The organism is Aquimarina sp. MMG015, assembly GCF_018100855.1.
Taxonomy (GTDB): Bacteria; Bacteroidota; Bacteroidia; order Flavobacteriales; family Flavobacteriaceae; genus Aquimarina; species Aquimarina latercula.
The window spans coordinates 115,343-173,013 of the sequence record NZ_JAGJEB010000005.1; the positions used below are offsets into that span (position 1 = coordinate 115,343).

At 32.2% G+C, this 57,671-nt stretch carries 57 protein-coding genes (2 of these 57 running past the window's edge); 26 read left to right on the forward strand and 31 right to left on the reverse strand.

The features are described from left to right. The 4 genes from J8L88_RS10935 to J8L88_RS10950 all read left to right on the forward strand — a co-directional run. On the forward strand, positions 1–835 hold the 3' portion of the coding sequence (locus tag J8L88_RS10935) for a pyruvate dehydrogenase complex dihydrolipoamide acetyltransferase (RefSeq protein WP_027392659.1). It extends 770 nt beyond the left edge of the window; only the last 835 of its 1,605 coding nucleotides appear in the window; the start codon falls outside the window, past its left edge; it ends in the stop codon at positions 833–835. Between the two features lie 71 nt (positions 836–906). Continuing rightward, positions 907–1,494 (forward strand): NUDIX domain-containing protein, encoded by a 588-nt coding sequence (locus J8L88_RS10940; protein ID WP_118387285.1) that lies wholly within the window; start codon positions 907–909, stop codon positions 1,492–1,494. Between the two features lie 73 nt (positions 1,495–1,567). Next, the gene (locus J8L88_RS10945; RefSeq protein ID WP_027392657.1) at positions 1,568–2,512 is read left to right on the forward strand and encodes a M20/M25/M40 family metallo-hydrolase; all 945 of its coding nucleotides are present in this window, start codon (positions 1,568–1,570) and stop codon (positions 2,510–2,512) included. Between the two features lie 54 nt (positions 2,513–2,566). Continuing rightward, the gene (locus J8L88_RS10950) at positions 2,567–3,247 is read left to right on the forward strand and encodes an SDR family oxidoreductase (protein ID WP_108802888.1); all 681 of its coding nucleotides are present in this window, start codon (positions 2,567–2,569) and stop codon (positions 3,245–3,247) included. Between the two features lie 11 nt (positions 3,248–3,258). On the opposite strand, the gene J8L88_RS10955 is transcribed toward J8L88_RS10950, so the two are convergent. The 3 genes from J8L88_RS10955 to J8L88_RS10965 all read right to left on the reverse strand — a co-directional run bounded on the left by J8L88_RS10955 (position 3,259) and on the right by J8L88_RS10965 (position 5,096). Then, the gene (locus J8L88_RS10955) at positions 3,259–3,648 is read right to left on the reverse strand and encodes a hypothetical protein (RefSeq protein ID WP_211060757.1); all 390 of its coding nucleotides are present in this window, start codon (positions 3,646–3,648) and stop codon (positions 3,259–3,261) included. A gap of 198 nt (positions 3,649–3,846) precedes the next feature. After that, a complete protein-coding gene (locus J8L88_RS10960; RefSeq protein WP_108802890.1) occupies positions 3,847–4,314 on the reverse strand; it encodes a hypothetical protein in 468 nt (155 codons plus the stop codon). Next, positions 4,311–5,096: a hypothetical protein gene (locus tag J8L88_RS10965; protein ID WP_211060758.1), complete on the reverse strand. Its 786-nt coding sequence runs from the start codon at positions 5,094–5,096 to the stop codon at positions 4,311–4,313. Before J8L88_RS10965 ends, J8L88_RS10960 begins: the two co-directional genes overlap by 4 nt. Before the next feature lie 254 nt (positions 5,097–5,350). On the opposite strand from J8L88_RS10965, the gene J8L88_RS10970 reads away from it, so the two are divergent. The 5 genes from J8L88_RS10970 to J8L88_RS10990 all read left to right on the forward strand — a co-directional run bounded on the left by J8L88_RS10970 (position 5,351) and on the right by J8L88_RS10990 (position 11,280). Further along, positions 5,351–6,211 carry a DUF4349 domain-containing protein gene (locus tag J8L88_RS10970; RefSeq protein ID WP_211060759.1) on the forward strand — a complete coding sequence of 287 codons (861 nt, stop codon included), beginning with the start codon at positions 5,351–5,353 and terminating at the stop codon, positions 6,209–6,211. Positions 6,212–6,358: 147 nt separating this feature from the next. Then, on the forward strand, positions 6,359–8,071 hold the full coding sequence (locus J8L88_RS10975; protein ID WP_247666466.1) for a VWA domain-containing protein: 1,713 nt from the start codon (positions 6,359–6,361) through the stop codon (positions 8,069–8,071). 67 nt (positions 8,072–8,138) lie between these two features. Beyond that, a complete protein-coding gene (locus J8L88_RS10980; RefSeq protein ID WP_108802894.1) occupies positions 8,139–8,735 on the forward strand; it encodes a SprT-like domain-containing protein in 597 nt (198 codons plus the stop codon). Between the two features lie 2 nt (positions 8,736–8,737). Further along, positions 8,738–9,814: a mannose-1-phosphate guanylyltransferase gene (locus J8L88_RS10985; RefSeq protein ID WP_211060761.1), complete on the forward strand. Its 1,077-nt coding sequence runs from the start codon at positions 8,738–8,740 to the stop codon at positions 9,812–9,814. Positions 9,815–9,819: 5 nt separating this feature from the next. After that, a complete protein-coding gene (locus J8L88_RS10990) occupies positions 9,820–11,280 on the forward strand; it encodes a DUF389 domain-containing protein (protein ID WP_108802896.1) in 1,461 nt (486 codons plus the stop codon). 140 nt (positions 11,281–11,420) lie between these two features. Here J8L88_RS10990 and J8L88_RS10995 read toward each other — a convergent pair whose 3' ends face one another. Further along, complete coding sequence (locus J8L88_RS10995; protein ID WP_027392641.1) at positions 11,421–12,185, reverse strand: ABC transporter ATP-binding protein; 765 nt, start codon at positions 12,183–12,185, stop codon at positions 11,421–11,423. Further along, on the reverse strand, positions 12,185–12,922 hold the full coding sequence (locus J8L88_RS11000; protein WP_027392640.1) for an ABC transporter permease: 738 nt from the start codon (positions 12,920–12,922) through the stop codon (positions 12,185–12,187). The genes J8L88_RS10995 and J8L88_RS11000 overlap by 1 nt, the downstream gene beginning before the upstream one ends. A 116-nt stretch (positions 12,923–13,038) precedes the next feature. Here J8L88_RS11000 and pafA point away from each other — a divergent pair, with 116 nt between their 5' ends. Then, a complete protein-coding gene (gene pafA, locus J8L88_RS11005) occupies positions 13,039–14,703 on the forward strand; it encodes an alkaline phosphatase PafA (RefSeq protein ID WP_035084950.1) in 1,665 nt (554 codons plus the stop codon). On the opposite strand, the gene J8L88_RS11010 is transcribed toward pafA, so the two are convergent. From J8L88_RS11010 to J8L88_RS11055, 10 genes are all read right to left on the reverse strand, one after another. After that, positions 14,704–15,759, reverse strand: a complete 1,056-nt coding sequence (locus J8L88_RS11010) for an FAD-dependent oxidoreductase (RefSeq protein ID WP_211060762.1) — start codon at positions 15,757–15,759, stop codon at positions 14,704–14,706. A gap of 67 nt (positions 15,760–15,826) precedes the next feature. Next, positions 15,827–16,132 (reverse strand): carboxymuconolactone decarboxylase family protein, encoded by a 306-nt coding sequence (locus J8L88_RS11015; protein ID WP_211060763.1) that lies wholly within the window; start codon positions 16,130–16,132, stop codon positions 15,827–15,829. Positions 16,133–16,148: 16 nt separating this feature from the next. Beyond that, a complete protein-coding gene (locus J8L88_RS11020) occupies positions 16,149–16,895 on the reverse strand; it encodes an SDR family NAD(P)-dependent oxidoreductase (protein ID WP_108802899.1) in 747 nt (248 codons plus the stop codon). A gap of 62 nt (positions 16,896–16,957) precedes the next feature. Next, entirely contained in the window at positions 16,958–17,521 is a 564-nt protein-coding gene (locus J8L88_RS11025; protein WP_108802900.1) for a TetR/AcrR family transcriptional regulator, read from the reverse strand. A gap of 76 nt (positions 17,522–17,597) precedes the next feature. After that, positions 17,598–19,901 carry a chondroitinase-B domain-containing protein gene (locus J8L88_RS11030; protein ID WP_211060764.1) on the reverse strand — a complete coding sequence of 768 codons (2,304 nt, stop codon included), beginning with the start codon at positions 19,899–19,901 and terminating at the stop codon, positions 17,598–17,600. Positions 19,902–20,216: 315 nt separating this feature from the next. Beyond that, complete coding sequence (locus J8L88_RS11035) at positions 20,217–21,071, reverse strand: glycosyltransferase family 2 protein (RefSeq protein WP_118387255.1); 855 nt, start codon at positions 21,069–21,071, stop codon at positions 20,217–20,219. A 21-nt stretch (positions 21,072–21,092) separates the two neighbouring features. After that, the gene (locus tag J8L88_RS11040; RefSeq protein ID WP_118387253.1) at positions 21,093–21,614 is read right to left on the reverse strand and encodes a methyltransferase; all 522 of its coding nucleotides are present in this window, start codon (positions 21,612–21,614) and stop codon (positions 21,093–21,095) included. A gap of 92 nt (positions 21,615–21,706) precedes the next feature. Beyond that, complete coding sequence (locus J8L88_RS11045) at positions 21,707–22,765, reverse strand: 3-oxoacyl-ACP synthase III family protein (protein ID WP_211060765.1); 1,059 nt, start codon at positions 22,763–22,765, stop codon at positions 21,707–21,709. Positions 22,766–22,869: 104 nt separating this feature from the next. After that, positions 22,870–23,250: a group III truncated hemoglobin gene (locus J8L88_RS11050; RefSeq protein ID WP_211060766.1), complete on the reverse strand. Its 381-nt coding sequence runs from the start codon at positions 23,248–23,250 to the stop codon at positions 22,870–22,872. Between the two features lie 71 nt (positions 23,251–23,321). Beyond that, on the reverse strand, positions 23,322–23,588 hold the full coding sequence (locus tag J8L88_RS11055; protein WP_027392630.1) for a hypothetical protein: 267 nt from the start codon (positions 23,586–23,588) through the stop codon (positions 23,322–23,324). A gap of 111 nt (positions 23,589–23,699) precedes the next feature. Between J8L88_RS11055 and J8L88_RS11060 the strand changes: the two genes are divergently transcribed. Beyond that, positions 23,700–24,050: a hypothetical protein gene (locus J8L88_RS11060; RefSeq protein WP_211060767.1), complete on the forward strand. Its 351-nt coding sequence runs from the start codon at positions 23,700–23,702 to the stop codon at positions 24,048–24,050. A gap of 42 nt (positions 24,051–24,092) precedes the next feature. Here the strand turns inward: J8L88_RS11060 and J8L88_RS11065 are convergent, their stop codons facing one another. Further along, on the reverse strand, positions 24,093–24,446 hold the full coding sequence (locus J8L88_RS11065; RefSeq protein WP_118387249.1) for a hypothetical protein: 354 nt from the start codon (positions 24,444–24,446) through the stop codon (positions 24,093–24,095). A gap of 149 nt (positions 24,447–24,595) precedes the next feature. Between J8L88_RS11065 and J8L88_RS11070 the strand changes: the two genes are divergently transcribed. From J8L88_RS11070 to J8L88_RS11105, 8 genes are all read left to right on the forward strand, one after another. After that, on the forward strand, positions 24,596–25,282 hold the full coding sequence (locus J8L88_RS11070) for a TetR/AcrR family transcriptional regulator (protein WP_211060768.1): 687 nt from the start codon (positions 24,596–24,598) through the stop codon (positions 25,280–25,282). Then, entirely contained in the window at positions 25,275–26,942 is a 1,668-nt protein-coding gene (locus tag J8L88_RS11075) for a peptidase domain-containing ABC transporter (RefSeq protein ID WP_027392627.1), read from the forward strand. The genes J8L88_RS11070 and J8L88_RS11075 overlap by 8 nt, the downstream gene beginning before the upstream one ends. A 6-nt stretch (positions 26,943–26,948) precedes the next feature. Beyond that, positions 26,949–28,301, forward strand: a complete 1,353-nt coding sequence (locus tag J8L88_RS11080; protein WP_211060769.1) for an HlyD family secretion protein — start codon at positions 26,949–26,951, stop codon at positions 28,299–28,301. Positions 28,302–28,304: 3 nt separating this feature from the next. Next, positions 28,305–29,708 (forward strand): TolC family protein, encoded by a 1,404-nt coding sequence (locus tag J8L88_RS11085; RefSeq protein ID WP_027392625.1) that lies wholly within the window; start codon positions 28,305–28,307, stop codon positions 29,706–29,708. Positions 29,709–30,029: 321 nt separating this feature from the next. Then, positions 30,030–30,431: a hypothetical protein gene (locus J8L88_RS11090; RefSeq protein ID WP_035084936.1), complete on the forward strand. Its 402-nt coding sequence runs from the start codon at positions 30,030–30,032 to the stop codon at positions 30,429–30,431. Between the two features lie 144 nt (positions 30,432–30,575). After that, a complete protein-coding gene (locus J8L88_RS11095; protein ID WP_118387243.1) occupies positions 30,576–31,844 on the forward strand; it encodes an alpha/beta hydrolase-fold protein in 1,269 nt (422 codons plus the stop codon). 82 nt (positions 31,845–31,926) lie between these two features. Continuing rightward, a complete protein-coding gene (locus J8L88_RS11100; protein WP_118387241.1) occupies positions 31,927–32,682 on the forward strand; it encodes an isocitrate lyase/phosphoenolpyruvate mutase family protein in 756 nt (251 codons plus the stop codon). Positions 32,683–32,685: 3 nt separating this feature from the next. After that, a complete protein-coding gene (locus J8L88_RS11105) occupies positions 32,686–33,735 on the forward strand; it encodes a bifunctional transcriptional activator/DNA repair enzyme AdaA (RefSeq protein WP_118387239.1) in 1,050 nt (349 codons plus the stop codon). Between the two features lie 88 nt (positions 33,736–33,823). Here the strand turns inward: J8L88_RS11105 and J8L88_RS11110 are convergent, their stop codons facing one another. Beyond that, entirely contained in the window at positions 33,824–37,054 is a 3,231-nt protein-coding gene (locus tag J8L88_RS11110; RefSeq protein ID WP_211060770.1) for a chondroitinase-B domain-containing protein, read from the reverse strand. A 334-nt stretch (positions 37,055–37,388) separates the two neighbouring features. Between J8L88_RS11110 and J8L88_RS11115 the strand changes: the two genes are divergently transcribed. From J8L88_RS11115 to J8L88_RS11125, 3 genes are all read left to right on the forward strand, one after another. After that, positions 37,389–37,799 (forward strand): DUF3010 family protein, encoded by a 411-nt coding sequence (locus J8L88_RS11115; protein ID WP_118387235.1) that lies wholly within the window; start codon positions 37,389–37,391, stop codon positions 37,797–37,799. A gap of 144 nt (positions 37,800–37,943) precedes the next feature. Continuing rightward, positions 37,944–39,323, forward strand: a complete 1,380-nt coding sequence (locus J8L88_RS11120; RefSeq protein WP_027392620.1) for an exonuclease domain-containing protein — start codon at positions 37,944–37,946, stop codon at positions 39,321–39,323. A 94-nt stretch (positions 39,324–39,417) separates the two neighbouring features. After that, positions 39,418–40,140, forward strand: coding sequence for an alpha/beta hydrolase (locus J8L88_RS11125; protein WP_158594433.1), 723 nt, complete (start codon positions 39,418–39,420; stop codon positions 40,138–40,140). A 69-nt stretch (positions 40,141–40,209) separates the two neighbouring features. Here J8L88_RS11125 and gcvP read toward each other — a convergent pair whose 3' ends face one another. Next, positions 40,210–43,062: an aminomethyl-transferring glycine dehydrogenase gene (gene gcvP, locus J8L88_RS11130; RefSeq protein ID WP_211060771.1), complete on the reverse strand. Its 2,853-nt coding sequence runs from the start codon at positions 43,060–43,062 to the stop codon at positions 40,210–40,212. A 135-nt stretch (positions 43,063–43,197) separates the two neighbouring features. On the opposite strand from gcvP, the gene J8L88_RS11135 reads away from it, so the two are divergent. Then, positions 43,198–44,025 carry a hypothetical protein gene (locus tag J8L88_RS11135; RefSeq protein WP_211060772.1) on the forward strand — a complete coding sequence of 276 codons (828 nt, stop codon included), beginning with the start codon at positions 43,198–43,200 and terminating at the stop codon, positions 44,023–44,025. Here the strand turns inward: J8L88_RS11135 and J8L88_RS11140 are convergent. From J8L88_RS11140 to J8L88_RS11150, 3 genes are read right to left on the reverse strand one after another with little or no spacing between them, the layout of a single operon-like run. Continuing rightward, a complete protein-coding gene (locus J8L88_RS11140; protein ID WP_211060773.1) occupies positions 44,014–44,268 on the reverse strand; it encodes a hypothetical protein in 255 nt (84 codons plus the stop codon). The two genes, J8L88_RS11135 and J8L88_RS11140, sit on opposite strands and share 12 nt — an antisense overlap. Before the next feature lie 42 nt (positions 44,269–44,310). Then, positions 44,311–44,571 (reverse strand): hypothetical protein, encoded by a 261-nt coding sequence (locus J8L88_RS11145; RefSeq protein ID WP_035085016.1) that lies wholly within the window; start codon positions 44,569–44,571, stop codon positions 44,311–44,313. Between the two features lie 5 nt (positions 44,572–44,576). Next, a complete protein-coding gene (locus J8L88_RS11150) occupies positions 44,577–45,131 on the reverse strand; it encodes a sigma-70 family RNA polymerase sigma factor (RefSeq protein WP_027392615.1) in 555 nt (184 codons plus the stop codon). A gap of 177 nt (positions 45,132–45,308) precedes the next feature. On the opposite strand from J8L88_RS11150, the gene J8L88_RS11155 reads away from it, so the two are divergent. Next, positions 45,309–45,872 carry a hypothetical protein gene (locus J8L88_RS11155; protein WP_118387229.1) on the forward strand — a complete coding sequence of 188 codons (564 nt, stop codon included), beginning with the start codon at positions 45,309–45,311 and terminating at the stop codon, positions 45,870–45,872. A gap of 166 nt (positions 45,873–46,038) precedes the next feature. Here J8L88_RS11155 and J8L88_RS11160 read toward each other — a convergent pair whose 3' ends face one another. The 10 genes from J8L88_RS11160 to J8L88_RS11205 form a co-directional block, all read right to left on the reverse strand. Then, the gene (locus J8L88_RS11160; RefSeq protein ID WP_118387227.1) at positions 46,039–46,500 is read right to left on the reverse strand and encodes an SRPBCC family protein; all 462 of its coding nucleotides are present in this window, start codon (positions 46,498–46,500) and stop codon (positions 46,039–46,041) included. Further along, on the reverse strand, positions 46,497–47,414 hold the full coding sequence (locus J8L88_RS11165; RefSeq protein WP_211060774.1) for a TIGR01777 family oxidoreductase: 918 nt from the start codon (positions 47,412–47,414) through the stop codon (positions 46,497–46,499). The genes J8L88_RS11160 and J8L88_RS11165 overlap by 4 nt, the downstream gene beginning before the upstream one ends. A gap of 10 nt (positions 47,415–47,424) precedes the next feature. Then, entirely contained in the window at positions 47,425–47,865 is a 441-nt protein-coding gene (locus tag J8L88_RS11170; protein ID WP_118387223.1) for a hypothetical protein, read from the reverse strand. Between the two features lie 4 nt (positions 47,866–47,869). Beyond that, positions 47,870–48,751 (reverse strand): methyltransferase domain-containing protein, encoded by an 882-nt coding sequence (locus J8L88_RS11175; RefSeq protein ID WP_211060775.1) that lies wholly within the window; start codon positions 48,749–48,751, stop codon positions 47,870–47,872. Between the two features lie 15 nt (positions 48,752–48,766). After that, positions 48,767–49,177 (reverse strand): hypothetical protein, encoded by a 411-nt coding sequence (locus tag J8L88_RS11180; protein WP_108802930.1) that lies wholly within the window; start codon positions 49,175–49,177, stop codon positions 48,767–48,769. 338 nt (positions 49,178–49,515) lie between these two features. Then, positions 49,516–49,890, reverse strand: a complete 375-nt coding sequence (locus tag J8L88_RS11185; RefSeq protein WP_108802932.1) for a hypothetical protein — start codon at positions 49,888–49,890, stop codon at positions 49,516–49,518. Between the two features lie 95 nt (positions 49,891–49,985). Next, positions 49,986–50,489: a GbsR/MarR family transcriptional regulator gene (locus J8L88_RS11190; RefSeq protein WP_027392608.1), complete on the reverse strand. Its 504-nt coding sequence runs from the start codon at positions 50,487–50,489 to the stop codon at positions 49,986–49,988. Positions 50,490–51,015: 526 nt separating this feature from the next. Then, entirely contained in the window at positions 51,016–53,037 is a 2,022-nt protein-coding gene (locus J8L88_RS11195; protein ID WP_027392607.1) for a M3 family metallopeptidase, read from the reverse strand. A 582-nt stretch (positions 53,038–53,619) separates the two neighbouring features. Further along, complete coding sequence (gene purE / locus J8L88_RS11200; protein ID WP_027392606.1) at positions 53,620–54,105, reverse strand: 5-(carboxyamino)imidazole ribonucleotide mutase; 486 nt, start codon at positions 54,103–54,105, stop codon at positions 53,620–53,622. A 71-nt stretch (positions 54,106–54,176) separates the two neighbouring features. After that, on the reverse strand, positions 54,177–55,334 hold the full coding sequence (locus tag J8L88_RS11205; protein WP_211060776.1) for a 5-(carboxyamino)imidazole ribonucleotide synthase: 1,158 nt from the start codon (positions 55,332–55,334) through the stop codon (positions 54,177–54,179). 169 nt (positions 55,335–55,503) lie between these two features. Between J8L88_RS11205 and J8L88_RS11210 the strand changes: the two genes are divergently transcribed. Both J8L88_RS11210 and obgE read left to right on the forward strand, forming a co-directional pair. Then, on the forward strand, positions 55,504–56,610 hold the full coding sequence (locus tag J8L88_RS11210) for an adenylate kinase (RefSeq protein ID WP_081415575.1): 1,107 nt from the start codon (positions 55,504–55,506) through the stop codon (positions 56,608–56,610). Positions 56,611–56,709: 99 nt separating this feature from the next. Next, positions 56,710–57,671, forward strand: partial view of a GTPase ObgE gene (gene obgE / locus J8L88_RS11215; protein WP_027392603.1) — the 5' portion only. The gene runs 37 nt beyond the window's last position; the window shows 962 of its 999 coding nt (coding positions 1–962); it begins with the start codon at positions 56,710–56,712; the stop codon falls past the right edge of the window.

Genomic DNA, 57,671 nt, shown 5'->3' on the forward strand with positions numbered 1-57,671 from the left:
TAAAGGAATTGATCTAGCGCAAGTAAAAGGTACTGGTGAGAATGGTAGAATTGTAAAGAAAGATGTAGAATCGTTTACACCTTCAGCTACAGAGAGTACTCCAGCTACTAGTGCTGCTGCTCCTGCAGTAAAAGCTTTTACTCCAGCAGGAGAAGAAAGTTTTGAAGAAGTTAAGAATTCTCAAATGCGAAAAGCAATTGCTAGAGGTCTTTCTGCTTCAAAATTTACTGCACCTCATTACTATCTTACTATAGAAGTTGATATGCAGAATGCAATGGCATCTAGAAAGCATATAAACGAATTACCAGATACTAAGGTGTCATTTAATGATATGGTAGTTAAGTCGTGCGCTATGGCGTTAAGAAAGCATCCACAAGTAAATACACAATGGTCTGATGATGTAACTAAATATGCTAAGCATATAAGTATCGGAGTTGCTGTTGCTGTGCCAGATGGATTGGTAGTTCCTGTACTACCTTTTACAGATCAGATGTCTCTTACACAAATAGGAGCAAATGTAAAGGAATTAGCAGTAAAAGCTAGAAATAAAAAGCTTACCCCTCAAGAAATGAGCGGAAGTACATTCACAGTTTCTAACTTAGGGATGTTTGGTATTCAGGAATTTACTTCTATAATTAATCAGCCTAATTCTGCAATATTATCTGTAGGTACGATAGTAGAAAAACCTGTAGTAAGGAATGGTGAGATTGTTGTTGGTAATACAATGAAAGTTACTTTAGCTTGTGATCACAGAACAGTTGATGGAGCGTCTGGGGCACAGTTTTTACAGACTTTAAAACAATACTTAGAAAATCCTGTAACTATGCTAGCATAGTTTTAAAAAGGATTATATATAATGTTTAAAATCCCACTTCTTTTGAAGCGGGATTTTTTTATATTTAAAAAATGAACAAGAGAGTTGAAAACCTACAATCATCCACATTATCCGATAAAACATTTTTGTTAAAAGAATATACTTTTGAGTATAAGCATACGAGTGCTCACACTCCAGAAAAACACCTTCGAGAAGTTTATGATCACGGTGATGGGGCTTCTGTTTTATTATATAACCTTGTAAAAAAAACAGTTGTGCTAACCCAGCAATTTAGGTTGCCGACTTTTTTAAATGGTAATACATCTGGGATGAATATAGAAGTTTGTGCAGGATCTTTGGATGGAGATACTCCAGAAGTTTGTGCAAAAAAAGAAGCGCTTGAAGAAACGGGTTATGCTATTAATTCTGTTGAAAAAGTATTTTCGGTATATGCATCGCCAGCGACAATGACGGAAATTGCGCACTTGTTTATTGCTGAGTATACAGATGAAATGAAAGTGGAAAATGGAGGTGGATTAGACAATGAAGAAGAATATATTGATGTACTAGAAATAGAGTTCATAAGGGCATTCGATATGATGCAAACTGGAGAAATTAAGGATGCAAGAACGGTTATGTTATTACAATTCCTGAAAATAAAAGGTATAATGGAATCTTAATAGGAGATCTCAGAGGGTACTTTTTAAGTATCTTTATCAAAAAATATTCATTTATATCGGAAAACAAAAAAACATGAAACAGATATCACTTTTTATTATTACACTTTTATTTATAAACTGTAAAGAAGTAACTAGAGCACAATCATTAGCATCAAACGTTGCAGCTTCTGATGTGGAAAGTATTATGAATTTTTTAGCTAGTGATGAATTGGGAGGTAGAGATACTGGTTCTGAAGGGTTAGAAAAAGCGGCTAAATTTATAGAAGAGGAGTTCAAGAAATCTGGGATTGATCCATATTTTGATTCGTATTTAAATACGTTTGATGCTAAAGGGACCGAAACGTATAATGTGGTTGGTTATTTAAAAGGGACGGATCCTGATTTAGCAAAACAATTTGTAGTTATTGGGGCACATTTTGATCATATAGGAACAGGAAAAGAAGTAAATGGAGATGTAATTGCTAATGGAGCTAATGATAATGCTGCTGGAAGCACTGCTGTTATTTCACTAGCAAAACATTTTGCAAAAGCAAAAAGTAATAAACGTAGTATTTTATTTGTATTGTTTGGAGCAGAAGAAAGAGGTCTATTAGGTTCTAGTCATTTGGCAAAAGCTTTAAAAGAGAAAAATCTTGACCTTTATACTATGGTAAATTTTGAAATGATAGGAGTACCATTAAATGATAAAAGTTATAAGGCTTACATTACTGGATATGAAATTTCTAATATGGCTGATAAAATGAATGAGTATTCAGGAAAAGAACTAATAGGTTTCTTGCCAAAAGCTAAAGAATTTCAATTGTTTAGAAGAAGTGATAATTATCCTTTTTATGAAAAGTTCAAAGTGCCTTGTCAAACGATTTCTACTTTTGATTTTACAAATTATGAGTATTATCACCACGTAGATGACGAGGTTTCCGAAATGAATTTTGAGTTTATGGCAGAATTAATAAATGACTGTATACCTGCTATAACAAAGATTCTGAATACATCAACAAAAGAAATTAAGTTAAATTAAAAAATTCAATCCTTTCGAGTTTTCAACACTCGAAAGGATTTTTTTATGAAAAACATGAAAAACATTATAATTACTGGGGCGAGCAGAGGAATAGGGTATGAGATGGCTAAGTTGTTTGCAGATGAAGGACATCAAGTTTTGGCTTTATCTAGAAATGAGAAACCTATTACTGCTCTAAATCATAAAAACATCCATACTTTTTCTTTTGACTTATGTAACTCTTCGGATTTACATAAATTAAAAAATTACGTTACCGATTCTTGGAATCAGGTTGATATCTTGATTAATAATGCTGGTAAATTATTGAATAAACCTTTTGGTGAAATTTCTACTCAAGAATTTGAAGAAGTGTATCGAGTAAATGTTTTTGGTGTAGCAGAAATTACTAGACTTATGTTACCTCATATGACAAAAGGAAGTCATGTGGTTACAGTTAGTAGTATGGGTGGAATTCAGGGAAGTATGAAATTTCCTGGTTTAGCGGCATATAGTTCCAGTAAAGGTGCTGTTATTACACTAAGTGAATTATTGGCCGAAGAATATAAAGAAAGTGGTGTTGCATTTAATGTTTTGGCTTTGGGAGCAGTACAGACAGAAATGTTAGAAGAAGCATTTCCTGGATACCAAGCACCGCTTACGGCTATTGAAATGGCAAATTACATTAAAGATTTTTCGCTTACCGCTAATAAATTCTATAATGGTAAAGTATTACAAGTTTCTAGTAGTACGCCCTAGTTAACGAACTATTAAATATCGGTTAGCTTAAGATATTTGTAAAACTGATGAACCGTTAGCACTTTTTTAAACTCTTCATTTTGGAAGTACACAATATTACTTAAGTCCTTTGTTTTTTCTTTTTCAGAGGCGTTTGATTGAATTACTTTATTTGCTTGGATGGAGTATTTTATAATGACTCTTTTAATACGATTACTTGTATAATTACTAAGATTAAGTTCTTGTTGTAATAAAATAGTTCTTTGTTCAGCTAGATCAGCAAATAATTTTTTTTCAGCCTCCAGTTCCTCTTTTGTAGGTTCAACAACTTCTTGTTGATCTTGATTTTCATCTTCAATCTGGGTTTGCGCAATATTAGACGCACTGATGAAAAAAATAATTAAAATTGTAAAAATTCTCATAATACTCACTTTTAAATTTTCTTTAAGAAATGTTAAAAATAGGATGTCAAAAATATTAATTATTGATTAACAACAAGTTAAATGTAGCGAAAACTCGATAAATGTTAGCTTTTTTTCGATCAAAAACCCAAAAAACAATGGTTTTGTTACCATAAAAAGAAGGAAAAACCGTAAATTCTTGTTAAAAATTGGCTTTTTTTAATTTTTTGATGATGTAATTCTTTCAAAATTGGCTTTTGAAGTTTTAAATTGTACACCGTCAATTATTGTAGTTGAGGTTGTTATATATGAAATAATAGTATCACTTTTTTTATTTGCAAAGTGTATTTCAGTAATTATTTTGGTAACAGAATCAGAGAGTATTTCTGGTTGTTCTAGAAATTTTATTTGCCGTATTTTTTCTTGATTTTCTAGCCCTAATGAAGGTGTAGTGTCTTTCTCTATTTTAAATTCTGGATGATTCTTGATCAAGGTTTGCTTGTCTATATGATCCTGCAGTTTCTCTTCAACTAAAATAATATAGGCATCTTCTAGAGAAGTGGGTGACGCTTCCTCTTCAATATAAATATCTGCTTCTTCTGCATTAACAGGTTCCATACTTTTATGGGAATTGTTAGCACAACTCGTAATCACAATTAACAATAGAATATATACAAACTGTTTCATGGTTTAACTCTGAATTTTAGTTTAACAATTTGTCCCTTTACCCTTTTGGATTCTATAATTTCAATGTTTTTTAGACTTTTTGTTGGTGTTGTAAGTTTAGTGATAAATTCATTTTTTGAATATACTTCAATTCCTAAACCTGAAGGTAAAACCTGAAATATAATTGCATTATCAGCAATCATTTTTGATAATTCACTTTTTCTGTTTTTCCAGTCTTCGAGTCTTCCATTTGCATAGTAATGTAACATTAATGCATAATCGTCCGTACTTACTTGGATGTTTTCGTTAGTAATCTTAGCTGTACTTCTAAAGATGGTATCCGTCTTATGATATGGTGATTTAATTACAAAACGAATAAAATCATCTTTTGTACTCCACCTAAAACACCCCAAACTATCACTTTTAGTATAGAAGGGTGATTGTTTGTTGTTTAATACAATGATGTCAATAGGTGTTTTGATAATCGGTTTGTTTCTATCTTGATCAATGAAGCAAAAAGTAAACGTATGATTTCTTGGAATAAGGAAATAAGCGGAGGTGATAAATAACACTCCGAGTAATAAAAAAATAAGCCATTTTGGTTTTAGTTTTTTCTTTTCTAGAATTTTGTTTTGTGGAATTGAAGATTTAAAATGAACCCAATTTTTATAACCACAGTATTCCGATAACATATTAAGTACATCTACACGTGGTAATTTTTCGGTAGTGTTTTTAAAATAACTGTAGAAAGATTTTTCACTAATACTTCCTTTTACCTGTTTTCGTAAATCCTCCTGAAACAATATAATATCTTGCCCTTTCCATAGAGAGATATCATCGCTTGAGGCATTATTTTTCTTTAAAAACTGCTGAGTAGCTGCTTTTTTCAGATGAGAGAATGCTATGTGTTCTTCGCGAGTGATAAGTTTATTGTTTTGATTGTCAGGTTATTATTTTTTGTAAAATAGTTTACAATTGTTTTACAAAGGTAATACAAGAATACTCTTTGGAGTGATACTATGTTTGTTTTCAGTTTAACAAGGTAAAAACAATAAATATGAAAACAAATATTTTAAAATTAATTAGAAATGTAATTGGGGTAGGTTGTTTGGTAATCAGTTTTTCCTGCTCGCAAGTAGAAAAAAGTTACTCAACAGCTACAGAAAATATCGTAATGGAAGATACTGGAGAGACACCGGCTTTAAATGCATTTGAAACAGAAGATGAAATCAAAATAAAAAATGAAACAGAAAACGCAAATAATAGACTTAAGATTATTAAAAATGCAAGTTGCCGTATTAAAGTGGGTAGCGTAGAAGAAGTAACTACGCTTTCTAAAAATATAGCAGCAAAATATAATGGGTATGTGTCTGATGAGCGTTTTACAAATACTAATTATTCTAAAGAAAATAGATTTACGATTAGAATTCCTCAGGATAAATTTGATGAAGTACTAGATAGTATTTGTGCTTTAGCAGAGTTTGTGGATCATAAAAATATATCTACTGTTGATGTTACTGAAGAGTATATAGATATAAACTCTAGGTTAAAAACCAAATTAGAGGTAAAGCAGCGTTATGAAACAATTCTTAGAACAAAAGCTAAAAATGTAGAAGATATTTTACTAACCGAAGATAAATTAAGGGAGCTTCAAGAAGAGATTGATGCGGCTAAAGGTAGATTGAAGTACATGTCTAATAAAGTGTCATTTAGTACTATCCAATTAGATATGTATGAAACTGTGCTTCCTAAAGATGAACCAAAAAAATATGTAAAAAGCTTTGTAGATAGAGCAGAGGATGGATTGTCTTTTGGTTGGAATCTGTTACAACACCTTTTTTTAGTGCTTTTTTATGTTTGGCCACTATTACTATTGGGAGTATTAATTCTAATCTATTACAAATGGATTAGAAAATAGCCTTTCGCTTTTTCAAAATAGTATAAATATCAATAACAAAACACTAAAGCATTCAGCAATAGCAGCAATCGAGTAATGTTATCATGTAACAGGCTCTATTGTGGTATTATGTTTGTTTCAGTATTCAGTGTAACAAAACTAAATAGTATGAAAACAATGAGTATTAAAAAAAGCAGATTATGGATGGCAGGGTTATCCATATTATTGATCATTTCTTGTGATCCTAAAACAAAAACGCCTGCCGCATTACCAGATATTATGGAGGAAACGGATGCAGTTGTCAAAGAAGATAATGCTCCGCCTATTTTGAAAGAGAAAGTTTTTGAAGAAGAGCTTGTGGTTGAAGATATAGAAGTTCCAGAAATTGAAGAAGCTGAGGAACCAGTGGCGTTTATGATGGAAGTGGAAAATGATGAGGTTATTATGGCAAGTCCTAGTAGTTTTATTAAAGAAACCAATAATGAATCATATGCAGAGGTAGTGGAGAATACATTTAAAAGGACAAGTTTGGCTCCGCTGTCTACATTTTCCATTGATGTAGATAAAGCTTCTTATAGTAATATCCGTAGAATGATTAATAATGGCGAAAAAATCCCAGATGATGCGGTAAAACTTGAAGAAATGATAAATTATTTTAAGTATGATTATAAACAGCCATTGGATAAACATCCTTTTGCGATTCATACAGAATCAGGAAGTACTCCTTGGAATGAAAATACCCAGTTGGTCAAAATTGGGTTAAAAGGCAAAGAAATACCTGCAGAAAGTTTTCCTGCTTCCAATTTAGTTTTTTTAATAGATGTTTCGGGATCCATGAATGATGCTAATAAGCTTCCATTGCTTAAAAAAGCTTTTAAATTATTAGTAAATCAATTAAGAGAAAAAGATAAAGTTTCTATAGTAGTATATGCCGGTGCAGCTGGAGTTGTTTTAAAACCTACATCTGGTAACAATAGTGAAAAAATACTGGACGCTCTGAAGAATTTAGAAGCAGGAGGCTCTACAGCAGGAGGAGAAGGTATTAAACTTGCCTATACAATTGCAGAAAAACATTTTATAAAGAACGGGAACAACAGAGTTATTTTAGCAACTGATGGTGATTTTAATGTTGGTATACGAAGTGATAAAGGGATGAAGGAATTAATCGAAGAAAAACGAGAGTCTGGAGTATTTTTAACTTGTTTAGGGTTTGGAATGGGGAATTATAAGCATAGTAAATTAGAAACTTTGGCAGACACTGGTAATGGTAATCATGCGTATATCGATTCTATGCAAGAAGCGCAAAGAGTATTAGGTACTGAATTTGGAGGAACATTATATACGATTGCAAAAGATGTAAAAATTCAAGTAGAATTTAATCCCGGTAAAGTAAAAGCGTATCGCTTGATCGGTTATGAAAATAGGTTGTTAAACGATGAAGATTTTATCGATGACACGAAAGATGCAGGAGAGTTGGGTAGTGGTCATACCGTCACCGCACTGTATGAAATTATTCCTTCAGGAGTAAAAAGTAAATATCTTGGAGAAATTTCTGATTTAAAATATACTGGTAAAACAAATAATACAGAATTTGGAGATGAGCTATTAACTGTAAAGTTTAGATACAAAAAACCAAAGGAAAGTAGAAGTATAGAAATAGTTCATATACATAAAACGGGAGACAATGATCTAGTGTCAGGTGATTTTAGATTTGCAGCTTCTGTAGTTTGGTACGGAATGATCTTGAAAAATTCAAAATATATACAGAATCAAAATGTTGAGGATGTGGTCTCTTTAGCAAGAAATAGTAGAGGGAATGATGAACAAGGATATCGAGCAGAGTTTATACGATTAATGAATAGTTATGATAAAACGAATTAATACTATTTGATAAGAATTCTTTAGTAAGCGCATCTTTCCGATGCGCTTATTTTTGTATTTTGCGACAATGAAGGAAATCTTGGCAAGATATATCCCTGAAAGAGCTATAGAACCTGCTTTCGATTTGATTGTGAGATGTAATGTTCATCTTAAAATTGTTAATGAACGAGCTTCGCGTCATGGAGATTACCGTAAAATGCCAGATGGTAGACATCTGATTACTGTAAATGCTTCTTTGAACACATATCGTTTCTTAATTACTTTAATTCATGAAATTGGACATTTAGTAGCTTTCGAGAAGTATGGGCGCAATATTAAACCTCATGGGATAGAGTGGAAAAGAACTTTTCAGCAACTCATGTTACCATATATTAACCCTGATGTCTTTCCTTCTAAATTATTACCTGTTATTGCAAATCATTTTAAGAATCCAAGGGCAAGTAGCGATACTGACGAAAAATTATCACTTGCATTAAAACAATATGACCCAGAGAATGATAAAAATTATATCTTTGAGATACCATTAGGAAGTCGATTTAGATTATATAATGGAAAAATTTTCCAAAGAGGAAATAAAAGAGTTAAACGTTACGAATGTATCGAACTAAGCACAGGCAGGGTATACCTGTTTAACCCCAATGCAGAAGTCGAATTATTAAATTAATTATGGAAAAAAATTATTATGCTATTTTAATGGCTGGGGGAGTTGGGTCTAGATTTTGGCCTGTTAGTACTACAGAGTTTCCAAAGCAATTTCACGATATGTTGGGAACTGGAGAAACTCTGATTCAAAGAACATTTAGTCGACTATCAAAGATTATCCCAAAGGAGAATATTTTTATATTGACCAATGAAAGATATAATGATTTGGTTTTAGAACAATTACCAGAGGCAGCGCAGCGACAAGTTGTAACAGAACCTGCCATGCGTAATACGGCCCCTTGTATATTATATGCAGCTTTAAAAATACAGAAAGAGAATTCTGATGCAGTTATGGTGGTTGCGCCTAGTGATCATTGGATTGAAGATGAAGATGCATTTACACAAAATTTAAGACAAAGTTTTGAAGCCTGCTCAAAAGAAGATATCTTAATGACTTTGGGGATACAGCCTACTTTTCCGAATACGGGTTATGGTTATATACAGCACAATGAAGAAGCCGATGCAATAAAAAAAGTAGCTCAATTTACAGAAAAACCAAATTACGAAACGGCTAAAAAATTCTTGGATCAAGGCAATTATCTTTGGAATGCAGGGATCTTTATCTGGAGCGCAAAAAGTATCGTGAATGCCTTTGCTAAGTTTCAAAAAGAGATGACAGCATTATTCGAAAAAGGCATAGAAGTGTATAATACATCCGAAGAAAGTAGTTTTATAGAAAAAAACTATCCACTAGCCGAAAACATTTCTATCGATTATGCTATTTTGGAACATGCAGAAAATGTATATGTATTACCAGCTACTTTTGATTGGAATGATTTAGGTACTTGGGGGTCTTTATATGATAAATTAGATAAGACAGATGCTAATAATGCTGTTGTAAATGCTAGAGTTTTATCAGAAGATTCTTCAGGGAATATGATTAGAACTTCTGGAGATAAAATCGTCGTTGTCGATGGCTTAGAAGATTATATTATAGTAGATAAAGAAGAAGTTTTGTTGATCTATCCTAAGAAAAAAGAACAGGATATTAAACAAGTTCTTAAAAAAGTAAAAGATACGTACGGAGAAAAATACGGATAATATTGATGGAAGAAAATACGCAAAATCCTCAAGGGAAGTCTCAAGATGAAAAGGTAGAAGAACAAAAGCAAGCGGTAAAAAAAGATGCCAAAGGATTGTTTCGTAGTGGTTCTACTTTTTTGAAGGAATTGTTAGATTTTCGTCATGATACTGATAGAGAGAGTACCATAGAATTGATAAAAGCAGATATACCTTTTAAAGGAGCTACTGCTTGGATTTTGATATGTTCTATATTTATTGCTTCTATTGGTTTAAATGCAAATTCAATTCCCGTAGTAATAGGAGCGATGTTAATATCACCGTTAATGGGGCCTATTTTAGGAATAGGAATGTCTATTGCTGTCAATGATATAGACACTTTAAGAAAGTCTTTGGTTAATTTCACCGTTATGGTGGTTCTTAGTATTCTTACGGCCTGGTTGTTTTTCTTTTTATTTCCATTAAAAGTTGAATCTTCAGAATTATTAGCTAGAACTAAACCTGATATAAGAGATGTATTGATTGCCTTTTTTGGAGGGTTAGCATTAATTATTGCTAGAACAAAAAAAGGAACTATTGCTAGTGTGATATTTGGTGTGGCAATTGCTACAGCTTTAATGCCACCGTTATGTACTGTTGGTTTTGGACTGGCTATTGGTAAATATGAATATGCTTTGGGAGCGATGTTTTTATTTACTATTAATACTATTTTTATCGCTTTGGCAACATTTATTGTTCTAAAGCTATTAAGGTTTCCAATGCTTCGCTATGCGAATTCTGCAAAACGTAAATTGATTGCTAGATTAGTTTCTTTTACGGCAGTGTTAGTTATGATACCGGCTATCTATACTTTTGTTATTACGTTAAATCAAAGCAAGATGGAAGGAGATTATGATCGTTTTATAGCAGAAGAAATTGATGAAAATCCAGATTTATATCTAAGAAAACCAATACCTGATTATGATAAGAAGACAATTAAACTTTTCTTCGATGGTGAGATAACCGAAGCAACTAAAAGTGATCTAGAAAACGAAATTCTCAAGTATGAAAATATAAGTGATTTTCAGCTAATAATTAGAGGTAATAAAGCTAGAGGAATAGATCAAATTTCTAAGGCAAATGATCGATATATTGTAGAGTTAAATCGACTAGAAACTGAGAACGAAGAATTGCTAGATAAAGTTGAAGACCTAAAAATTCGATTGGCACTATTGGAAACTCAGTTAGCCGAAGCCCAGAAAGTTATTCCTGCAGATATATTACCATATAACAATATTGCTAAAGATGCTAAAATTCGCTTTCCGGATTTGTTACAACTGGGATATGGCGAAGTTTTACAATCTAATTTCTTAAAAGTGGATACGGTAAAAGTAATTTTTCCGCAATGGAAATTTCAGGTGTCTGACAGTCTTAACGAGGTTAGAAATAAAGATTTAAGAGAGTGGATAACTGGAGAACTAAAAGCTGATACGTTGTTAGTAAAGTAATTCTGTTAGTTTTTGGATTTTATTAAAGACAGTGATTTAAGTTTAGCGTTTGCTAAGATGGAAAATATGATTCCAGAAAATGTTTTAATGACAAATAGAAAAATATCTTAAAATTTATAAGATTCGCAGTAAGTAACTATTTACAACCCTTTGAGTTGCGCATCACGCACTTTTTTAAATAAGTTAGAGGAATAGACAAATTCGGTTACTGCTTCATTATCAGTTTTAAAAATTTGTGTTTTGTCTCCTTCCCATTCTAGATTACCAAATTTTAAGAAAACGATTTTTTCACCAATTTCCATAACAGAATTCATATCATGGGTATTGATGATAGTTGTAATATCATATTCTTCAGTAATTTCTTTAATCAAATTGTCAATTACTATGGCCGTTCTTGGATCTAATCCAGAGTTAGGTTCATCACAAAAAAGATATTTAGGCCTAGTTACAATTGCTCTTGCTATGGCTACACGTTTTTGCATTCCACCACTTATTTCTGAAGGAAGTTTATTGTTAGAATTTTCTAGATTAACACGAGCTAATACTTCATTTACTCGTACCAGCATTTCTTCTTTCTTCTGTTTTGTAAACATCATTAGAGGAAACATTACATTTTCTTCTACAGTCATAGAATCGAATAATGCACTTCCCTGAAATACCATGCCCATTTGTTCTCTTAAGTCACGTTGTTCTTCTGTAGAAAGATCTGAGTAGGTAGCTCCGTCATAACAAATAGAGCCTTCCTCTGGAGTAAATAAACCCAGCATGCATTTAAGAAAAACTGTCTTACCACTACCACTTGTTCCAATGATTAAATTTGTTTTACCGCGTTCAAATGTAGTTGTGATTCCCTTAAGAATTTGTTCGCCATTAAAACCTTTATGTATATCTTTTACTTCTATCATTAGCTTAACAATAATTGAGTTAATATATAATTAGAAGTTACTATAACCACTGTTGTCCATACAAAGGCAGAGGTACTTGCTTTACCAACTCCTAAGGCACCGCCGGTCATGTAATATCCATGAAAAGATGGAATTGTTGCCAATAGAAAGGCAAAGATGAAGGTTTTAATAAACGCATATGTTAAGTGATACGGTATGAATTCTTCTCGCAAACCTGTTAAAAATTCTGATCCTGAAACAAATCCTCCATAAACCCCAGCAATATAAGCTCCAAATACACCTACGAACATTGCAATCGCTATTACAAATGGATACATTAACATCGCTATGATTTTAGGAAATACAAGATAATTTAATGAATTTATTCCCATTACTTCCAAGGCATCAATTTGTTCAGTAACTCTCATCGTTCCGATACTAGATGTAATAAAGGATCCTACTTTTCCAGCCATAATAACAGAAAGGAAAGTGGGAGCAAATTCTAGAATCATAGATTGTCTAGAGGCAAACCCAATTAATTGTTTAGGAATTAATGGATTTGTTAGATTCAAAGCTGTTTGAATCGCGATTACAGCTCCAATAAAGAAAGCAAGAAATACGGTAATTCCTAAAGAACCAATAATAAGATCATCTATTTCTTTAAATATCAGGCTTCTAAGCACAGAGCCTTTAGTCATTCGACTAAAAACTTTTTTCAGCATTAAAAAATAGCGACCAATATCGTCGAGATAAAACATATGTTCTACATTAGAAGGGCTAAAATAGAAAAAAAAATAGGGACAGCATTTAACCTTCTATTAAAGTTTTACATTTGCATAAAAGGTATTTTAGCCTTTTAAAATGTAAACAGATAATGATAAAGAAGATATTTTTAGCAATTATTTTAATAATAACAGTTACTCAGTGTGCAACCAAAGATTCATCATCAATAAAGATAAACTCTGAAGAAACAATTTCTGTCCGACCAAAATTAGTTGTAGGGATAGTAGTGGATCAGATGAGGTATGATTATTTGACTAGATTTTATGATCGTTTTGGTCAAGGAGGGTTTAAAAGAATGATTAATGAAGGTTTTAATTGTAAAAACAATCATTTTAATTATATACCAACATATACAGGGCCTGGACATGCTTCGGTATTTACAGGGACAACACCTCAAAATCATGGAATTATTTCTAATAATTGGTATGATAAGTTTGGGAAAGATATGGTGTATTGTGCTAGTGATTCTTTAGTACGTGCTGTTGGTTCTGATAGTGAATTAGAAAGAATGTCTCCTCGACGTATGAAAACAACAACTTTTGCCGATCAAAACAGATTGCATACGCAATTAAAAGGAAAGAGTATTGGTATTGCGATAAAGGATAGAGGAGCAATATTGCCTGCTGGCCATGCAGCTAATGGAGCTTATTGGTTTAGAGGAAAAGATGAAGGTAATTGGATTACTAGTACCTATTATAGAAATGAATTACCGGATTGGGTGCAAAAATTTAATGAATCTGATAAAGCAGCTTCTTATTTTAAGGAGTGGAATACTTTATATGATATTACTACTTATGGAGAGAGTGGAGCTGATGAGAACAATTTCGAACGTGGTTTTAAAGGAAAAGAAAAGGCGACTTTTCCTTATGATTTAGCTGCATTAAAAGATCAAAATGCAGGGTATGATATTATTAAGGGATCTGCATATGGAAATAGTTTAACTGCCGATTTCGCAATAGCTTCCATAGATGGGGAGTCATTAGGAGCGGATGATATTACAGATGTTCTTACTGTGAGTTTTTCTAGTACAGATTATGTTGGTCATAATTTCGGAGTTAATTCAAAAGAAATCGAGGATACCTATTTAAGATTAGATAAGGATCTTGAACGCTTTTTTGGAGTATTAGATACTAAGGTTGGGAAAGGTAATTATACAGTTTTTTTAACTGCAGATCACGGAGCTGTTCAAGTGCCGTCGTATCTGAAAAAAGTAAAAATACCTTCAGGTTATTTTGATATGGTAGAACTCACTGTTAGTGTAATGGATTTTGCAAAACGAACTTTTAAAGTTAACGGACTAATCGAAAAAGTAGCTAATGATCAAGTGTTTTTTGCGTATGATGTGTTGGAAAAAAATAAGATAAACCCACAAGAATTACAGAAAGCTATAGCACATCATATATTACAATATGATCAAATTGATAAGGTTTTTACTAGAGAACAATTACAAATGGGAACCTTTACAGAGGGAATTGGTGCACTTATTCAAAAAGGATATAACCAAAAAAGAAGTGGTGATTTGGTATATGTATTAGATCCTGCCACTATAGCGTATTCTCGTACTGGATCTACGCACGGTAGTGGTTTAAATTATGACACACATGCTCCGTTATTATTTATGGGTAAAGGAATTAAACAAGGTAGCACCACTACTAAGACAACAATTCCAGATATTGCTCCAACTATTTCTGCATTATTAGGGATTACATTTCCTAATGGAGCTACTGGTGATGTGTTGTCTTTTGTTTTAGAGTAATCATTTATCTGATAATTTTTGATATATGGATTGTGCGCTAAGTATAGCACCTTCCATATATCCTCCATGCATAGGGGATGTTTCTGTACCTCCTATAAAGAACTTGTCGTCGTAGTATCCTTGTTGATATATTTTATGACCATTATTTTGATGTGGGAATATAAAATCATTAGAAGGTAAAGAAGTAAAGGGTTCTCGTTTCCAGACTAATTCCTCATAGGATAAATATTCTAATGCGTCCTCTCCAAATAATTTATGGAGTTGATGAATCACTTTTGATTTTCTTTCATCCTTAGTATACGCGGCCATACCATTTTGTAAAAAACCTTTAAGGGAAAAATGAGTGTTTTCTGCATTAGAGTGATCGTATAATTCAGTTAAGGGACCGACATTGCTAAAAACGGTTCCTGAGTAATTACTATTTTTCCAAAAAGGAGTTTCATAGGATACACCAAATTTAATAGAATCTCCCATCCATGTGTGGGTTTTATTGGCAATTTCAATAACCTTATTTGATAATGCGGGATAGAATTGTATAGAGTTTACTAAAAGTGAAGGAGGAATAGTAGAAACAACTTTATCCGGATAATATATATTATTGGAAGATGTAACTTTAAAACTATTGTTTGTGTAATTAACGTGTTCTATTTTTTCATGTAGAATCAATTCTTTTTGATCCAGAAGGTCAACAAGTTTATGTATAATAGCGATAGTTCCATGTTGTATTCGATAGCTTGGTTGTTGGTTTGTTGGTAATTGAATTTGTTGTGGAGGAGCAGTTGATAATGGTTCAAAAAGTGTTATTCCTTGCATATATTGTTCAAAAACAGGAAGCTCTAATTCTTTTAATAACCTTAACAATTCTTGATGTTGTAAACTTAACCAAGTTGCTCCCATTTCGATTGGGGTTTCTTTTGCAGATTTAAGGGTGTGGATTCTTCCGCCAACCCTGTTTCTAGCTTCAATAATCTTTACAGATTTCCCATCTTTTTTTAATCTGTAAGCTAGTAGTAAACCGGTTAGACCAGCTCCAATAATAAGTACTTCTGATTTCATATACTTAGTAAATATAAAAAGTAAAACCCCTAATAAAAGGAGTTTTACTTTGTTAAGTTAAGAAAACTCAATCATTCATTAAATGGGTACCATGCACAACAGCAGCTCCTGCTCTAAGAGCGGCAGATACAAATGTAGCTTCCGCTAATTCCTCTTGTGTAGCACCTGCTTTTATCGCATTTTTTTTATGAATTTCTAAGCAATATGGGCATTGAGTTGTTAGTGCAACGGCGACAGCCATTAATTCTTTATACTTTACAGGAATAACTCCTTCTTGCAAAGTAATACTATCAAAAGCTTGAAAAGCTTTCATAGTTTCAGAAGCATTTTTGCCAAGTGTGCCTAACTTTTTTAGGTGATTCATATCATACATAATCAAACTTTTTATGTTAATTTCTTCCTGCGATTACACCTCCATCAGTATCCCAAATAGCTCCGGTTACCCACGATGCTTGATCAGATAATAAAAAAGTAATGCTATTAGCTACATCTTGAGCAGTTCCATTTCTTCCTATTGGATGAAAATTATTAAATCCAACAAGTGCTTTTTTTGCTTCGTCAGCACCACCGAAAACACCATCATATACTGGAGTTTCAACCACAGCAGGTGATACAGCGTTTACTCTGATACCATGATCTGCTAATTCCATAGCTAAATGTTGTGTTAGCGAATGTAATCCTGCTTTTTGCATAGAATATGCAGAAGAAGGAGTCGCTTTTACGGCTTGTTTAGCCCACATAGAACCAACATTAACAATCGCACCAGTATTGTTTTCTTTCATTTTCTTAGCTGCAGATTGCGTAATAAAAAAGAAACCTCTATTTAGATCTTGATATGAGTCATAATCTTCTAGAGTATGATCAAGAAAAGGTTTTGGACCAAAAATCCCTGATGCGTTTACTAAATAATCTAAACTATCTAAGTTAGCAATTGTATTACGCAGTTGATCTACACTATTTTTATCAGTGATGTCAACTTGATGTTTAATAATGTTTTCGCCATCTTCAATTTTAGATGTATTTCTTCCTACAACATGAACTGTGGCACCTTCATTAATTAAAGATGTTACTGTTGCTTTACCAATTCCGCTGGTTCCTCCGATAACTAAGGCTGTTTTGTTTTTAAATTGTGTCATTATTTTTATGTTTAATTAATTAACAAAGACAGACAAGTCTGTCTTTGTTAAGGTAATTTTTTTTATTCTAGAATCTTTTCGCAAAGAGATAACGAAGCCTCAATGGGCCAAGTATTCTGGTGTAATTTGCTTTCAGAAATTGCTCCTTCATATAATAGGTAAATTTTTCTTGCTAACATTTTATTTTCGTTGTCAGAATTTTGATTATAATTTTCTATAACTAATTCCTTAATGAAATTTATGAAATCCTGCTTTTGCTGTTGAATCTCTAATCGTACCGTTTCATTTTCTTTAGGCATTTCGGCGTATGTATTTAAACACCAACATCCATTAAAGTCTTTTTGATCAAAGAATAATTTTAGAAAATTAAACAAAGCGTATATCCGTTTTTTACCTTTAGGCACTTTATATACATACTCTCTAATATCTTTAGTAAAAGTGTCATTCTTAAATTGTAGGTAAGCAATACAAATATCTTCTTTAGAAGGAAAATGATTGTATAGTGTTGCTTTTGCTATTCCTGCTTCTTTAATAATCTCATTGATTCCTGTTAGATTATAACCCTTATGATAGAATAGAGTAGAGGCGGTTTGTACGATATGAGCTCTTGTCTTAGAGTGTTTCATATGACAAACATATAAAAAAAATATTCAAAAACAGACAAGTCTGTCTATTTTTGAATATTTTTAACAAAATCAACATTTATTTTACGGGTCTATAGCCACTATATTGAGCGGGATATTTAGTAGGATTTTGAGTATTTATAATTTGAATATTCTTACCTGTGCGTTCTCCAAAGGACTCTATTCGTCCAGAGTTGATTAAACTAATATGGTCTATTCTGCTAATTGCCCATCCTGGATCTTCATATTTTAATGTACGTCCTCCTTTACCGGAATTGATAAATAATAAATTGTCAACATTTAGCTTTTGAACACCCCATAGTAGGACTACACTTCCTAAATCTTTATTATTTACATCTATAAAAGTAGAGTTTTTTAATTCTAAGTAAGGTCCAGTAGTACTTTCGTCATTTCCCATTCTTAAAAGGGCTACAGCGTTACCCATTACTTTACTAAAATGACAATTATCTATTTTTATATATTCTGCATTGTAACGTCCTCTGTTTTCATTTTCTCCATCAAGACTGATAGCATTTCCAGAAATATTATGAAAGGTTGAGTTTTTGAAAACAATGGTATCAGCGTATGTGTTTTTATAAGCTCTAAAAGCTGTTTTACGACTTGCATCGAAATTTTTAAATTCACAAGACATAACTTTTAACTTATAATGTGCTATCATTGGTTTCGATGAGGTAGCTATAGCAGATTGTGCAATTCCATTTTCTGAAGCGCCATCAAACTGAACACCTTGAATAGAAAGGCTTCCTCCATTCTCTATAACTACTAACGGCTTTTGTGATTCATTTTGATCATATTTGAAAATGATAGGTTTATCATTTTTCGATGTAGTAAGTGTTAATGTTTTATTTATAATCAAAGGTTTGGTAAAAGTATATGTTCCCGGTTTTAATAAAATGGTATCACCAGAAACTGCACTCTTTATGGTATTGAATAATGCGTCATTTTCATTTCCGGATACTTGTGTTGCATTCGAGTTCTTATTTGTGATCTCAAAATATTTTTGCTGAGGAGTATACCAATTTGGTCCTACATCACTTTTAATAAAGGGAAGTTTAGGTTGGTAATTTTCATTCTTTAATAAACCATCCTTCGGATCTTTTATAAAGGAAATATTTGTTGTTTCGAATCCATTATGGTTGAATTTTGAGTCGGCAGAGACCACTTGATTTTCAGAAAATGAAAAAGTACTATAATCCGAAATTGCTTCAAAAACCTGTGCTCTTTCGGGGTGATAAAATAGGTTCTTAGTAAATCGTATATTCTGAGGAGGATCTGTTCGCTCATTATCTGCTCCAACACCAAACTGAATGTGATCACATTTTAAAAACATGTTTTCAGTAATATCTGTGTTTTCAGCTCTGTGATATCGGTTAATAAGCGAATTAGGAACTCCGTTCATTACAGGAAGAGCTCCAAAAAAACGTTTCCCTTTTAATTCCTGAAAATGATTATTTTTAATGGTATGTCCCTCATTGATTACCCTAACACCACCAGTTCCTGGTTTGTTGTTTCCGATAAAAAAATTGTTCTCGATTAAGTTTCTATTTCCGTGTCTTAACGCTAGAACTCCAGCAGACTCATAAAAAATATTGTTACGAACGATGTTGTCACTCGATTTTAATGATACAATTTCTACTTCGCCATCACACTGCTCAAAGTAGTTGTTTTCTATTAAAGTTCTTGATGGGCTTAGAGAATATGTAGAAACTCCTACTCTTAATGTTTCTCCACCATTGGATCCAAGGTTTGGTCTATAACCAAAATGGTTATGGTCAATTCTATGATGGTTTTCTAGACTATTTTTGTTATTTAATCTTACGACTAAAGTTACACCTGCATTAAGCTTTCCTCCAAAGTAATTGTGATCTACTCGATTGTTTTTTCCGTGTAAATGAATCCATTCAGATTTATCAAATCTATTACTTGGATTAAAGTGATCAATAGCAATTTCTGTAAGTCTGCAGTTTTTAGCTAGTTTTCCGTCGTCAGTTTTGAAAATAATTAATGCATTTTCTTCAGTAAAACCATTGGTGAAAACAAAACCTTTTATAATTAAGTGTTGACCTCCAATTTTTAGAGAAGTATTACCAGAAAAAATAACTTTCCCTTTTTCTTCAGCTTTTATAGTAATTGGCTTTTCTTCTGTTCCTATAGCATCAATTACCAATTGAGCATCTTGCCAGATTCCATTACCCAGTATAATTTCATCTCCAGGTTTTGCATTGCTAATAGCATCTTGAAATTCTTGAGGATTGTTAACAAGATCGTTGTTATCCGATTGTTTTGTTTTACTTGCTTCTGAGCAAGAACTTACAGTAAATAGCGTAGCTATTAGGTAGCTAAAGAGCCTACTTTTCTTCATTAGTTTCTTTTGAAATATTTGTATTAAACATTTCCCATTAAACTACTAAATCGTCTAATGCTTCAATAGAAGTGAATACCCATAAGTTGTGTGTGGGACCAATTTAGGCCTATTTTTTATAATAACCAAGTATATAGCATCTCATAAAAATAAATTATGGATGAATTGAAAAGATGTAGTTTTTAAGGACAATAACTTTTATAATAATTTGTCGAAAAGTCCCTATTATAAACAGATGTTCTAATACAAGTTAAATTAAGTGCAGATATTTATGATAACTACATGAACAACTATATATAGATTATTCTAGTTTTTTTACGGTTTAGAGAATTTTTGGAGGATTTTTTTCCATCGTAGTTTGCGAATAAAATCACCTTCGACTTTAGAAACTAAATATGGTTGTTTTGATTTTTTAGCTTTAAAAAAACCTATTAAGTAGTCAAGCAATAATTTAGGTTGTTTTTTTAGGATAGCAAGCTTCATAGATGCAATTAATGTGATCATTAAACCGTACCGCATTGTATAGAAAGCTTCTCCTTGCTTGTATTTAGCTTTGGGGTTGTATGTATTCCCTGTTGGTTTCAGGTGTTTTACTTTTAGAGATTGATCTGTTTTGATTTTCCAGTTATGATATTGTGCTAATAACTCATCTATAGTATCCCAACCCATTGCTGGTTTTAATCCCCTAATGTCTTGAAAACAGGATTTTCTATATGCTTTTAGAGCTCCACGAATATGATCCTTATTAGTTAGGTTTTCTAAAATCCAGTTGTTGTCTTTTTGGATATAACAAAAGCCACCAAACATTCCGATTTTTTGATTTTCTTTGAAATTTTTCACTAGAGTTGCTAGATAATTTTTTGGAAAAATAAGGTCTGCATCAAACTTGCAAATCACATCATATTGGTCATCTAACGAAGTATATCCTTTATAGAACGCATTAATAACTTTGCTTCCTGGCATATGATCCTTAGAAGAACTGGTGTTAACTAATGAAATGTATGAGTGTTTGTTTATAAAATCGAGAACTACAGTCTTTGTATTATCGGTAGAATTATCGTTAACTACCACTATTTTTTTTGGAAGAAATGTCTGAGATACTAAAGATTCTAGAGTTTTAGCAATCAATAGTTCTTCATTATGAGCCGGTATGACAATATAAATGTTCAAAAGGGAGGTGATTGATGTAAACTATTTTCTTTCGGCATATACAATATAGTATCTAGGAGTAAAGTATCTAAGTAAAGGTCTAAATCCAATTTTATTAATTGGATGCGTCCATTTTTTTGTTGCTTTTATTTTCCATCCAGCTTTTTCTAATAACCAATCGAATTGCCAATCTTCAAATTCGTGATAATGACGATCCCAAGGGTCAGTCTTGCTTTTATAAGCAGGAGAGAACCAAAGTTTTAATGGAACAGAAGTCACTAATTTTGTTGTTTTGATATCACGTAAAACATTGAATGGTGCAATCAAATGTTCAAAAATCTCGAAGGCTGTAACAACCTCGTCATTACTTAATTTTACAGCGTCGGTTTGCAGATCAAGATCTTCTCCAGAAGTATTTGTTACCGTGTAACCTTCCTTTTCCATAAAGTCTACAAATGGGTTATGGACACCAAGATCTAATATGGTTGCTGGAGCAGGGATGTGCTCTCTTAAGAATTCTAATGTTTCTTTATACCTCTTATGAGGAAAAGTTCCTTCGTACATCTGGGAATAATTACTATCTAACTAATAAGTTGTAAAAATAGACAATTACAGAGATTACTATGTGTTCCTATTGTAGAATTTTCTAAAGGCGATTAGAACTGATACAGAAATGCATTGATATTCATACCGGCACCTACACTAGCAAATAATAGAATATCACCAGAATGAAAAGAATGATCGGAGATGTTACCTTTTAGAATCAAATCATATAATGTTGGAATAGTAGCTACACTGCTGTTTCCAAGTTTTTGTATACTCATAGGCATAATATTGTCAGGGACTTCTTGCTTATAAAGTTCATAAAACCGTTTTATAATAGCCTCATCCATTTTTTCATTAGCCTGATGAATAAGTATTTTCTTTACTGCGGAGATGTTTATATCTGTTTTGTCTAAACATTTTTTCATTGCCATAGGTACGTGAGTCAAAGCAAATTCATAAATCTTACGGCCATACATTTTAATATACTTGGTTTGATCATTTGTGGTAGTATTGTAGGTATCTCCAAAAAATAAGAAATTGGATTCTTCAAAAGTGTGTGAGGCGCTAATAGAAGATAGTATTCCGCCAGTATTTTCTGTGATTTCTAATATAGTTGCACCAGACCCATCAGAATAAATCATAGAATCTCTATCGTACTCATCAATAACACGGGACAACGTTTCGGCTCCAATAACCAAACATTTTTTTGCCATACCACTTTTCATAAAAGAAACTGCTTGTATTACACCTTCTATCCAACCTGGGCATCCAAATAAAACATCATAGGCTACGCAATATGGGTTTTCTATTTTTAAAAGGTGTTTTACTCTAGCCGCTAAACTGGGAACAGTGTCTGCTTGAGATGAATTTTTATCAACGTCTCCAAAGTTATGAGCAACAATTATATAATCTAAAGTTTCTTTGTCTACATCAGCATCTTCAATTGCCTTTTTTGCCGAAAGAAAAGCAATATCCGAAGTGTTTAATGTTGAGGAAGCGTATCTACGCTCTTCAATACCCGTAATTTTTCGAAATTTATCAATAATAACAGTATTAGAGTTGTTGATTTGTACGCCATCTGAATTAAAGAACTGATGATTTTCAAAATCTTCATTTTGTATGATCTCTGTAGGAATATAGCTTCCTGCACCTGTTATTTTAATACGCATTTTTCTTTTTTTAGCTTGTGTATATAGAAGATAGGTATTAATTGATTATTTATTATGCTTGCATAATAAAATTTACGATGCCTACGGTATTTGAATAGGATATATTATTGTGTTTTTAGCTGAATTACCGTGGCAATTGACAAAGCTCGTGTTTTCATAAGTTCAGCTTTTTCTCCTTTAAAATTGTCGTCTATAATTGTTTTAAATAATGCCAGCCAAGTGTCAAAATGGATTTTTTCCATTGCCTTTCTTAGATGTAAATCTTTATGAATTTGTAGTACATTTTTTTTGTAATTTCCAGTGTAAAACAATTGTTGTTCCCAGAAGCTTGAAATATGAGGCATATGGGTTTCTAGGTTAATTTTTGCTATTTCGGTGAAGAATATACCAATGTTAGAATCTTTCAATACTTTTTCGTAAAAAAACCATAAAATTTGCTCGATATCTTCTCTATTCTGTATATCTCTTAAATTATCCTTGTCCAAAATACCTTGATTTGCTATATAAGTGTAAATACAAAATTAAAAGGTATCTGGACAAGTACGCTGGTTTTGGGTTATAATTTTTGTTTCGAAACAATCAGATCTCTTAATTCTTGTTGTTTTTCTTTTTCTATCATTTTTTGATGTGCATAGGCAAAGATGGCATTCTCTACAATTTCATTTTCTCTTTCTCCAGAAAGAATATAGGATATACTTGTTTTTGAATAAGGTTTTTTTGGGGAGCTATAAATCTTGTTTTGGTTTAGGTAAGCTTGTATTTTTTTTACGTGCTTGCTTCCAATGACCTTTAAGATCGCAATACGTTCTTCAGGTGTAATCATAAATAAGTTGGCTAATGTTATAGGTATAAGTATCTTTGTGAATATAATGTTATCGTTTTGGTATACAATATTATATAAAATATTAGATATACGCAAATAATAGTCAATATTTTGGATAAAAAAGATAAAATTTTAGATAGAGTTATTTTATTTGCAGCTCATTTGGGAATAAGCCTTAGGAGTTTTAGCCTTTCTATAGGAGCAAGTGCGGGCTATTTACATAGATTGCAGTCTGCAAATAGTAATATTGGAGGTGATTTTATTGAAAAGATTATACAATTGTATACAGAAATTAATCCTACTTGGCTTGTTACTGGAGAAGGAAATATGCTAAAAGAAGACCATATCGTTCAAGAATCCGAAGTAGCATATGGTAAGAAGGATTATTTTAAACAAGTTTTATTGCAATATTTAGATGATAAGGATATTAGAGATAAACTTATGGAAATTGCTAATAAATGATAATGTAATTATCAATCCGTATATAGCTATTTTTCTTATTTACTAAAAAATTTCTTTTGCTTCCAAGGCAGCTTTAAGATTTACTTTTACTATCCGAATACTGTTCAGAAATTGTTTGTTATCATTTCTTTTGATAGAAATAATCGTTTTTCCTTCCGTAGCTTCTTTATTAGTAATAATTACTCTTAAACCACTTAGTTTTCTATAGTTTGTGGTTCCTCCCTTTTTAATAATAAAATTAGTTTTTGGAAACAAAATATGTTTATATGTTTTTCCTGATGGTTTTCCTAAAGTCAGAATATCCCCAATATTTACGTTATCAGGAGATGTAAAGTTTTGCTCTTGTGCATGTATCGGGAGTACCGATATAAATGCGATAAATAACAGTTTTTTCATGTGTATTGTATTGAGTTAGTTGAGAGAGATGTCTACTATAAATATAGTATTATTTACTTAACATTAAAACATAAATTTTGGTTAAATAATAGTTAATGTATTAAATAATAATAGTAATACTATTACTTTTGAGTAAAATAGTTTTAGTTATGAAATATATACTTCAAGACTTAAAGGTTAATATCAACAATAATATATATTTAAAAGATCCGGAATCTTCTACTTTAGGAAAGAAAATTGTGGAATATAGTATTCTTTTAATAGATGAAATAGGTTTTGATAGCTTTACCTTTAAAAAGTTAGGTATTAAGATAGGATCTAATGAAAGCTCAATATATCGTTATTTTGAGAATAAACATAAGCTGTTATTGTACTTAACTTCATGGTATTGGGGTTGGCTAGAGTATCAATTAGTGTTTACCACTAATAGTATTTCTGATGCTAAAGAAAAATTAACCAAAGCTATCGAAATTGTAACTCGGACTACAAAAGAAGATTCTTCCTTCTCCCACATTAACGAGGTTTTGTTAAACAAGATTGTAATTAATGAATATTCTAAATCATATCTGACTAAGGAGGTTGATAACGAGAATAAAGATGGATACTTTTCTATTTACAAAAGACTAGTGAACAGGATTAAAGATATGATTATACAAGTGGACGAAACATATTATTATCCTGCTAGTTTGGCCAGTACCATTACTGAGGGTGCATTGCATCAACATTTCTTAAGAGATCATTTTTCTTCGTTAACGGATTGTGATGAGAAAATTACTCCTACAAAATATTTTATTGATTTAGTATTTAATTCTTTAAATAACCACAAGAATGGCTAAAAATATATTGACCGCTTGGCAGCGTTTGATGGGGCTCTTAAAACTTGATAAAAGAGATATCCTGCAAGTATTCTATTATGCAATTTTCGCTGGATTGGTAAGTTTATCCCTTCCTTTAGGAATACAAGCTATTATAAATTTATTACAAGGAGCGCAGGTTAGTACTTCCTGGATAATCCTAGTAATTTTAGTTACGGCTGGAGTTCTATTTGTAGGGATATTACAGTTTATGCAAATTAGGATTATAGAAAATGTACAACAAAAGATCTTTACTAGAGCATCTTTTGAATTCACATATAGGTTTCCTAAAATCAAAATGAGTGAGTTACGTAATTATTATCCGCCAGAATTAGCAAATAGATTCTTTGATACTTTGACTATACAAAAAGGATTGTCAAAGATATTAGTAGATTTTCCGACAGCTTTGGTGCAAATAATCTTTGGGCTTCTATTACTGTCATTTTATCATCCATTTTTTATTATTTATGGTTTGCTTTTATTGGTTTTAATCTATATCGTATTTAAATATACAGCAACCAAAGGTTTAGAAACTAGTCTTAGTGAGTCTAAAAGTAAGTATAAAGTTGCCCATTGGATCCAGGAAGTTGCGAGGTCAATAGTAAGTTTTAAATTATCAGGAAGAACAAGCTTGGCACTTAATAAGAACGATGCTTTAGTAGCGGATTACTTAGATTCTAGAGAAAGCCATTTTAGAATACTCGTATTGCAATTTATTCAGATGATTGGTTTTAAGGTATTAGTTACTGCTGGCCTTCTATTAATAGGTGGTGTTTTAGTTTTAAATCAGAAGATGAATATAGGACAGTTCGTAGCAGCTGAGATCATTATTTTATTAGTGATTACCTCTGTAGAAAAACTAATTGTAGGTTTAGAATCTTTCTATGATGTATTGACTTCTTTGGAAAAAATAGGTCAGGTAGTTGATAAACAATTAGAACCTCAGGAAGGGGAAAAACCTTTTAAAGAAGATGAGGGGTTTGTGATAGAGTTGGACCAGGTTTCTTATGCCGTTCCGGATAGAGATAAAAGAATTATCGATGATGTTTCTCTTAATATTTCAGAGAGTTGTACCATATTGATACAGGGACCTAATGGTTCTGGTAAATCAACTCTTCTTAGATTAATTGCAGGTTTATTAGAACCCGATACAGGTAGTATATATATCAATAATGTCTCGCTAAAGGGAGTGAATTTAAATTATTATAGAGGGTATATTGGGCAGTCATTGACAGAGGAATCTCCGTTTGAAGGAACTATTTTAGAGAATATCACTTTTGGAGATGAAAGTATTACCAGTGAACAAGTTTATTGGGCTTTAGAAAAAGTAGGATTGCTTCAATTTGTAAAAGAACAACCTAAAGGTTTATTAACGATGTTGTATCCGGAAGGTAAGCAGATACCATATACGATTTCTAAAAAAATAGTATTAGCTAGAGGAATTGTTACAAAACCGAAATTGTTAATTCTAAAGGATCCTTTAGATCAATTTAATGAAACTGAAGCTGCCAGAATTATGGACTTTCTGGTGGAGCCAGAAAATCCTTGGGCGTTAGTTGTAGTTAGTGAAAATGCTAAATGGACATCGCGTTGTGGTAGAATTATTACCGTAGATAATGGTAAAATAATAAGTGAAAAATAGAAAGGTATGCTAAATATTTCAAATAATAAGTTGAATAGAACTGTAGATATTTTAGGGTATAAAGCATCTCAGAAAGTATTTGGTAAAGATCATTATAAGTATTTTAATCGTTTTTTATTAGTATTTACTATTATCCTTTTTATCATTTTATTCTTTCCTTGGACTCAAAACATTTCTGGGACTGGATTTGTTACGACACTAACACCTGATCAACGACCACAAACAATACAATCGCCTATACCTGGAAGAATAGAACAGTGGTATGTACGAGAAGGAGATTTTGTGAAAAAAGGTGATACTATTTTACGTATTTCAGAGGTTAAAAATGAATATTTTGATCCCAATCTTGTCGCTAGAACTGGACAACAGATAAAAGCAAAATCTATGGCTGTTACTTCATATGAAGAAAAAGTAAAAGCGTTAGGTAATCAAGCAGATGCATTGGTTAGAGAACGCTCTTTAAAATTAAAACAGGCAGATAATAAGTTATTACAATCTAACCTAAAGGTAAAAAGTGATAGTATTGATCTAGAAGCGGCAAAGACCAATATAGCTATAGCCGAAAGACAATTTAAGCGAACCGAGCAGCTAGAAAGTGAAGGACTGAAGTCATTAACAGATGTAGAAACTAAACGTTTAAAATTACAAGAGACTCAAGCTAAGTTAATTTCGCAAGAAAACAAGTTACTAGCTAGTAAGAATAATGTGATCAATGCGCAGATAGAAATGAATCGAATCAAAGCGGAATATGCGGAGAAAATATCTAAATCTCAGAGTGATCGATTTACTGCACAGTCAAGCCAATTTGATGCAGAAGCGCAGGTAACTAAATTAGAAAATCAGTATACCAATTATGAGATAAGAAATGGATTGTATTTTATCACTGCACCACAAAATGGGTATATCAATAAAGCGATACAATCAGGTATAGGAGAAACGTTTAAAGAAGGAGATCGATTAGTAGGGATTATGCCATCAGAATATGATATGGCCGTAGAAACTTTTGTAAGACCCATTGATCTTCCTTTGGTACACATTGGTGAAGAGGTACGAGTGCAGTTTGATGGTTGGCCGGCAATCATCTTTAGTGGGTGGCCTAATGTATCATACGGGACCTATGGAGGAAAAGTAGTGGCTATAGAAACGTTTATTAGTCCAAACGGAAAATACAGAGTATTGATATCGCCAGATCCTAATGATCACAGATGGCCAGACGGTGTGCGTGTTGGATCAGGAGCTAATACTATTGCATTACTAGAAGATGTGCCAATTTGGTTCGAGTTATGGAGGCAGCTGAACGGTTTTCCACCTAATTATTATCAACCCGAGGATAAAATAGCAACTACCAAAAAGAAATAATCTATGAACAAACTTTTGTTGTACAGTTTTCTTTTTTTGACAACTGCAACCTATGCGCAGGAACAAGACTCGATAAAACTTAATTTTAGAGAATATCTAGGGTTTGTGAAAAAACATCACCCCATTGCAAAGCAAGCTGAGTTAAATATAAGTGTAGGAGAAGCTAATCTACTGAAATCTAGAGGAGGTTTTGATCCTAAAATTGAAGTAGATTATGATAGAAAAAAGTTCAAAGGTTCTGAATACTATGATTTATTAAATGCGACGTTTAAAGTACCTACTTGGTATGGGATAGAATTAAAGGCTAATTTTGAGCAGAATGAAGGGATATTTTTAAACCCAGAAAGAACTGTACCCAATGAAGGCTTATATAGCGCAGGTATATCGGTTCCAATTGCGCAAGGATTGTTAATTAATGATCGAATGGCTGCACTTAAAAAAGCAAAATTATTTAGAGAACAAACCAAAGTAGATAGAGATATTTTGGTGAATGAAATTTTGTATAATGCATCGTTGGCTTATTTTAATTGGTTAGAAGCATATAATGAAAAAGAAATTTATCAGAACTTTTTGATTAACGCAAGGGCCCGTTTTGGTGGAGTAAAGAAGAGTGCATTAGCCGGAGATAAGGCAATTATAGATACTGTAGAAGCGCAGATCACAGTACAGAATCGTCAATTAAGTTTAGAACAAGCTAAAGTAAAATTGATGAAATCAAGTTTGGAGCTATCTAATTATTTATGGATCGGAAATAATATTCCCGTAGAGATACAACCTAATGTGATTCCAGACAATGAAGTAGATATTGTTATTGACCAGACATTGCAGATACAACAGGCATTGTTTACAGAAGTAGATTTAGCAAATCATCCTAAACTAAGATCTTTGAATTATAAAATAGAAGGTCTAGAAGTGGATCGTAAATTAAAAGCAAATAAGTTACTGCCTAAAATTAATTTGGAATATAATTTTTTAACTCCTTCGCCAGAAATTGCGAATTCATTTAATACTGCGGATTATAAAGGAGGGGTAGCATTTCAGTTTCCATTATTTTTACGAAAAGAACGAGGTGCGGTTAAATTGGCTAAGTATAAAATCCAAGATAGTCAATATGAGTTAGCAAGTGTACAATTACAAATTGAAAATAAAGTAAATGCAATCAATAATGAGCTAGATTCTTTCAAAACTCAAAACAAACTGATTACTGATATTGTAACAGATTATACTACATTACTAAGAGCCGAAGAACGAAAATTTAGTTTTGGAGAAAGTTCTTTATTTTTGATTAATTCTAGAGAAAGTAAACTAATTGATGCCCAATTGAAACAGAATAAATTACAAAATAAGTATTTCGATACTAAAGCAAAACTGTTTAAAAATTTAGCTGTAAATCCAGAAAATTTGTAGCCATTAGATTTGTGCATTTTTTTTAATTACTGTAAGATACTATTAGTAATAAATAGCTATTTATATCCACTATTCTCTTTAATTAACTATCGAATAAGTTGTTATACTTTATTCCTAAATAGTCATTAGGTTTTGATAATCTAATGTATAAGAAATCAAAATTAATTTACCTCTTTTATTTTTATTAGAAAAGGGAAAATTCCCTATTATTGTATGATTTAAAAACGGGGGATTTTACCCGTTTTTTGTTAGGGTATACTTGTATAGTTTTGGAACTATATAACAATCTAATAACCAGCAGTCTTTAAAAGAGCTATTAAAATGTCAACCACTTTTTCTTTTATGGTTAAGCAAATCATCAGTGAAGGCAGTAAGGATGCGATTCCTAATCCTGCGCAATCAGGGTATTTGTGCATGCCAAGAGAATTTTTATCAGAATTAATACGTCTAGCATCAATGATGCAGGTAATGAAAATTGGTGTCGGTAGTGAAATTGCTGATATAAAGAACAAACTAGAAATAGCAAATCAGTCTCCGGTTATAACCAAATCAGATGATCGATTGTATAATTTGATGGAAGGCGCTATACATCGTATCACACGCGTATGTCGATTAGAAGGAGAGCTAGCACAAAGTCGAGGAGAAAGAGAGTTGTCTGAAACATATGCTTGGACAATAGCAGGTTGTAAGTTGTTTTTAGAATATACTGAGTCAATCGAATGATTATATTATGATACGGTGTTTCATTGCTTTAGGTTTTTACAGATAATCAGTTTAATTAAAATTACCATATTTTTAATAGTATCATAATTGATGTTTCTTATTTTGCAACGCAAAGATTATTCTACCTGATTTTAAATCATTTTTATGAAACATTTCCTCCTCTTATTGGTATTAGTTATAACGTTTAATACTTTTGGTCAGGTTGTAGATAATGCGTTGATTCCTGTGGAACGAAACTTTCTTAATTCTAGTATTTTAGGAGAGAAAAGAAGTTTTCAAGTGTATTTGCCACCTAGTTATTTTTATAGCGATCAAGGGAACTTTCCAGTTATCTATTTAATGGATGGAGACTATAATTTTTATCATGATTCTGGATTGGTAGAATTTCTGTCAAGTGTAGCAGATAAAATACCGGAAATGATTTTGGTCGCGATTTCTGACAAAGGAAGTGCAAAGTATCGAGAATATTGTCGTCCCAACGCAGAAGGCTCAGAAGGTGGAAGTGCAAATAAGTTTATGTCATTTTTGGAACAAGAATTAAAACCTTTAGTGAATAAGAAATACAGGACATCTTCTTATGATATATTAGTAGGACATTCTATGGGAGGTTTATTTGTTGTAAACCATTATCTAGAAAAGCAAACTGCATTTGATAGTTTTATTGCGATTGATCCTTCTTTATGGTGGAATGATTATATACTTAATAAAACAGCAGATACGGTTTTTGAAAATCAAAAGGAATTAAGTGCTAACTTATTTTTGTCTTTAGCCAATACGCAGGGTATGGGTGTGAGAGGTTTTGTTGGGGTATTAGATAAATACTTTCCTTATGATACTAATTGGAGTTTTACATATTATAAGGATGAGAATCACGGATCCGTTCATATGATTGCATTGAAAGAGGCATTAATTCAATTATTTAAAGATTGGGAGGTTAGTAGAGATAAATTTTACTCATTTTCATCTGCGAAAGATCTAATAAATTATTATAAAAAATTAAATACAGAATTCGATACTAAGTTTTCGTTACCAGCTTATAATTTTGGTAATATGATGAATTATTATTATCGCAAAAATTTAAGAGAGGATATAGCAATTTTGGAATCGGAGATAGAAATTCATTTCCCAAATTCATTAGATACTTTTTATAGTGTGTTAGGAGGGTATCAGTTAGAAGATAAGAAATATAATGAAGCGGAAGTAACTTTTAAAAAGAGTCTGGAAAGCCATCCTAACTCGTTCCGTGCTTATGATGGTTTGTCAAAAATATATACCGCTAGAAAAAAAATAAAAGAAGCTGAACAGGCGAGTCGTCAGTCTATTTTACTAGCTACAAAAGCCAACGCAAGGCAATGGCAATTAAATGAATTACGATCTAATTTAGATTTGATTCTTAAGCTTTCCAAAAAATAAATTCTTCAGAATAAAAATACTTGTCAAGTTTTCGGTTGCTGAATAAATATCGTCATCGGTACTTTGTGAAAAACAAAAAACGATGAATTTTAAAGAATTACATAATCAAGAAAGACCATTGCTTTTAGGAAATGTATGGGATGTTCCTAGTAGTAAAATGGCAGAAAAACTAGGTTTCCAGGCGATAGGAACATCGAGCTCCGCCATTGCTGCTCTATTAGGATATGAAGATGGCGAACAAATGGAATTTTCTGAATTAAGATATTTTGTCGAACGAATTAAAGTAAATTCTAATTTACCTTTATCTGTAGATTTGGAGGCTGGGTATAGCAGAAACCCTATAATTATTACGGAGCATATAAGAAAAATGGCTGATTTAGGTGTTTCGGGAATTAATATAGAGGATAGTATTGTTGATGATAAAAGAATATTGTTACCAGCGAAAGAATTTGTTAATAAGTTGGAAAGAATAATGAATGTAGTATCAAAAGAAAATTTGGATATTTTTATAAATGTAAGAACAGATACTTTTTTGTTAGAACATCCTAATGTGCTTGAGGAAACTAAAAAACGAATACAATTGTATGAAAAGACAGGTGCGGATGGAATTTTCATTCCCTGTATTAAAAAAGAGTTAGAAATTAAGGAAATTGTAGATTATACTCAATTACCTGTCAATGTAATGTGTGTCCCTGATTTATTAGATTTTGATACTTTGAAAAAATTAGGAGTACGAAGAATTAGTATCGGTAATTTTTTGTTTGATAAAATGTATAGTCAATTGGGTAGCATTACCAAAAGGATACTAGATCAACGATCATTTCAATCCATTTTTTGAGATATGTTAGTAACTGAAAATGATAAAATAGAATTATATTATAAAGCTTTATTGGAACGAAAAGAAAGCTTTGTGGGTATCTTTTTTGTAGGAGTAAAAACAACTTCTATTTTTTGTATAGCGACTTGTAGAGCTAGAAAACCTAAATTAGAAAATGTAGAGTTTTATACATCGATTAAAGATGCTTTGGATAATGGATACAGACCTTGTAAAATTTGCAAACCAACAGAGAATGCCAATATGGCTCCTGATCATGTAGAAAGAGCAATAGCTTTAGTGCGACAAAATCCAAAAGAGAAAATTACTGATAATCAATTGCGAAAATTGGCAATTAGCCCAGAGATTGTGAGAAGATGGTTTAAGAAAAGCTACGGAATGACATTTCAGAGTTATCAAAGAATGTATCGAATTAATAATGCTTTTCAAGAAATAAAAAAAGGTAAAAACGCCACACATACAGCCTTTGATATGGGCTATGAGTCTTTAAGTGGTTTTGGGTACACTTTTAAAAAGATGATAGGAGATTCTCCAAAAAAAAGCAGTGATAAAAAAATAATTTTAATTGATAGATTAACAACACCGTTAGGTCCAATGTTTATTTGTGCTACCGAACAGGGAGTTTGTCTTTTAGAATTTGTAGATAGACAATTACTAGAAACAGAATTTGAAGATTTGCAGAAGCGATTGAATGCTTCGATACTGGCAGGAAATAATAAACATATTAAACAAGCTAAAAGAGAGGTGGCTGAATATTTTGACGGAAAACGAAAGGTTTTTGATGTTCTTCTTGAAACACCAGGAACTGAGTTTCAAAATATAGTTTGGGATGGCATAAAAGAAATTAAATATGGAGAAACAATAACATATCAGCAACAAGCAGAAAGGATATGTAAACCAAAAGCGATTAGAGCCGTAGCTTCTGCTAATGGATGTAATAGAATATCCATAATAATTCCTTGTCATAGAGTTATAGGAAAAAATGGAAATATGACAGGATATAGTGGAGGAATAGAACGCAAAAAATGGTTATTGTCACATGAAAAAGATAGTTAGTTTTTGGGACTATGTGATATAAAAACTATGGCTGAATAGTTAGTGTAACCTAAAAAATCAGCCATAGTCTGAAAGGAATAAATATTTTTTAGTAATTATTACTAATTACTTTTTTCGTTTTAATTACTTTGTTTGCAGAGTTCAATAACCTCAGGAAATAAATACCCTTAGGTAAGTTTGTGATAAAACTAACGTTGTTAGATGAGGAGTTCGGTATAGATTTACCAGCAACTTCTCTACCAAATACATCTATTATTTGTGCTTTGGTAATTTCGGTATTGTTTTTTGGTAATTGAATCGTAAGGTTTGTTGTAAAAGGATTCGGATATATCAAAATTTCATTATTCTCTAAAGGTTCGCTTCTGTTTGATAAACTTTGACTACTACCAGAACAGATTACTTCAAATTCTTTAATAGATGACCAATTGCCAGAATATCCAGATGCACCTGTTATTGTAAGTTTGACATATCTAACTGATTGCTCCGAAAAATCCCTGTTAATTACTGAGCCGCCAGAGGTATTATTGGAAGCATTTGTTAAAATGGAAAAACCAGAAGTAGGGGAGTTGCTAGAACCTTCTACAATGAACTGATATGCTCTGTCATTATACGGATATAAGTTAATTTCGTTGATAGTATATTCTTCTCCTAAATCTATTACCGCGTTTTGCGGAAACCCTTCTGCAGACCATCTGTTATCGGTATTGTCATCCAAAATATTGCTTGCTGGATTTTCTGTTTGTTGGTTGCTGTAACTAGAAAGGTTTGCGTTTAATGATAGATTACTTCCTGCAATACAATTTGGAGTATCAATAGAAGAACCAAAAGCTCTAAATTCTAATATACTAATCCAAGGTCCTGAATAACCTGACGCTCCGGAAACAGCTACTTTAATGAAACGAGCATTAACAGGAGAGAATAGATCGGTTACGGGAGCAGCAACGGTTCCAGGAGTTGAGTTATTGCTTCTGTCAATTATTTCCGTGTATGGCCCATTAGATTCTGTAGCTATCTCTATGGTATATTGATAGGCTCTATCTTGGTAAAAAACCAGCTCTGTTTTATTAATACTATAAATAGCTCCAAGGTCTACTGTAAAGGAATTAGGAAAGCCATTAACAGACCAACGTGACGTAGTAGAATTATCTACAAGATTGGAAGCAATATTATTGCTATCTGGTGTACCTGTAGCAGTGATTGGTTTATTTAAAGCTAGATTTGTTCCTGTTGTTGGGGTAATTACATTTATAGTAGTGGTGTCTGTGAATCCTCCGTCATCTGTTGTAACTGTTATAACGGCTTCTCCAACATTAGTGGCGCTAATCAATCCATTCGAATTAACTGTTACAACAGTTGGATTATTACTGGTGTAAGTAATATTTTGATTGGTTGCGTCCGATGGAGATATGGTGGCTGTTAACTGTAATGTATTTCCAATTTCAAGAGTGGTATCGTTGGGTGTAAGAACCACAGAATCTATCAAAATGTCTGATACAATACCTAATTGCGTAATTGTAATAGTTCTAGTTATTGAACCTCCAGCCACCGTTATTATCCCGGTTCTGGAGGTGTTTTGGGAATTAGCAGTGACCGTTATTGTAGCATCTCCATTATTTGTTCCAGATAAAGGGCTTACAGTAATCCAAGAACTATTATCAGATATTGTCCAGTTAACGTTGGATGTTATGGTGAGTGTTTTGCTTTGAGAACTAGCACTAAAATCATCAATGTTGGATACGGCTAATATATCAGTTGGTGGTGTGTTACTACAAGAACCAAGAGGATTTCCAATAGAATTAACAAAGCAAGCACCAACGTTAGATCCTACATCATTATTAGAGTAAGGAGATTGTGGTATGTTGGACCCTGCACTAGTGCCAGAAATATTAAAAATCTCACCATTACTACTAGCGGATAAATTTGCTGGAGAAAACCCATTAACAGATGCCCCTAAGCTTGTATTGTTATATACGTTTCCGGAATAAGTTACTGAAGAACCGATATCTGAAAAATCTCCAGGATCATCTTCGGTTATAACATCGGTAATATTTGATGAGTTATTAGAGAAGAAAACAACATTGTTAGAAACGTTACCGGTATTACTACTTGTACCCTTATCTCCATTAAAAAATAATGGTGCATTTGTATTTACTATAGTGTTGTTTGAAACAGTAATATCTTCTGATTTTTGATATCCATTAGAAACACTTGTGGAGTTGCAATTATCTTGAGAATTGGTGGAACCTCCCATAAATGTAATTCCATTATTCCATTTTGCTTGATCAATAACGGTAATACAATCCTGAATGTAATTGTTAATAATCGAATGATCACTATCAACGATTCGAATTCCTCCTGTTCCATCAACATTTTCTCCTAAAAAATAATTCCCTTCTACCGTAGCACCAGAACCATGACGTAGTGTTAGAGAACCTCTACATCTTCTAAAAGTGTTGTTTTGGTAAATGTTATTGTCACTTTTATTAGTAATAATTTCATTTTCTCCATCAGCTTCAACAAAATAGTTATTACTAACTGTTGTTCTACAATCTACATTTTGGAATTCGCTTGTACCCACGCGAATTGTTTCACTATCACCAGAATTTGATAGTGAAGGATCCATTTTTTCATATTTGTAAAAATAATTGTTGCTTATTGTATGACCGACAATGTCACATCGATTAGTTTCTGCATTGTACTCTAGTTCTACTAGCACTAAGGCACCAGCATTAGATTTATTTAAAAAAGAACAATATAATACACTATTATTGTTTCCGTATAATACAATCCACCTATGTTTCACGATTGCTCCATCTTGTTCGGCTTCTGCGGCATCGCCTGGTTCAACCCCTAAACCATCAATTACGCAATTTCGTATTGTAGAATTTTGTGCATATGTAGTTCCATTTCTGAATTGGATGAAATTACTAGCTCCGTAACCTCCTTTCCAATGAAACCCTTCGACTATTAAATAATTCCCAGCAATATCCATTTGTAGTCCATTATTAAAAACAACGCCACCTGGAGTTTCGGCTTTTAATGTAATTGGATTTGATGAGGTACCATTAGCTCTAAATACAAGTCGTTCATCATCATTATAAACTCCATCTTCCCAAATAACAACATCACCTGGAGATAAGCTTAAATTGTTGAAATCATATATTGAATTAATTGTGTATTCAGTAGCGAAAATGTGAGACGAAAACAGAAAAGAAATTATAAATAATTCTTTCAGCCTTCTTTTTTTTAGTAACCCTGTATTGGGAAAAACGGCAAAATCATATTTTTTTTCAGACCAAAATGTGCGAAGATTTTTCATATAAAATGTGTTAAATAGTTTAGTTGTAAAAATGAGCTAGCCTTCGAATTTCTGGTTTGATGTTTTAGGTTTTAAAAGCTAGTATTAATTTTGTGTTTTAAATTGGTTGACCAATTTAATGTTTTTTAATGATATGTCAATTTTGTTTTACTTTAAATGTGATAGAAATATTAATTTCGTTAATTAATTGAATAAATAAGAGTGGTTGCATTCCTGATGTATAAGAATAAATTATTAAGAAAGCTTATATCATTCTAGGTTGGTTTTGTTAAATGAGATTTTCAAATAAATGTTAGAGGATATCTTTTAGAAATTATATACTAACTTTGATAAAATGAAAGTAATCGGAATCGAAATAAATAAAAAAAGAGCCATCTCTGTAGTGTTGTCTAAGGATGAACTGGGTAACTATATAAATCTGACAGGTAAGGATAAATATGTAGAAATTATCGATGATCAAAAAAACGAGGATGTTCAGACTTTCCTAAAGGAGATTCATAATTTTTTTGATACTGTTAAACCTGATCATATTGCTATTATTACTAGACAGACTAAGGGTAAATTTGCAGCGGCTGCGGTTTCTTTTAAATTAGAAGCATTGATTCAATGTTACTCAAAAGCAACAATGAGTTTTGTCTCTAAACAAACCTTGACTGCCTATTATAAAAAGAATGAACTTCCTGTTTCTTATGCGAATACATATCAGGAGAATGCGACTCGGTTAGCTGCTTATCTTCTTAGATAATAGTTAGTGTTTTATATCAAAGATTATAGGCAACAATTTTCTCTTATGTTTACTATAAGTTTTGTTTAGGAAAAATTCCATTGTAAAAGGAAAAATTCCAAATATCGAATATTTCTTTTAGATTTGCATTTCAAAAGAAATGTAATGTCAGAAAAATTATATGCTATTATTGATGTCGAAACTACGGGTAAAGGCATTAATGGTAATCGCATTACAGAAATCTGTATTGTATTGCTAAAAGACGATATTGTTATGGATAAATTTACTTCTTTGGTGAATCCTGAATGTCATATTCCTCCTTTTATAACGGGATTAACAGGAATAGATAATGATATGGTAAGAAATGCACCAAGGTTTCACGAAATTGCAGAGCGAATTATAGAGATGACATCGGATGCTGTTTTTGTGGCTCACAATGTGAACTTTGATTATAATGTGATCAAAGGTGAATTTAAAAATTTAGGATATTCTTTTGTTCGTAAGAAGTTGTGTACAGTTCGTTTATCTAGAAAGTTAATTCCCGGTATGTTTTCTTATAGTTTAGGGAAATTGTGTTCCTCACTTAATATTCCATTAGAAGGTCGACATAGAGCAGAAGGCGATACAGATGCTACTGTTATCTTGTTTCAGCGCATTCTTAGTCTTGATCCAGAATTTGAAATTATCAATAAGTTTTTAAATGTACGATCTAAAGAAGCAACATTACCTCCTCATCTTAAAATAGAAAATATAGATGTATTGCCCGAAGAAACGGGGGTTTATTTGTTTAAAAATCAAAAAGGGAAAGTGATATATGCAGGTAAAGCGAAGAATATTAAACAACGTGTCATTAGTCATTTTTATGATAAAAAAAATAAAGAATATGCTCTAGGTCAGGAAACATATGCCATAGATTATGAGGTTACTGGTAACGAATTAGTAGCGCTATTATTAGAATCAGAAAAAATTCAAAAGCACTATCCGAAATTTAATAGAGCTCAGAAAAAACCAGTAGCTCCATATTGTATTATGTTTTATACGAATAGAAAAGGTGTTGTGCAATTGGCTATAGATAGATCACAAACGTTTGATCACTCTGTGGAGATTTTTTATAGTAGAGCAGAAGCGATAGAGAAGTTGGAACAGCTTTGCGAAATGTTTCAATTATGTCCTAGGTATTGTAGTCTGCAGAGCACTACAGATAACTGCTCTCATTATAAAATTAAGAACTGTAAAGGTATTTGTATTGGAAATGAGTCTGTTGCGTTGTATAATATGAGAGTGCAAAAAGCATTGTCTTCTCTTAGGAGAGATCAAAAAAGTTATTTTATAAAGGAAAAAGGGAGAACTTTTAATGAACAAAGTTTTGTAATGATACAGGATGGGATTTATAAGGGGTTTGGATATATTCAAGAAGATGAACAAATTGTTTCTATAGAAGATTTTGATAATTTCTTGAATCTTCAGAAGCATACGTATCATACCACTAAAATAATTAAAAGTTATCTCCGTAAAAATGGAGATAGAAATATTGTCCCTATATAATAGCTCTAGAAACTATAACAAAACAATAAGATTAATCAAGTAAGTAATTTAGTATTTTAACGACGGTATGGTCTTAACTAATTATTTATTTTCTATGAAAAGTATTCTTACTTCAGCAATCATATTTTTAACAGTATCACTGTATGGTCAAAAAACAATTGATTTTCCGTCTAAAGATGGATTAATGATGACCGCGGATCTATATGAAGCCAAAGAAAGTGATCCGTTTATTATTCTTTTTCATCAGGCAGGATGGAGTAGAGGGGAATATATGGAGATTGCTCCAAAACTAAATAAATTAGGGTATAATTGTTTTGCTGTTGATCAACGATCAGGAGGTTCAGTAAATGATATAACAAATAAAACGAACACTGTTGCTAAAACAGAAGGTAAGCAAACTGAATTTAAGGATGCTTATCAAGATGTGGAATCTGCTATTGCATATGTAAAAAAGACATATAAGCCTAAGAAAATTATTATTTGGGGAAGTTCATATTCTTCATCTTTAGTATTAAAATATGCAGGAGATTATCCAGATGTTGTGAACGGAGTATTGTCGTTTTCTCCTGGGGAATATTTTGGCGAAAAGAATTATATTACTAGTAGTGCTGCTAACATTAAGATTCCGGTATTTATTACTTCTGCACAAAATGAAAAAAAGAGTTGGTCAGGAATCTATAATGCAATTACCTCAGAAAAAAAACAATTCTTTTTACCTAAGACTAAAGGGAATCATGGTTCTAGAGCGCTTTGGGAAAGGTTTTCGGATAATGAAAGCTATTGGAAAGCTGTCAAGGGCTTTCTAAAAACCATTTAGTTATAAAATAAAAATTGCCTGAGACTATCATTCTAAGTCTCAGGCAATTTTATTGCTTAGTATATAAATTTATACTTCCTCCATATATTCTTCAATAGGAGTACAAGTACAAATTAGATTTCTATCACCATAAGCGTCATCCACACGTCTAACTGTAGGCCAGAATTTATTATCTGCAACATAAGTTAGTGGATAAGCAGCTTGCTCTCTGGTGTATGGGAAGTCCCATGTATCTGCTGTTAGCATTGCCATTGTATGCGGAGCATTTTTCATTATGTTGTTTGGATTATCAGAACTTGCTTCCGAAATTTCCTGACGAATACTGATCATCGCATCACAAAAACGATCCAGTTCTGCTTTACTTTCACTTTCTGTTGGTTCGATCATAATAGTTCCTGCAACAGGAAAAGAAACAGTAGGCGCATGGAATCCATAATCCATTAATCGCTTAGCGATATCCGTAACTTCTATTCCGTGTGCCTTAAATGGTCTACAGTCTACGATCATTTCGTGAGCTGCTCTGCCGCGTTCACCAGAATATAGTGTACTATAATGACCATCTAGTCGTTCCTTGATATAATTAGCATTTAGAATGGCGTACTCTGTCGATTCTTTTAAACCTTGTGCTCCTAACATTGTTATGTATCCGTAAGAAATCAAACAAGCTAAAGCAGATCCCCAAGGAGCTGCAGAAATAGCAGTTATCGCTTGATCACCTCCCGTAGTTATAACTGGGTTTCCTGGTAAAAAAGGAACTAGTTGTTTGGCTACACAGATAGGTCCAACTCCTGGTCCACCACCTCCATGAGGAATAGCGAACGTTTTATGTAAATTTAGGTGACATACATCTGCTCCAATAGCACCTGGATTAGTTAATCCCACCTGAGCATTCATATTAGCACCATCCATATATACTTGTCCTCCATTATCGTGAATTACTTGAGTAATTTCTTTGATAGCAGATTCATATACTCCATGAGTGGATGGATATGTTACCATTAGTGCAGAAAGATTGTCTTTGTATTTCTCTGCTTTTTCTTTAAGATCTTCTACATCTATATTTCCTTCTTCGGTTGCTTTTGTTACTACGACTTTCATTCCCGCCATTACCGCTGATGCAGGATTTGTCCCGTGAGCAGAAGAAGGGATTAAGCAAATATTTCTATGATGATCTCCTCTGGATTCATGATAAGCACGGATAACCATTAATCCGGCAAATTCTCCTTGTGCTCCTGAATTAGGTTGTAAAGAAGTTGCAGCAAAACCAGTTATTTCTGTTAATTGATTTTCTAGTTTTTTTAATACTTCCTGATATCCTTGAGCTTGTTCAACAGGAACTAACGGATGTATATTACCCCATTGTGCATTACTTAACGGAAGCATTTCTGATGCGGCATTTAATTTCATTGTACAAGAACCTAAAGGAATCATAGAATGATTTAAAGAAAGATCTTTACGTTCTAGTTTTTTGATATAACGCATCAATTCTGTTTCAGAATGATAGGTGTTAAATACATCGTTTGTTAAGAATTCAGTATTTCGTTTTACAAAATCAGGAATACTCGTGGCAGCATCAATTGCTGTTATCTTGATAGATTCCTTTCCAGAAGCTTTTGCAAAAATTGATACAATATTATTGATGTCAACAATTGTGGTAGCTTCATTCAAAGAGATGGATACAGTTTCTGTATCTGGATAATAAAAGTTTACTTCTTGAGCTTCAGCTATTTCTTTAATTTTATTAGTATCTGCTTTAAATCGAATCGTATCAAAGAATACGGTGTTTAGTTGCTTATAACCTAGTTTGGTTATAGCATTTGCAAGACTTGTAGTAGAACTATTTACTTTATTGGCGATATATTGTAGTCCGTCTTTACCGTGATATACAGCATACATTCCTGCCATTACAGCAAGTAATACTTGAGCTGTACAAATGTTTGAAGTAGCTTTATCACGTTTGATATGTTGTTCACGTGTTTGTAACGCCATACGCAAAGCACGATTTCCATTCATATCTTGGGTAACTCCAATGATCCTTCCTGGAATATTTCTTTTATATGCTTCTCTTGTTGCAAAATATGCTGCATGAGGACCTCCATATCCTAATGGAATTCCAAATCGCTGTGTTGTTCCAATTACTACATCAACATCAAAACTACCTGGAGATTTAAGGCTTACCAAGCTAAGAATGTCAGCAGCAACAGCAACTTTTATTTCTGATTGATGCGCTTTTTCTACAAAAGATGCGTAATCATACACTTGACCAGATACTCCTGGATATTGTAAAATAGCACCGTAAAAATCAGTAGAAAAATTAAATGTAGTATGATCACCAATAACTAATTCAATTCCCAAAGGAATTGCTCTTGTTTTTAACAACGAAAGTGTCTGCGGTAGAATTTCTTGAGAAACAAAAAATTTGTCAACGTTTTCTTTTTTCTGAGCTCTAGATCGCACTGCAAATAACATGGTCATAGCTTCTGCAGCAGCTGTACTTTCATCAAGTAAAGAGGCATTGGCTAATTCCATTCCTGTAAGATCACAAACCATCGTTTGATAATTCAATAAAGCTTCTAATCTACCTTGAGCAATTTCTGCTTGATAAGGAGTATACGCAGTATACCAACCTGGGTTTTCTAGAATATTACGTTGTATTACTGCGGGTAAACTTGCTTCGTGATATCCTAAACCAATATAAGTTTTAAATACTTTGTTTTTAGCAGCTAACTGTTGCACATGAGCAGAATATTCTTGCTCACTCATAGCTTCATCTAGCTGTAAGGGTGATTTTAATAAAATATCATCTGGTACCGTTTCGAAGATAAGTTGATCTATAGAATCAGCTTTGATGGTGTTTAACATGTCACCTAGATCTTTTTCTGAAGGCCCAATATGACGTAGTTTAAATGAGTCAGTTTTCATAGCAAAAAAACAGTTGAGATTTAAAGCGCAAAAGTACATATTTAATCCATAAAATTTTCACAATAAATTAACCTAACACTAGTAAGTTTTTAACCAACTTAGGGTGTTATTAACAGATTCCCCTAAATTAGCAAAGTGAAAACCATACAAAGTATATTTAATTTTTATCTAAATAGTAGTATTCACGTGGCTTTAGCTGTGGCTTCCTTGGTAAAACTTACTTTTTTGAAGTTCGAGATTTTGGAAGGTGATATGTATGTGTATTTCAGTTTTGTTGGAACTATTGTCGCATATAATTTTGTAAAGTATGCCACGATTTCGAAATTGTATCATAAGCGATTAACAAAATCAATGACTGGAATCAAAATATTAACAAGTATCTGTTTAGTGATATTTGTATATTTTACTTTTCAATTATCTTTAGATATATTGATGTATTTATTTCCTTTTGTACTGCTGACGATTCTTTATACGGTTCCAGTTTTTCCAAATAAAAAAAATTTAAGAAGTGTTGCAGGGATTAAGATTTTTATTATTGGAACAACCTGGACAGGAATTACTGTTCTAGTGCCTATGCTCTATGCAGAAGGAAGTTTAGGTCTTGACATGGTTATTGAAATTATTCAACGTTTCTTGTTCATAGTGGTAATAATGTTACCTTTTGAAATAAGAGATTTGCAATATGATAGCAGAGAATTAGAAACGATTCCCCAGAAAATTGGAATTACTAGAACTAAGGTTTTTGGAAGTATATTATTGGTTATCTTTCTACTATTAACAGCATTTAAAGACGATCTTTCCTTTGCAGAAATTTTAACCACGGTATTGATTACAATTGTAAGTTTACTTTTTTTATGGGGTACTGATAAAAAACAATCGGAATACTTTTGTTCCTTTTGGGTAGAAAGTATTCCGATTATGTGGTTGTTTACATTGGTTCTGATGCAAAGCCTATTTGGCTAATTTCTTTTGCAAAGCCTGTTTCATTTCTTCTTTTACAGAAGTTTCTATTACTTGAACATTAGATTTGCTTATTGTTTTGGTAAGCTTAGTATTTCTTTTAGAATATGCACGTGTTACTTTACAATAGATTAACCTAATATTTAATTTGATGATTTCCATAATGGATGCTTCACCATATTGATTTTTATCACAAATGTATTTTGCTTGTTCGCAGGATACAAATAAATTGTTACTCGTTTTCATTACAATTTTTTAACTAATTATTTGGGGTGTTATTAACTTTTTTTATTCCAGCTCTGACATTTTTTTCTTTAACTGTTCTTTCATAGTATCTTTAGCGGATTGATTGATATTTATCACTTTAGGATCCTTAAATAATTTAGTTAGTTTCGTATTCTTAGACGAATATTTTCTACAAGCCTTACAATAAATTAAATGAATATTTAATTTTACTTTTTCCCAAAAAGAGGCTTCTTTATATTGGTTTTTATCGCAAATGTGATTTGCATTCTCACAACTTACAAATATTTTGTTTTCCTTATTCATGTGTATTAAAACCAGTTTTTTTCTAGACATTCCGCCATCGCTGTACGAGCACGATGAATGATCACCCATAAATTAGACGCAGTGATATCAAATTCATTACAGATTGCTTCTGTATCAAATCCTTGAATCGTTTTCATAGAGAAAATACGAGCTTGTTTTTCTGGTAATTTACCAATGCAATTGTGTATGGCAACCCCTAATTCTGTGTTTTCAATTTTACCTTCAGCATTTTGGTCAAAAGGGTCAGCTACTCTTTCTTCTAACCAATCTCCTTCAGTTTCGCCATCATTCGTATAGTTGATTCGTACTTCTGCCTTTCCCTTATTACTATTTATTTTCCTGTAGTGATCAATGATTTTTCTTTTTAATATTGAAATTAACCAAGTACGTTCACTGGCTTCTCCTTTAAAGTTTTTCATTGATTTAAGACCTGCAAAAAAGGTCTCCTGCACTAAATCTTGCGCAATTTCTCTGTCGTCGACTCTTACTATGGTATAATTAAATAAATAATCACTGTATTTGTCAATCCACGTATTAGGGTCTATCGTGTTTGTAGGCATAGTCTATTTGCTCTTTTCTCCAAAAATAGGATAAAAAGTTGAATCTCAAATAAGTTTGAACCATTGAATTAAGGGAAAGGTGTATTAAGAACCCAACAAAATACCAGTAACTGGGTATTTTTTTAATATCGATATGACCCTATGTTTGTGCATATCATTTTTTTAAAAAACAGTCAGATGAAAAAAATTACATTTCTTTTAATTATTCAATTAGTATTGTCAAACGGAATAAAAGCACAAGAGGTTGAAAAAAACTTTGTTCCATATTTTATGAAAGATGGCGAGGTAACATCATTCGAACGTAAAGGTGCTAAAATTGAAGCCAAAGCTATCGGTTTTGGTTATGGAGGAGTAAACCAGTACTTAACTATTTTTAATAGTAAATATTCTAGTGTTAGATTTAAATCTAATGATGTTCCTAAGTTTATTATGTCCTTAGATGAAGGGATTGACCCTCTTGATATTGTAATTATCTCTAAGGCAGATGTGGTAAAGAAGCGAAAAAAATATAGAAGATTTATACAGAAAGGAAATTCTATGGGAGGTGGTAGTAAAGATATAAGTCAACATCTAATCGTTCCCGAACTTAAAAAAATGGATGGAAATCTTTATGAAATTATGATGCCATCACTGGTTCCTGGTGAGTATGCTTTTCAGCCTATTTACAAAGGTATTGAAGCTAATAATATTATGGGTACATCGGGAGAAGTGCGTATTTATTGCTTTGGTATTGATGAATAGAATTTATAACTGATTTGGAAGTTGTTTGCCTGGGAGGTGAGTACCGATATGTTTGAATGAGTAAAAACTAGTTGTGATTAATGACGTTCGTAATTAGACTCCACCAGAATTGCCCACGATGGTAAATTCAGCATGCTTTACTACTGCTTTTCAGGTAAACTCTTATTTATGGTATAGTAGATTGTTCGGTTTTTAACTTGATAAATTGATTCCTTGTTTTTAGAAATTTAGTTAAGTGTTTTTTTAAAATTATTTGGTCAAATATTTTTCCTAATATGCTATAAGGGGTTGTATATTCTAAAACGTCAATCATCTCAGTTCCCTTTGATAATTCTTTAAAAATGTGTTGATGCTTAAAAGTTTTAAAATGGCCACTTATCATTTCATCAATAAAATAAGTAGAATGCCTTAATGATGTTATTTTACTTTGATGTTTTAGGTATAAACCAAAATGTTTTCCTCTCCAGGTAACTGTGTCATAGAGATCAATTAATCCAGAAGTTTTACCAGCAATAGCGACCTCTTTTGTTTTCGAAGCGGAACCCATGTGTATATCAATATTTCGAGCTGCATCAAAAACAACTTTAATCGGGGCTTCTATTTTGGTATATAATCGGATTGTGGTCATAACTTATTAGTTAATTCTTTAGTAGCGTTTACTAAATCTGGATATTTAAATTGAAAACCATTTTGTAATAGTTTTTTTTGAATAACGTTTCTGCTTTTTAAAATTAATTCAGTTTCGGTTTTAATAATACGCGCACCAATTTCCAAAAGTGGTTTAGGTAGTGGAATTCCAAAAGGAACTTTTGTTACGTTTCGTAATGTTTTCATAAGATTATTATTGTCCGTTGGTTTAGGTGCAACGATATTAATAGGACCTTGGATCTCTTCATTTTCTATAATAAATTCTAAACTTCGCGCAAAGTCAGTTTCGTGAATCCAACTAAATTTTTGATTTCCTTTTCCTTGTTTTCCACCAAAACCAATTTTTACCAAATTGAGAATAGGTTGTAATGCACCACCATTTTTTCCTAATACTATAGAAGTTCTGAGAGCGACTTTTCTAGTTTTTGGAGTTTTATGCGTAAAAAAAGCATTTTCCCAATTGGTAGCTACATTAACAGAGAAGCCTGTTCCAATTTCGCCATCGATTTCATCCATTTCTTTATCTAAAGAATGTCTATAGATGGTTGCTGTGGATGAGTTAAGCCATACTTTTGGTGGATGTTCACAAGATGCTATAGCTTCACCTAATATATTCGTAGATACGACCCTAGAAGAAAGAATTAGATCTTTGTTTTTTTGATGATATCTACAGTCTACAGATTTTCCTGTCATATTAATTAACACATCAGATCCTTCTAATTCGTTTCTCCAAGCTCCTATAGTTTTACCATCCCAATGCTCATATTTAATAGTACCTTCAATTTTATTCTTTCCTCTGGTTAGAATGACAATGGTCTCAACTTTAGTTTTAAAATAATCGACGAGTACGTTTCCTAAAAAACCGGTTCCTGCAGCAATAACTATTTTTTTCATGTTTTTTAATTTAAAATAATAATATGGGTAGCCATAATAATCTATAGGTTATCCAGGTGACAGTTAGATACCCAGGTAATTTAAGTTTTTTGACTCTTCTAGTATGATCTAATATCATAAGACATACAACTAATAAGAAAAGTAAAATTTTAATTTCTAGAACAATTACTTCTTGTTTATACAACAATATCAAAGGGATTAATGCTAAAGATCCTAATAAAGAAACTGAAATCATATTATATAAGTAACTATGAATTTTTTTCTTTATAAAAATCATAATGATACTACCTTGCCAAACTAGTTGACCAGAACACATTACTATTTCTTTTATTAGATTGTCATTAGGAATTAACTCGGGCAGCTCTTTTGCATAATGATATAACACTAATGTTGATAGTAACGTAGCAATAATTATATATATCCAACGATATGTTATTTGAAGTAGACTCATAGGTTTATTTCTCGGCTGTTATAATGTAGTACCCAAAACTTTTCATATGCAATCCAGAAAGTAAAGCAAATAAAGAACCTTTAAGATTTTTCCAACTTTGGAGTTTTAATTTTTCTCTCTTAAAAAACTTTCTGAAAATAAAACCCATAATAGCAAAAGGCACATGTAATACAGAAGGAGCTACTCTAAAAGAAATATCTTCTATGGATACATTTCTAAAACCGATTTGTTCTAAGGATTCTTTTACATTTTGTATGCTACCTAGACCTTCTAAACTCCATCCTTTACATAATTGCTGATAACAATAATGACTTCCTGGACATAATTGTTCTACATCTTTTTTAAGAAAAGCATCGGCTATAACTAATTTTCCACCTGGTTTAATAATCCTATATGCTTCTTTAAAAGCAACAGTACTATGTCCAGAATGGCAATAACTTTCTATAGCATATGCACTATCAAAACTGTTCGGAGTAAAAGAGGTACTATTATAGTTTTCATTAAGAATAAGACCATTCATGTTTTTTAGTCTTTTATTCCCTTCAGTTACCTGAAAATCAGAAAGGGAAACTCCTAAGATGTTGATTCTAGGATATTTGCGTAACCCATACTTCATGGTACCGCCTATTCCGCACCCTAAATCCGCAACAATGCCATTTTTTTTATTGAACAGTAATCGGTTAAAAACTTGATTATTCATTTCATTAAGCATTGTATCTCTTTTGAGCAATGTTGTTTTAAAAGGGATATAATACCCGAAATGCATATTAAAATCTTTACTCCAGAATTCATAATCTTCTGTTGCTTCGTCATAAAGTTCAATCAGTTTTTCTTTATTTGATTTTTGAAATCTAATTTTATGTAATAATGGAAGTGTAGTACTCATAATGATATGTTTTAATTATTGAACTTGAGGATTATTGGGTCTTATTACCTGAGTCACAATGGGAGTCTTTTGTTTGGATTTTTTTCTTCCTCTAAAGAATAGATACATATTTAAGAATAACATTAACCCTAAGTAGATAGAAAACCCACCAATTTTGAAGCTTAATATTTCTATTAAATTTTGATAAGTATCATTGAAATGGTAGCTATCAATTTTTAGAATTAATAATGCCCAACCAATATTTAAAAGGTAGAAACCTACTTCAAAAAGACGATTGGTTGCAATCGCGATATCATCTTTACCTTTAAAAATATCAATCATAAAAGTTTTTCCATTTTTGAATAAAGTTTTAGATACAAAGTATGTAAGTACAATTGCTATAGGTAAGTAGATGATGTATCCAATAAAAATTTTAGAAGTTTCCATATAGTTGTTGTATTTGTAGTTATTTAAAGTTTTTAATAAATTTTGTTATCCAGAATAAGTTGAAATAATGTAAGATTGCAAGTATACAGATAATGATTGCTGTGTTTCTTGATAAACTTTCTATCAATTGTGAAATAGAATTTACAGTAGTCCAATCTGATAAAGTAATTACGGTATATCCGATGTTTATGAGATAGTATCCTAATAGGAGAATGTTGTTTACTCTTAAACAGAAATCCATGTCGTTAGGAACCAAATGGGTTACAAAAATGTTTCCATTTCGATAGCAAACCAATCCTACTTTTATAATGATAAAAACAGTAATCAGTATGTATATACTATATGTAACTAGGTTTAAATTCATTAATGTTTATTTTACTTTTATAAGTTATGTATACGGAGTATGATGCGATTAACATAGGTATGATGCAGATAAATAAAATATAAGGATCCATCACCATTGAATTAGTTCTCCAAGTATTAAATATATCTGTTGTCCATAAAAGGCCATATGCTAAAACTATGAACCAATATATTAGAAGGTGTCGTTTTATTTTGATATTAAGTTTTTTCCAATGGAATAATATTATTACTCCTAGAACAACCTGAATAACACCAAGTGCCATTTGAGCTAATAAACCTCCTATGATGGTAGTGTAAAGAATTAAGGTGATAATAAAACTCCATTTGTTAATGTTATGTATTGTTTTCATAATTCTAATAGTTTTAAAGTTTCAATAATTTTTGAAATATAATTTGAAAAAGAAAAGGAATTGCTTCCCTTATCTCTTTTATTATATTATGGTTCTTATTTAATTAGTTTCATCAAAGTTTTAGTAATCCAATTAGATTCTTGATTCACTATCTTATTCATCATTGTATCAGCACTATCCGCTAATTCGTATAAAGCCTTGGTTTGCTTAATTAATTCTTCTGTTTTTTTTGTTCCATCGTCCTCAATCGCGGATACCTCTTTCAATACTTTAATAACTGGCTTTATTTCTCGTCTGCTTCTTTCTTTTGCTACTTGTCTTGCGAGTTCTTGTACATCCTTTTCCGAAGCAAAATATTCCTTTCTCTCTCCCGGTTTACTTTCTTTAAAGACGATACCCCAATCCATAAGTTGGCGTAAATTCATACTTGTGTTTCCTCTGGAGATATGTAATTCTTCCATAATATCTTCCATCGATAAAGGTTCAGGTGAGATCCATAGTAGCGCATGGATTTGTGCCATTGCTTTATTGATTCCCCACAAGGTACCTAATGACCCCCAGGTGGATATAAACTTATCTTTTGCTTCTGTGTAATTCATAGAGCAAATATATAATAAATTTTAAACTTTCAGTAATTTTTGAAAGTTTAATTTTTTCAATTATGTTAAAGCCATAAGCTAAAAGGTTGTGGTACAGTTGTTTTTTTGTGGAGAAGCCGTTTTTATAACACATTGATTTTGTGTAATTTACAGATTAAATACTGACTTGTTAAGAATCAAAAAAAATGACTTTATTATTCTATTAATATTCCCTTGTTTTTTTTGAATATAAGAGTCATGGAAGATGAATATTAGATATGTTTGGTCTAGTTATGTGAGTAAATAGTGTTTTTAGATTGAAAAAAGTTCACTATTAAGTTAGGTCAGGTAATAAATGTTATTGTAGAATTACCTTATCATCATGTTTCGAATTGCATCAGAATATAGTAGCCTGATTAGAAGAGAAGTTAGTTGTTTGTACGCTAGTAATTAAATAAGACGATCAATATCCTCAGAACCTTAATCCAAAAAAGGTGCTTCAAAATTCATTGAAGCACCTTTTTTATGAATTGTTTTTAAAAAATTATTACTTAATCAATCCAGCACGTTTTAATAGTGCTTCAGGTTTTGGTTCTTGTCCTCGGAAACGTTTGTATAAAGTCATTGGATTCTCTGTACCACCTTGGGATAATACGTGATCTTTAAATTTAGTAGCTATTTCTTTATTAAAGATCCCATGTTCTCTAAAATATTCAAAAGCATCTGCGTCTAATACTTCTGCCCATTTATAAGAGTAATAACCGGCAGAATAACCTCCTTGAAAAATATGAGAAAAAGAAGTACTCATACAGTTTTCTGCTACATCTGGATATAACGAAGTTCCTTCAAAAGCTTTCTTTTCGTGTGCTTTTACATCTTTGATATTACTTGGGTCTTGCGAATGCCAAGACATATCTAATAGCCCAAAACTTAGTTGTCTCATGGTTGCCATTCCTTCCATAAAAGTGGATGAATCTTTTATCTTTTGTACCATTTCCATCGGAATTACTTCTCCTGTTTCATAATGTTTAGCAAATAATTCCAGCGCTTCTTTTTCATAACACCAGTTTTCTAAAACTTGAGATGGTAGTTCAACAAAATCCCAATACACACTGGTTCCTGATAGACCAGGATATGTAGTATTAGCTAACATTCCGTGTAGTGCGTGACCAAATTCGTGGAATAGGGTAGTAACTTCGTTAAATGTTAATAAAGATGGTTTACTCGGTGTAGGTTTAGTAAAATTACATACAATAGAAATATGAGGTCTTATATTATGATCATCTTTCTTCATCTGTGGTTTATAAGATGTCATCCAAGCACCATTTCGTTTTCCCGATCTTGGATGGAAATCCGCATAAAAAACAGAAATAAAATTACCTTTAGTGTCAGTTACATTATATGTCTTTACTTCTTCGTGATATTTATCTACCTGATCCGTTTCTTCAAATTGTAGATCAAATAAATTGGAAGCTACTTGAAAAACCCCATCGATAACATTTTCTAGCTTAAAGTATGGTTTTAGCTTTTCATCGTCTAGATCAAAAAGTTTTTGCTTTAATTTTTCGGAATAGTACGCTCCATCCCATTTTTGTAATTGATCAATTCCGTCAAGTTCTTTAGCAAAATTTTCTAATTGCTTAAACTCTCTTTCTGCGGCTGGTTTAGCTTTATCAAGAATTTCATTTAAGAATGAGAATACTTTTTCTGGAGTTTCTGCCATGCGTTCTTCTAAAACATAATTGGCATGAGAAGTGTATCCTAGAACTTGAGCACGGTTATGTCTTAATTGCGCTATTTTAAGAACAATTTCTTGATTGTCTAATTCATCATTATTAAAACCTTTTGAAGCAAATGCCAGAGACAATTTTTTTCTTAATTCTCTATTATCTGCGTATGTCATAAACGGAATATAGCTTGGATAATCGAGAGTAACCATCCATCCTTGTTTTTCCTTAGATTCGGCAAGAGCTTTTGCTGCTTCTTTAGCTCCTTCGGGTAAACCAGAAAGGTCAGATTCTTTGGTTAACAACATTTCGAACTTGTTCGTTTCTGCAAGTACATTTTCTCCAAACTTTAAGCTTAATTGGGAAAGCTCTTTGTCAATTTCTCTTAGCTGTTCTTTTTTGTCAGCGGGAAGGTTTGCACCATTTCTAGAAAATGATTTATATCTTTTTTCTAATAAAGTGTTTTGTTCTGGAGAAAGATCTAATTCATCTTTAATATTATATACAGCTTCAATTTTTTTGAAAAGATCTTCATTTAAGGCAATGTCGTTTCTAAATTCAGAAAGTAATGGAGAAGCTTGCTGAGCGATTTTTTGAATCTCATCGTTAGTTTCTGCACTATTTAGATTAAAAAATATGCTGGTAACTCTGTCTAATAATTCTCCACTATATTCTAATTTCTCTATTGTATTAGAAAAAGAAGGGGACTCAGAGTTTTTAACCAATGTGTCTACTTCTTGTTTAGCAATTGAGATTGCATTTTTAATAGCTGGTAAAAAATGTTCAGGTTTTATTTTAGAAAAAGGTGCTAGGTCGAATAATTCTAATAATGGGTTTTTCATTATTTATCTATATTTTTTATGAATAATGTGTGCTTTTGTCGAGAAACTGTGTTCGTTGTCGATAAATGCCTTTCTAATTGTTTTATTTTTTGACACCAACGTATAGGATACGATTACATTTGTGTAGGTTTATTAGTAATGGTCTAAACAAAGTAATAAACACATTATTGTAATCAGGGGTATGGATATCAATAATACGCTTTGTGAAGACCAAATATATTGAAAGAGCTACAATTATTGTAGCTCTTTTTTGTTGATTTTTGGTTTACAACCTACTATTTGGATAGAGAATATTGAAAAATGTATGTTTTTTCTAAAAAAAACATGCAATAAACGCACGTTTTATGCGTTTTAGCGATAAAATATGTAATTTATCGAAAATGTTAATAAGTTTTGACAGATAATTATTGCGTAATTAAAGTAAGGGATTACCTTTGTATCAGGTTTTAAGAGTATGGTCTTACGATGAATTTTTTGTGTAATATATTTAAGTTGGTTAATAAATATTGTTATATTCTATTGTAAGACCTGATATTGGAAAGAGTCGCTGAGGAGCGACTCTTTTTTTTGCAATACTCTTTTTTACTTTTTTATCTGTTTTGCGCCTTCGATTACTTTTTGTTTCAGACCTTCTTTATAGACTAAAATTTTATCTAATATACAAGTGTCGGATGCTCCGATAATTTGCGCCGCTAGAATTCCTGCATTCATTGCGCCATCTAAAGCTACAGTTGCTACAGGAACGCCTCCAGGCATTTGTAATATAGAAAGAACAGAATCCCAGCCGTCGATAGAATTCCTTGATTTTACAGGTACCCCTATAACCGGTAACGGAGATAAAGAAGCAACCATTCCAGGAAGGTGTGCCGCTCCACCAGCACCAGCAATAATAACAGAAATCCCCCTAGTATGAGCTTTTTTACTATAATCAAATAATTTTTCAGGAGTGCGATGTGCTGATACAATATCGACTTCTACTTCAATATCAAAACCTTGTAGAATTTCGATTGCTTTTTCCATCACTGGCATATCACTTGTGCTTCCCATGATGATTCCTACTTTACTCATGTATCTAATTTTATTATATTTTTTAAAAATTCAATAAGAATATATCATTACGCTAGCAATAATGAATTAACTTATTTACTGACTACTTTTATGGTTTTTTTTACCTTTTCTGCAATTTTTCTGGCTTCAGCTATATCCTCATTAATGATAGTTACGTGTCCCATTTTTCTAAAAGGCCGTGTTTGTTTTTTTCCATAGATATGAGGAGTAACGCCTTTCATTTTCATAATAGTGTCGATATTTTCATATACAACATTTCCTGTATACCCTTCCGCACCAACAAGATTCACCATTATTCCTGCAACTTTACTTTCTGTATTTCCTAGTGGTAAATCGAGTATTGCTCGTATATGTTGCTCAAATTGATTGGTATAACTAGCTTCGATACTGTAGTGTCCACTATTATGAGGTCTTGGAGCTACTTCATTAACTAAAATTTCATCATCCTTTGTTTGAAACATTTCGACAGCTAATAAACCAACGTGAGTAAAAGCTTTAGAAACATTTTCGGCAATTGTTCTTGCCTTTTCAGCTATCTTATCATCTATCCTTGCGGGGCAAATAACATATTCTACTTGATTAGCTTCTGGATGAAATTCCATTTCTACTACTGGATATGTTTTAATCTCATCCTGGGGATTTCGTACTACAATTACCGCTAGTTCATTTTTAAAATCAATCAATTTTTCTGCAATACACTCTGTATCCGGTAATTTAGCGATGTCAGCGCCTGTTCTAATAATAGAAACTCCTTTTCCGTCATATCCTCCTTGCGTACTTTTCCATACAAAAGGTAGTTTAACTTTTCCACTAGTAATACCTTCTGTTAAATGGGCTTTGTTAGAAAACTGGACAAAAGGAGCAGTAGGTATTTCTTGATTCTTGTAAAATAGTTTTTGCTTCCCTTTATTTTGAATTTTTTCTAATGTTTTAGAATCAGGATATACTTTTTTTCCTTCTCGTTCTAGTCTGGCTAATGCCTTAATGTTCACTGTTTCTATTTCAAAAGTGAGTACATCGACTTTCTTGCCAAAGTTGTATACAGTATCATAATCCATTAAATCACCTTGTTGAAAGTGATCACATGCAATTCTACAAGGAGCATCGGGGTTGGGGTCCAGAACATAGGTACAGATATCATACTTCCGAGTTTCGTAGAGCATCATTTTGCCCAATTGACCACCACCCAGGATACCTAACTTAAAGTCTGACGAAAAATAGTTTGTCATTTTTTGGAGTATCTTATTTTGCCTTAGGGGACAAAAATAAATTTTTAATAAGTAAAAACCTCAATATTGTACGGCAAATGCAGTAGATATCTATTATAAGTGTTGTTTGTAATCACTATCTTTGCGCCTTTGAAAACGAAACGGTTACTGTGATAATCTTATAAAGACAATGATTACACTACATGATTTACAGTTTACGCCATTTATTGCAGAGGATAAAATAACTAAAGCAATAGATAAAATATCCGATGAACTTAATAGAGATTTATCTGATAAGAAACCTCTTTTTATAGGGGTTCTTAATGGTGCATTTATGTTTGTGTCTGAAGTGCTTAAAAGATTTGATTACGATTGCGAAGTAAGTTTTGTGAAATTAGCGTCTTATGAAGGAATAGAAACTACTTCTTCTGTTCAGGAGCTTATAGGATTAAAGGAAGATGTAACTGATAGAACCGTTATAATTCTAGAAGATATTGTAGACACAGGCAATACTATTGTAGAATTGTTAAAAATATTTAAAGATAAAGGGTGTAAAGAGGTAAGAATTGCTACTTTATTTTTTAAACCTGAAGCCTATACTAAAAAATATACGATAGATTATATAGGGATAGAGATCCCCAATAGATTTATTGTAGGATACGGACTAGATTATGATGGTTTAGGTCGTAATCTTACAGAAGTTTACCAATTAAAACAAAACAACATGACAAATTTAGTGTTATTCGGACCTCCAGGAGCAGGAAAAGGAACACAAGCTGAAGTTTTAAAACAAAAGTATGATCTAGTTCATATTTCTACAGGAGATGTGTTTAGATATAATATAAAAAATGCTACTGAATTAGGAACATTAGCAAAATCATATATTGATAAAGGACAATTAGTACCAGATGAAGTAACAATTAATATGTTGAATGCTGAGGTAGATAAAAATCCAGATGCTAAAGGTTTCATTTTTGATGGATTTCCTAGAACAGAAGCTCAGGCGGAATCATTAGCAGAATTGTTATCTTCTAAAGGAGCAGAAGTTAGTGCAATGGTTGCTTTAGAGGTAGACGATGAGGTGTTAGTTAATCGCTTATTAGAAAGAGGAAAAACATCCGGTCGCCCTGATGATGCTGATGAAGGTGTGATCAGAAATCGTATTAAAGTATATTATAACGAAACTGCGATACTAAAGAATTACTACCAAAAACAGGATAAGTATTTTGGAGTTGATGGAGTAGGTGGCATCACTGAGATTACAGATCGATTAAGTAGTGTTATAGATAAATTATAGACGTATTGTTACAGAGTATTAAATCTCTGTTTTTTTTTGTAAAAGGTTTCAAATTCAAAAGGTTCTAATCAATTGGTTAGAACAATTAGGTAGCGTATTATGACAGAAGGAAATTTTGTAGATTATGTAAAATTACATGTTACTTCCGGAAATGGAGGTAAAGGATCGGTGCATTTACATAGAGAGAAATATATTACCAAAGGTGGTCCCGATGGAGGAGATGGTGGACGTGGAGGTCATGTTATCATAAAAGCGAATCCAAATATGTGGACGCTTTATCATCTAAAGTTTAAAAGGCATTTTAGAGCAGAACATGGAGGACATGGAAGTAAAAATAGGAGTAGTGGTGCTGATGGAGATGATGTATATGTGGATGTCCCTTTAGGAACTGTGATCCGTGATACAGAAACTCAAGAGATTCTTCATGAAATTACAGAGAAAGGACAGGAAATTATCATCGCTGAAGGTGGAATGGGTGGTCGTGGAAACTGGCATTTTAAAAATTCAGTAAATCAAACTCCTAGATATGCGCAACCGGGTATAGAAGGGCAACAATTTGATATCACATTAGAATTAAAAATATTAGCAGATGTAGGTTTAGTAGGTTTTCCGAATGCAGGAAAATCTACTTTGCTTTCTGTTATTACATCGGCAAAACCTAAGATTGCAGATTATGAATTTACCACACTCAAACCAAATCTAGGTATTGTAGAGTATAGAGATTTTCAAACATTTGTGATGGCTGATATTCCTGGAATCATAGAAGGAGCTGCTGAAGGTAAAGGAATTGGTCATCGATTTTTGAGACATATAGAACGGAATTCTACATTATTGTTTTTAGTTCCTGCAGATGCTCCAGATATTAAAGAACAATATGAAATCCTATTGGATGAATTAAGAAGGTATAATCCGGATTTATTAGACAAAGAACGATTGATAGCTATCTCTAAATGCGATATGTTGGATGATGAACTGAGAACGGAACTAAAATCAGAGCTAGATGCTCAATTGAATGTTCCGTATTTATTTATTTCTTCTGTTGCTCAACAAGGTTTGCAAGA

What these genes read in the sequence shown, in the direction of transcription:
- J8L88_RS10940 (WP_118387285.1), top strand. Translation starts at nt 907, where the DNA reads ATGAACAAGAGAGTTGAAAACCTACAATCATCCACATTATCCGATAAA.
- J8L88_RS10945 (WP_027392657.1), top strand. Translation starts at nt 1,568, where the DNA reads ATGAAACAGATATCACTTTTTATTATTACACTTTTATTTATAAACTGT.
- J8L88_RS10950 (WP_108802888.1), top strand. Translation starts at nt 2,567, where the DNA reads ATGAAAAACATTATAATTACTGGGGCGAGCAGAGGAATAGGGTATGAG.
- J8L88_RS10955 (WP_211060757.1), bottom strand. Translation starts at nt 3,648, where the DNA reads ATGAGAATTTTTACAATTTTAATTATTTTTTTCATCAGTGCGTCTAAT.
- J8L88_RS10960 (WP_108802890.1), bottom strand. Translation starts at nt 4,314, where the DNA reads ATGAAACAGTTTGTATATATTCTATTGTTAATTGTGATTACGAGTTGT.
- J8L88_RS10970 (WP_211060759.1), top strand. Translation starts at nt 5,351, where the DNA reads ATGAAAACAAATATTTTAAAATTAATTAGAAATGTAATTGGGGTAGGT.
- J8L88_RS10975 (WP_247666466.1), top strand. Translation starts at nt 6,359, where the DNA reads ATGAAAACAATGAGTATTAAAAAAAGCAGATTATGGATGGCAGGGTTA.
- J8L88_RS10980 (WP_108802894.1), top strand. Translation starts at nt 8,139, where the DNA reads ATGAAGGAAATCTTGGCAAGATATATCCCTGAAAGAGCTATAGAACCT.
- J8L88_RS10985 (WP_211060761.1), top strand. Translation starts at nt 8,738, where the DNA reads ATGGAAAAAAATTATTATGCTATTTTAATGGCTGGGGGAGTTGGGTCT.
- J8L88_RS10990 (WP_108802896.1), top strand. Translation starts at nt 9,820, where the DNA reads ATGGAAGAAAATACGCAAAATCCTCAAGGGAAGTCTCAAGATGAAAAG.
- J8L88_RS10995 (WP_027392641.1), bottom strand. Translation starts at nt 12,185, where the DNA reads ATGATAGAAGTAAAAGATATACATAAAGGTTTTAATGGCGAACAAATT.
- J8L88_RS11000 (WP_027392640.1), bottom strand. Translation starts at nt 12,922, where the DNA reads ATGTTTTATCTCGACGATATTGGTCGCTATTTTTTAATGCTGAAAAAA.
- pafA (WP_035084950.1), top strand. Translation starts at nt 13,039, where the DNA reads ATGATAAAGAAGATATTTTTAGCAATTATTTTAATAATAACAGTTACT.
- J8L88_RS11010 (WP_211060762.1), bottom strand. Translation starts at nt 15,759, where the DNA reads ATGAAATCAGAAGTACTTATTATTGGAGCTGGTCTAACCGGTTTACTA.
- J8L88_RS11015 (WP_211060763.1), bottom strand. Translation starts at nt 16,132, where the DNA reads ATGTATGATATGAATCACCTAAAAAAGTTAGGCACACTTGGCAAAAAT.
- J8L88_RS11020 (WP_108802899.1), bottom strand. Translation starts at nt 16,895, where the DNA reads ATGACACAATTTAAAAACAAAACAGCCTTAGTTATCGGAGGAACCAGC.
- J8L88_RS11025 (WP_108802900.1), bottom strand. Translation starts at nt 17,521, where the DNA reads ATGAAACACTCTAAGACAAGAGCTCATATCGTACAAACCGCCTCTACT.
- J8L88_RS11030 (WP_211060764.1), bottom strand. Translation starts at nt 19,901, where the DNA reads ATGAAGAAAAGTAGGCTCTTTAGCTACCTAATAGCTACGCTATTTACT.
- J8L88_RS11040 (WP_118387253.1), bottom strand. Translation starts at nt 21,614, where the DNA reads ATGTACGAAGGAACTTTTCCTCATAAGAGGTATAAAGAAACATTAGAA.
- J8L88_RS11045 (WP_211060765.1), bottom strand. Translation starts at nt 22,765, where the DNA reads ATGCGTATTAAAATAACAGGTGCAGGAAGCTATATTCCTACAGAGATC.
- J8L88_RS11055 (WP_027392630.1), bottom strand. Translation starts at nt 23,588, where the DNA reads ATGATTACACCTGAAGAACGTATTGCGATCTTAAAGGTCATTGGAAGC.
- J8L88_RS11065 (WP_118387249.1), bottom strand. Translation starts at nt 24,446, where the DNA reads ATGAAAAAACTGTTATTTATCGCATTTATATCGGTACTCCCGATACAT.
- J8L88_RS11070 (WP_211060768.1), top strand. Translation starts at nt 24,596, where the DNA reads ATGAAATATATACTTCAAGACTTAAAGGTTAATATCAACAATAATATA.
- J8L88_RS11075 (WP_027392627.1), top strand. Translation starts at nt 25,275, where the DNA reads ATGGCTAAAAATATATTGACCGCTTGGCAGCGTTTGATGGGGCTCTTA.
- J8L88_RS11080 (WP_211060769.1), top strand. Translation starts at nt 26,949, where the DNA reads ATGCTAAATATTTCAAATAATAAGTTGAATAGAACTGTAGATATTTTA.
- J8L88_RS11085 (WP_027392625.1), top strand. Translation starts at nt 28,305, where the DNA reads ATGAACAAACTTTTGTTGTACAGTTTTCTTTTTTTGACAACTGCAACC.
- J8L88_RS11090 (WP_035084936.1), top strand. Translation starts at nt 30,030, where the DNA reads ATGTCAACCACTTTTTCTTTTATGGTTAAGCAAATCATCAGTGAAGGC.
- J8L88_RS11095 (WP_118387243.1), top strand. Translation starts at nt 30,576, where the DNA reads ATGAAACATTTCCTCCTCTTATTGGTATTAGTTATAACGTTTAATACT.
- J8L88_RS11100 (WP_118387241.1), top strand. Translation starts at nt 31,927, where the DNA reads ATGAATTTTAAAGAATTACATAATCAAGAAAGACCATTGCTTTTAGGA.
- J8L88_RS11105 (WP_118387239.1), top strand. Translation starts at nt 32,686, where the DNA reads ATGTTAGTAACTGAAAATGATAAAATAGAATTATATTATAAAGCTTTA.
- J8L88_RS11110 (WP_211060770.1), bottom strand. Translation starts at nt 37,054, where the DNA reads ATGAAAAATCTTCGCACATTTTGGTCTGAAAAAAAATATGATTTTGCC.
- J8L88_RS11115 (WP_118387235.1), top strand. Translation starts at nt 37,389, where the DNA reads ATGAAAGTAATCGGAATCGAAATAAATAAAAAAAGAGCCATCTCTGTA.
- J8L88_RS11120 (WP_027392620.1), top strand. Translation starts at nt 37,944, where the DNA reads ATGTCAGAAAAATTATATGCTATTATTGATGTCGAAACTACGGGTAAA.
- J8L88_RS11125 (WP_158594433.1), top strand. Translation starts at nt 39,418, where the DNA reads ATGAAAAGTATTCTTACTTCAGCAATCATATTTTTAACAGTATCACTG.
- gcvP (WP_211060771.1), bottom strand. Translation starts at nt 43,062, where the DNA reads ATGAAAACTGACTCATTTAAACTACGTCATATTGGGCCTTCAGAAAAA.
- J8L88_RS11140 (WP_211060773.1), bottom strand. Translation starts at nt 44,268, where the DNA reads ATGAAAACGAGTAACAATTTATTTGTATCCTGCGAACAAGCAAAATAC.
- J8L88_RS11145 (WP_035085016.1), bottom strand. Translation starts at nt 44,571, where the DNA reads ATGAATAAGGAAAACAAAATATTTGTAAGTTGTGAGAATGCAAATCAC.
- J8L88_RS11150 (WP_027392615.1), bottom strand. Translation starts at nt 45,131, where the DNA reads ATGCCTACAAACACGATAGACCCTAATACGTGGATTGACAAATACAGT.
- J8L88_RS11155 (WP_118387229.1), top strand. Translation starts at nt 45,309, where the DNA reads ATGAAAAAAATTACATTTCTTTTAATTATTCAATTAGTATTGTCAAAC.
- J8L88_RS11160 (WP_118387227.1), bottom strand. Translation starts at nt 46,500, where the DNA reads ATGACCACAATCCGATTATATACCAAAATAGAAGCCCCGATTAAAGTT.
- J8L88_RS11165 (WP_211060774.1), bottom strand. Translation starts at nt 47,414, where the DNA reads ATGAAAAAAATAGTTATTGCTGCAGGAACCGGTTTTTTAGGAAACGTA.
- J8L88_RS11170 (WP_118387223.1), bottom strand. Translation starts at nt 47,865, where the DNA reads ATGAGTCTACTTCAAATAACATATCGTTGGATATATATAATTATTGCT.
- J8L88_RS11175 (WP_211060775.1), bottom strand. Translation starts at nt 48,751, where the DNA reads ATGAGTACTACACTTCCATTATTACATAAAATTAGATTTCAAAAATCA.
- J8L88_RS11180 (WP_108802930.1), bottom strand. Translation starts at nt 49,177, where the DNA reads ATGGAAACTTCTAAAATTTTTATTGGATACATCATCTACTTACCTATA.
- J8L88_RS11185 (WP_108802932.1), bottom strand. Translation starts at nt 49,890, where the DNA reads ATGAAAACAATACATAACATTAACAAATGGAGTTTTATTATCACCTTA.
- J8L88_RS11190 (WP_027392608.1), bottom strand. Translation starts at nt 50,489, where the DNA reads ATGAATTACACAGAAGCAAAAGATAAGTTTATATCCACCTGGGGGTCA.
- J8L88_RS11195 (WP_027392607.1), bottom strand. Translation starts at nt 53,037, where the DNA reads ATGAAAAACCCATTATTAGAATTATTCGACCTAGCACCTTTTTCTAAA.
- purE (WP_027392606.1), bottom strand. Translation starts at nt 54,105, where the DNA reads ATGAGTAAAGTAGGAATCATCATGGGAAGCACAAGTGATATGCCAGTG.
- J8L88_RS11205 (WP_211060776.1), bottom strand. Translation starts at nt 55,334, where the DNA reads ATGACAAACTATTTTTCGTCAGACTTTAAGTTAGGTATCCTGGGTGGT.
- J8L88_RS11210 (WP_081415575.1), top strand. Translation starts at nt 55,504, where the DNA reads ATGATTACACTACATGATTTACAGTTTACGCCATTTATTGCAGAGGAT.